This window comes from Barnesiella sp. An55, assembly GCF_002161555.1.
Lineage (GTDB): Bacteria > Bacteroidota > Bacteroidia > Bacteroidales > Barnesiellaceae > Barnesiella > Barnesiella merdipullorum.
The window spans coordinates 57,672-115,342 of record NZ_NFHZ01000011.1 but is presented as its reverse complement, the minus strand read 5'-3'; the positions used below and the strand labels follow the sequence as shown (position 1 = coordinate 115,342).

At 53.1% G+C, this 57,671-nt stretch carries 34 protein-coding genes, 1 pseudogene and 2 riboswitches (2 of these 37 cut by a window edge); of the genes and pseudogenes, 10 read left to right on the top strand and 25 right to left on the bottom strand.

Features of this window, described 5'->3' with window-relative positions:
• The 10 genes and pseudogenes from B5G10_RS08210 to B5G10_RS08160 all read right to left on the bottom strand — a co-directional run.
• Positions 1 to 1,569, bottom strand: the 5' portion of a protein-coding gene (locus B5G10_RS08210; RefSeq protein ID WP_087424252.1) for a carboxypeptidase-like regulatory domain-containing protein. 471 nt of this gene lie to the left of the window's left edge; 1,569 of the gene's 2,040 nt are visible here — the first part of the coding sequence; it begins with the start codon at positions 1,567 to 1,569; its stop codon lies off the left edge, out of view.
• 16 nt (positions 1,570 to 1,585) lie between these two features.
• On the bottom strand, positions 1,586 to 2,134 hold the full coding sequence (locus tag B5G10_RS08205; RefSeq protein ID WP_087424251.1) for a DUF3575 domain-containing protein: 549 nt from the start codon (positions 2,132 to 2,134) through the stop codon (positions 1,586 to 1,588).
• Between the two features lie 232 nt (positions 2,135 to 2,366).
• On the bottom strand, positions 2,367 to 3,047 hold the full coding sequence (locus tag B5G10_RS08200) for a zinc metallopeptidase (RefSeq protein ID WP_087424250.1): 681 nt from the start codon (positions 3,045 to 3,047) through the stop codon (positions 2,367 to 2,369).
• 362 nt (positions 3,048 to 3,409) lie between these two features.
• Positions 3,410 to 4,360: pseudogene (locus B5G10_RS12845) on the bottom strand (DUF4465 domain-containing protein).
• A 295-nt stretch (positions 4,361 to 4,655) separates the two neighbouring features.
• Complete coding sequence (locus tag B5G10_RS08185) at positions 4,656 to 5,621, bottom strand: DUF4465 domain-containing protein (RefSeq protein ID WP_087424247.1); 966 nt, start codon at positions 5,619 to 5,621, stop codon at positions 4,656 to 4,658.
• A gap of 27 nt (positions 5,622 to 5,648) precedes the next feature.
• Positions 5,649 to 7,829, bottom strand: a complete 2,181-nt coding sequence (locus tag B5G10_RS08180; protein ID WP_087424246.1) for a DUF5074 domain-containing protein — start codon at positions 7,827 to 7,829, stop codon at positions 5,649 to 5,651.
• A gap of 82 nt (positions 7,830 to 7,911) precedes the next feature.
• A complete protein-coding gene (locus B5G10_RS08175) occupies positions 7,912 to 11,580 on the bottom strand; it encodes a leucine-rich repeat protein (protein ID WP_087424245.1) in 3,669 nt (1,222 codons plus the stop codon).
• Positions 11,581 to 11,718: 138 nt separating this feature from the next.
• Positions 11,719 to 11,908: riboswitch (cobalamin riboswitch) on the bottom strand.
• 101 nt (positions 11,909 to 12,009) lie between these two features.
• Positions 12,010 to 13,212 carry a cell surface protein gene (locus tag B5G10_RS08170; protein ID WP_087424262.1) on the bottom strand — a complete coding sequence of 401 codons (1,203 nt, stop codon included), beginning with the start codon at positions 13,210 to 13,212 and terminating at the stop codon, positions 12,010 to 12,012.
• 5 nt (positions 13,213 to 13,217) lie between these two features.
• Positions 13,218 to 14,390: a DUF5074 domain-containing protein gene (locus B5G10_RS08165; RefSeq protein WP_164470659.1), complete on the bottom strand. Its 1,173-nt coding sequence runs from the start codon at positions 14,388 to 14,390 to the stop codon at positions 13,218 to 13,220.
• On the bottom strand, positions 14,387 to 16,402 hold the full coding sequence (locus B5G10_RS08160) for a TonB-dependent receptor (RefSeq protein ID WP_087424244.1): 2,016 nt from the start codon (positions 16,400 to 16,402) through the stop codon (positions 14,387 to 14,389). The genes B5G10_RS08165 and B5G10_RS08160 overlap by 4 nt, the downstream gene beginning before the upstream one ends.
• A 114-nt stretch (positions 16,403 to 16,516) precedes the next feature.
• A riboswitch (cobalamin riboswitch) is annotated at positions 16,517 to 16,717 on the bottom strand.
• 178 nt (positions 16,718 to 16,895) lie between these two features.
• On the opposite strand from B5G10_RS08160, the gene B5G10_RS08155 reads away from it, so the two are divergent.
• From B5G10_RS08155 to B5G10_RS08135, 5 genes are read left to right on the top strand one after another with little or no spacing between them, the layout of a single operon-like run.
• Complete coding sequence (locus tag B5G10_RS08155; RefSeq protein WP_087424243.1) at positions 16,896 to 17,165, top strand: DUF4492 domain-containing protein; 270 nt, start codon at positions 16,896 to 16,898, stop codon at positions 17,163 to 17,165.
• Positions 17,162 to 18,715 (top strand): cytochrome ubiquinol oxidase subunit I, encoded by a 1,554-nt coding sequence (locus B5G10_RS08150; protein ID WP_087424242.1) that lies wholly within the window; start codon positions 17,162 to 17,164, stop codon positions 18,713 to 18,715. Before B5G10_RS08155 ends, B5G10_RS08150 begins: the two co-directional genes overlap by 4 nt.
• Positions 18,716 to 18,724: 9 nt before the next feature.
• Positions 18,725 to 19,876, top strand: coding sequence for a cytochrome d ubiquinol oxidase subunit II (gene cydB / locus B5G10_RS08145; protein WP_087424241.1), 1,152 nt, complete (start codon positions 18,725 to 18,727; stop codon positions 19,874 to 19,876).
• Between the two features lie 60 nt (positions 19,877 to 19,936).
• Entirely contained in the window at positions 19,937 to 20,539 is a 603-nt protein-coding gene (locus B5G10_RS08140) for a YigZ family protein (RefSeq protein WP_087424240.1), read from the top strand.
• Between the two features lie 4 nt (positions 20,540 to 20,543).
• Positions 20,544 to 21,182 carry a sugar O-acetyltransferase gene (locus B5G10_RS08135; protein WP_162612484.1) on the top strand — a complete coding sequence of 213 codons (639 nt, stop codon included), beginning with the start codon at positions 20,544 to 20,546 and terminating at the stop codon, positions 21,180 to 21,182.
• A gap of 76 nt (positions 21,183 to 21,258) precedes the next feature.
• On the opposite strand, the gene B5G10_RS08130 is transcribed toward B5G10_RS08135, so the two are convergent.
• From B5G10_RS08130 to B5G10_RS08080, 11 genes are all read right to left on the bottom strand, one after another.
• Entirely contained in the window at positions 21,259 to 21,972 is a 714-nt protein-coding gene (locus B5G10_RS08130) for a YjjG family noncanonical pyrimidine nucleotidase (protein WP_087424239.1), read from the bottom strand.
• Between the two features lie 358 nt (positions 21,973 to 22,330).
• The gene (locus tag B5G10_RS08125; protein ID WP_143241098.1) at positions 22,331 to 35,386 is read right to left on the bottom strand and encodes a choice-of-anchor Q domain-containing protein; all 13,056 of its coding nucleotides are present in this window, start codon (positions 35,384 to 35,386) and stop codon (positions 22,331 to 22,333) included.
• 14 nt (positions 35,387 to 35,400) lie between these two features.
• Entirely contained in the window at positions 35,401 to 36,378 is a 978-nt protein-coding gene (locus B5G10_RS08120; protein WP_143241097.1) for a hypothetical protein, read from the bottom strand.
• A gap of 55 nt (positions 36,379 to 36,433) precedes the next feature.
• Positions 36,434 to 37,399: a FimB/Mfa2 family fimbrial subunit gene (locus B5G10_RS08115; protein WP_087424236.1), complete on the bottom strand. Its 966-nt coding sequence runs from the start codon at positions 37,397 to 37,399 to the stop codon at positions 36,434 to 36,436.
• A 103-nt stretch (positions 37,400 to 37,502) separates the two neighbouring features.
• Positions 37,503 to 39,230 (bottom strand): hypothetical protein, encoded by a 1,728-nt coding sequence (locus tag B5G10_RS08110; protein ID WP_087424235.1) that lies wholly within the window; start codon positions 39,228 to 39,230, stop codon positions 37,503 to 37,505.
• Between the two features lie 25 nt (positions 39,231 to 39,255).
• Entirely contained in the window at positions 39,256 to 40,587 is a 1,332-nt protein-coding gene (locus B5G10_RS08105; protein WP_087424234.1) for an OmpA family protein, read from the bottom strand.
• A 2-nt stretch (positions 40,588 to 40,589) separates the two neighbouring features.
• Positions 40,590 to 41,126 (bottom strand): DUF3575 domain-containing protein, encoded by a 537-nt coding sequence (locus tag B5G10_RS08100; protein ID WP_241147740.1) that lies wholly within the window; start codon positions 41,124 to 41,126, stop codon positions 40,590 to 40,592.
• Positions 41,127 to 41,643: 517 nt separating this feature from the next.
• Positions 41,644 to 42,444, bottom strand: a complete 801-nt coding sequence (gene rhaD / locus B5G10_RS08095; protein WP_087424232.1) for a rhamnulose-1-phosphate aldolase — start codon at positions 42,442 to 42,444, stop codon at positions 41,644 to 41,646.
• Between the two features lie 31 nt (positions 42,445 to 42,475).
• A complete protein-coding gene (rhaT, locus tag B5G10_RS08090; protein ID WP_087424231.1) occupies positions 42,476 to 43,510 on the bottom strand; it encodes an L-rhamnose/proton symporter RhaT in 1,035 nt (344 codons plus the stop codon).
• 6 nt (positions 43,511 to 43,516) lie between these two features.
• Entirely contained in the window at positions 43,517 to 44,776 is a 1,260-nt protein-coding gene (locus B5G10_RS08085) for an L-rhamnose isomerase (protein ID WP_087424230.1), read from the bottom strand.
• Between the two features lie 15 nt (positions 44,777 to 44,791).
• Complete coding sequence (locus B5G10_RS08080; protein WP_087424229.1) at positions 44,792 to 46,273, bottom strand: rhamnulokinase family protein; 1,482 nt, start codon at positions 46,271 to 46,273, stop codon at positions 44,792 to 44,794.
• A gap of 142 nt (positions 46,274 to 46,415) precedes the next feature.
• On the opposite strand from B5G10_RS08080, the gene B5G10_RS08075 reads away from it, so the two are divergent.
• Together B5G10_RS08075 and B5G10_RS08070 are read left to right on the top strand one after the other, a co-directional pair.
• Positions 46,416 to 47,303, top strand: coding sequence for an AraC family transcriptional regulator (locus B5G10_RS08075; protein ID WP_087424228.1), 888 nt, complete (start codon positions 46,416 to 46,418; stop codon positions 47,301 to 47,303).
• Between the two features lie 174 nt (positions 47,304 to 47,477).
• A complete protein-coding gene (locus tag B5G10_RS08070; protein ID WP_087424227.1) occupies positions 47,478 to 49,217 on the top strand; it encodes a DNA/RNA non-specific endonuclease in 1,740 nt (579 codons plus the stop codon).
• A 185-nt stretch (positions 49,218 to 49,402) separates the two neighbouring features.
• On the opposite strand, the gene pgeF is transcribed toward B5G10_RS08070, so the two are convergent.
• Both pgeF and obgE read right to left on the bottom strand, forming a co-directional pair.
• Complete coding sequence (gene pgeF / locus B5G10_RS08065; protein ID WP_087424226.1) at positions 49,403 to 50,215, bottom strand: peptidoglycan editing factor PgeF; 813 nt, start codon at positions 50,213 to 50,215, stop codon at positions 49,403 to 49,405.
• The gene (obgE, locus tag B5G10_RS08060) at positions 50,215 to 51,351 is read right to left on the bottom strand and encodes a GTPase ObgE (protein ID WP_087424225.1); all 1,137 of its coding nucleotides are present in this window, start codon (positions 51,349 to 51,351) and stop codon (positions 50,215 to 50,217) included. The genes pgeF and obgE overlap by 1 nt, the downstream gene beginning before the upstream one ends.
• Positions 51,352 to 51,664: 313 nt before the next feature.
• On the opposite strand from obgE, the gene B5G10_RS08055 reads away from it, so the two are divergent.
• A complete protein-coding gene (locus B5G10_RS08055) occupies positions 51,665 to 53,701 on the top strand; it encodes a leucine-rich repeat protein (protein WP_087424224.1) in 2,037 nt (678 codons plus the stop codon).
• A gap of 150 nt (positions 53,702 to 53,851) precedes the next feature.
• On the opposite strand, the gene B5G10_RS08050 is transcribed toward B5G10_RS08055, so the two are convergent.
• Both B5G10_RS08050 and hpt read right to left on the bottom strand, forming a co-directional pair.
• A complete protein-coding gene (locus tag B5G10_RS08050; RefSeq protein ID WP_087424223.1) occupies positions 53,852 to 54,424 on the bottom strand; it encodes an adenylate kinase in 573 nt (190 codons plus the stop codon).
• A gap of 36 nt (positions 54,425 to 54,460) precedes the next feature.
• Entirely contained in the window at positions 54,461 to 55,003 is a 543-nt protein-coding gene (hpt, locus tag B5G10_RS08045) for a hypoxanthine phosphoribosyltransferase (protein ID WP_087424222.1), read from the bottom strand.
• A 194-nt stretch (positions 55,004 to 55,197) separates the two neighbouring features.
• Here hpt and B5G10_RS08040 point away from each other — a divergent pair, with 194 nt between their 5' ends.
• Both B5G10_RS08040 and B5G10_RS08035 read left to right on the top strand, forming a co-directional pair.
• A complete protein-coding gene (locus B5G10_RS08040; protein WP_087424221.1) occupies positions 55,198 to 56,724 on the top strand; it encodes an NAD(P)H-hydrate dehydratase in 1,527 nt (508 codons plus the stop codon).
• Between the two features lie 117 nt (positions 56,725 to 56,841).
• Positions 56,842 to 57,671 carry the 5' portion of a DUF4831 family protein gene (locus tag B5G10_RS08035; RefSeq protein WP_087424220.1) on the top strand. Its footprint extends 238 nt past the window's final position, so 830 of the gene's 1,068 nt are visible here — the first part of the coding sequence; its start codon is at positions 56,842 to 56,844; the stop codon falls past the right edge of the window.

Genomic DNA, 57,671 nt, shown 5'->3' with positions numbered 1-57,671 from the left:
GGGCTTTCCCTCGTCAATGAGGATGGCGGCCAAGTCGGTTGCAGCCACCAGAAATTTAGGATAGACCTCGAGAGCCCGCTGGCATATGGCCTTGCGCTCGGCCGGCGTCGCAGCCAGATTGTACAGACGCCAGAACTCGTTGCGGTTGAGTTCCGAGCTGCGAGTCTGGTAAAGACTCTTTATTTCATCGTCGGTGAGGTAGCGATACTGCGAGAAAAGCAATTCGTAGCTTACCCTACGCAACCGTGGCAGATACTCGCCGGTAATCATGGGCCGATAGAAAGGCAACGATACCACATTGCGCCACTGGCGGTTGGGGTTGTCGGGATATTTGTCGATGATGGCCTGTATGGCGTCGGCCTCCTGGTTCTTGCCGTCGGCCCGCAGCAGGGCGACCACCTGGCTCCAGGGTTCGACCGAAGCCTCGGTACCTATCTCGATCTGTCGGCGAGTCGATTCGCTCACCTCCTTGAGTACAAGTTCCATTGCCGATTCCATACGACGCTCGGCCAACTGAAGGTTCTTTTCATAGTTACCATCGGGCGACGCCGTTCCCGCAATGGAGAAGCTCTTGAGCCGGGAGTTGGGATCGTTCTCCACCTCGTGCAGGCGGGAGACCAGTCGCTGCAGCTCCTCGCGGTTGTCACCATCGTCGAGGTTGAGCCGGCTCTGGTTTACCCGAAAGGTCAAGTTTACATCGCCCCGCGTATCGCGCAACTGCATCTCGGGCTGCGGGAAAAAACGCTCGTTCTTTACCGCACTGCCGGGAATCTCATACTCGAGAAAACGCAACGGGTTGACCACCCCCCTGGCAATCACGAAGGTATCGCGGTAAAGCACCCGGTTGTAATTCTCCATCGCCACCATCATGTCGCAGCGGAAATCGTCTTTGGGATTCTCGACATAGGTCGAGTCGTTATACCCCACCAGATCGTCGCGGCGAGACGAGGTGCTCTTGATCTGCACATAACGCGACAAGGGGTCTTGCCGGGTATCGTAGTCGTACATGCGCTCCTGGGTGATGGCATACTCCTTACCGTCGAAAACCAGAGGCTCGAGAAAAATCATCTGCCCGCGGGTGACATTGTAAATGCCCGGCTGAATGATCATGCGGGCATCGGTCGAGAAAAGCTCCTTGGGAATCTTCACCCGGGTCTTGATGTGGAAATAGTTCCCCTTCACCTCGATATCGGTAGGCTCGGGCACGACGTTGTCGGTAATACGTTTGGCCGAGACCACCACCTCTTCGAGCGCCACGGCCGAGGGAGCAAGTTCGACATCGACCGTCAGTTCGCCACGCACGGCTACACGCTTCTCTTCATATCCCAGCGAAGAGAAGAGCAGTTCGCCCTCTGCATCGATTTTTACCAGATACTTGCCATCTTCGTTGGTGGTACCTATCAGTTTATTGGTCGTGGCATTATAAATACTCACCCGGTAAAGCGGCTCGTCTTCGACATTGGTGACCGTACCCCGCACATTGATATCGCGTGCCGAGAGCGGCAGGGTTACGAACCAAAGCAGTGCACCTGCCACACAGCAGGAGCGAAATTTATTGAAACTCAACATACGTCACAGATTATAATCACTTGAATATATAGGAAAACGAGAGGCCCAGCCGAATGGGAACCGGCGACCACTTGCGCAAGTTGGGCGTATCGGGTTTCTCCTCGCCCTCGCGATAGTCAAAAGCTCGCAACCGGGCCATACCCACCCCGAGCGTAGCCTCCATATTCCAGTGCTTGCTCAACACAAACGCATAGCCATACGAGAGGCCTGCGCCCCACATATCGCCTTCATACCAGTGTTCCTTAAACCTCACGTTGTACAGGGCACCCAAGAAACTGAGCCCCACGAAATGACGCGCCATAGGCCGGTTGAACCAGTAGCGCAACTCGGGCTGCAATCGGGCATGAGTGGCCTTTATATCGGCAATGGTAAACGAAAACGGATGCGTAGTCGCACTGATATCGAGCGTCAACCTCCCGTTGAGCCTCATTTCTAAAGCCAAGTTGGGCGATAATGTGGCCCAATCGATCAAATTACTTTTTAAAGCGACCCGCTGTGCATTGACAAATTGCGTACTCAAGATGGCCGTAACCACACACAAGAGCCTAAACAGAAACTTCTTCATACATTCATCCAGATCGATAACCGATCCACTTTATCGAGAGGCTTCACCTGAAACGCCAATCGACAAATCTTATTCAAAAAATTAAACCTTGCTCAAAAAACGGAACAAAAATAAGCAAATTGCTTATACTTACCAAGCAAGAAAATATTTTTGTTTTCTTTTCATAAAAAAACCGTTGCCAAACCTAAAGCAACGGTTTTCGACCTATTTTGTTAAACTGCGGTAACGGCTCTTATTCGTCGCGACGGCCACCCACAAAGATGAGGATGTAATATACCAGTGTAGCCAGCGAACCCAAAGCGGCTACCACATAGGTGTAGGCGGCCCACTTGAGGGCATCCTGTGCCTTGTCGTGCGTGGTAGAGTCGGTTACTCCAGCCTGGTTCAGCCAGGCCAAAGCCCTCTGGCTGGCATTGATTTCAACCGGCAGTGTAACGAAACTGAACAGCGTCGTGGCGGCAAACAGGATGATGCCTACAAACATGATCTGAGGCACAGTTTGGATGGTAAAGATTCCTATCAGCAAAATCCACTGTACCCAATTCGAAGCGAAACTCACAAAAGGCACCAACGCCGACCGCAACGTCAGGAACGAGTAGGCCCGGGCATGCTGCACGGCATGTCCACACTCGTGAGCGGCAACGGCGGCAGCAGCCACGCTGTTGCCGTAATACACGTCACGGCTGAGGTTGACGGTATGGGTCGCAGGGTTGTAGTGGTCGGTGAGGCGACCGTCGATCTGGGTCACCTTCACGTCGTTGATGCCATTCTCCTGCAACATGCGCATGGCGATATCGCGCCCCGTAAGCCCATAGGGGATGGGAATCTGCGAATAACGTTCAAACTTGCTCTGCAGGGTACGCTGTACAGCAAAGCTTACCAACGCAATGAGTATAAACAATACATAAATCATAGTCTTTCCCTTTTTTATAAATTGGTTATCAAGCTCGATGTCATAAAAATGGCATCCTGCTTGGCGGCAAAGATAACAGAATTTCAGGTATCATATATGTTAATGGACAGTGCTCGATAACCAAATTGTGTTAAATCGGAGTTAATGAGCAGCGATTCCGACTTAGAGAACAGGACTGGAGATAAGAGGGAATAGCCAACCGATAGCAATATTCAACCACACGGAGCCAAGAGTCAAGAGACAATCATCCCCTCCGCCTCCCCCCAAAAAAGAAACGCCCCCGTCGAATCACTTCGCCGGAGACGCCAAACACTGTGGAAATAGGGACTTAGCTAATAATCATCACACACTTTCTATAGTAGTCATTTTACAATCTTCACTTGATATTCTCCACAGCGTATTACATAAATACCCGACGGACAAGCCGTCATATCGAAAGTGGATATCCCATCCACCTGTTGTTTCATCATCAGCATGCCGTGCATATTATATAGGGCTGCTTCTACCGGCTCGACCGACTCTACCCGCACTACACCTTGGGCCCGGTCGTAGTAGGCCTTAACCGTAGGAAGCGCAGTATTTTCGACCGACGAAGGGACGGTCAATACCGTGAGGCGGTCGAGGCAAAAGTAGGATGGTGTCTTCATGCCATACTCGCCCTTATCGCTCGAATCGAGGGTAAAATAGATCGACGAGACTTTACCCAGGGAACTCAGGTCAACCCACTCCCACGACTTGTTCAAAGTCCACTATTCCGGTTTCTCGGCCCGATAATCGGCCAGAAAGTACTCTACCGTTCCTGTTTCGGTACCAGAGGCATCGACCCCGTGAGCAATCAGTTTGAGCCAGTCTCCTTGTTCAAACTTCTTGGCCAGTATGTTCCCTTTTTGTATCGCATAGTAGGTATAGGGGCTGTTGCACACATAAAACCCGGCAGCATAATAGGGAGACGACATGGTTACCTGGCAACTATTCTCCACCGATAAAAGTTCGGAATCCCAGTAGGCAACCAGATAAGGGGAACCCTCACCGGCATAGCCTCCACGAGCCATACAGCCCCACTGGTCGTTGGATCTGGCACTCTCGAATATCGTGCTTGACTGGCTGGCAAAAAAGCCGTTGTAGTAAGTTGGCGATGACGAAACATGCGAGAAGGTAAACTCTTGCGAGCGTATGATACTCCCATCCTTATAGACGTCGGTCCATACTCCTTTCTCGTTATATTCAATTGCTTCTATCGGCTTCGACAAATCCAACACAATGACTTCGGCCGAAACTGTACCATAAAGACAAACTGCCAAAGCAAGTAACATTATTCTCATTCGCATCTTAAGTTTTAATACGTTCATACTATTCTTTTCGCATCACACCTGCCATCGGAAAATGTGCGGTGTCGATAGGATAACGCACACCCCGGGTTTTACCCCTATCGGAGAAAGAAAAAATTTCATTCTTTTTCAACCTAAGGGGAAAAACAGATCGGATGCAACCAAACAGCAAAACGGGAAAGGAGAAAAAAGAGATGCCCCCGTCGAATCACTTCGCCGGAGGCACCATACCCTATGGCAGTAGGGACTTAACTAATAAATTATCATACACTTATATCAGTTACTTGACAATCTTCACGCTATACCCACCGCAGCGCACTACATATACGCCCGAGGGATAAGCGCTCATATCGATCGAAGCCGTGCCATCTACATACTGGTTCATTACCAAAGCTCCATTCATGTTGTAAACAGCAGCCTCTACCGGGTTGGCCGACTCTACACGAATCAAACCGTTGGCACGATCGTAATAGGCTTTTACCGTAGCAACTGCAGCCTCCTCGATTGACGAAGGTTTATCGGTCGAAACCGTAAGCCGGTCGAGACAGAAATAGGCCGGAGTATTCATACCCCACTCGCCCGTGTCGCTCGACTCAAGGGTGAAATAGATGGTCAGCACCCGACCCAGCGAGCTCAGGTCAATCCATTCCCACGAGTTGTTGAGTTTCCACTCCTCAGGGTTCTGCGAGCGGTAGTCGGCTAAATAATATTCTACCGTACCCACCTCTGAATCAAACTCATCGACCCCGTGAACTACCAGCTTGAACCAGTCGCCCTGCTCGAATTTCTTGGAGTAGGTATTACCTTGCTGAATCGTATAATAGACATAGGGGCTGTTGCACACATAGCAACCCACGGCATAATAGGAGTTGGGTGTAAATGCCTCACAGCTGTACATGTCTTGCGTTGACTCGGTATAGGAATCCCAATACGATACAAAGAAAGGAGTGCCTTCACCGGCATAACCACCCTTGGCCATGCAGCCAAACTGGTCGTCCATACCGGCCGAAGCGGTAATCGTAGTCGATTTGCTGGGGACAAAACCATAGAAAGAAGTGGGCGATGTTACGCCATGAGAGAATACGAACTGTTGCGAAGAAATCATATCGTCTTTATACACATTGGTCCACACCCCACTTTCGTCATAATTGACGGGGTTATTGGGATTGGCAAGATCCAACACAATCTCCTCGGCCGAAACGGCGCCACACACGCACAAGGCCATTGCAAGTAAAAATTTTTTCATTGTCTGACAATTTTAAAAGGTTAATAATTATTGCTTTATAAGTCGTATATTCTCTATTTCATCGCCCCGTTGTACCGCAAGCAGATAGACGCCAGGCGAAACACCCGAGAGGTCTATGCCAGCCGGCACATCGGTTACCCGACCTTGGCACACAACCACTCCCCGCAAGTCGGTCACCCTGAAGGTCGAACCCGCAGGAGCGCGCAACGTGAGCCAATCATGTACCGGATTGGGCCAAGCCTCTATGCATCTGGTCTCTATCCGCGCCGCCGCACTCACACCGGTCACATGCAACGCGACACGCTTTGTGGCAAGTCGGCCATTCGAATTGGCCGTGAGGGTCAACCAGGTATCGCCTGGTTTCACGGCCGTCAACGTGAGGTCATACCCCGACACCCGGGCAGCAGCTACCGTACTATCCTCGACAGCGACGGTCGATACAATGGCAGCCGACAGATTATCGGCATCGGTCACAGCCTCGAGCAACGAGAGTTTCATCGGTTCGTCGGCTACCGTCAGCTCGTCGGCTATTGCGATAACCGGAGCCTCGTTGTCGGGAAAGACCGGCATGGCCGGGAACCAGTAATAGGGTTCGAGTTCTACCGTATTCAACCGTTCGCCCGAGAGGCCATCGACCACATACACCCAATTGTGCATGTAATGCGACAGGTAACCGCTCTGGGTCGTGGTCACGAACAGGCGGTCGTTCTGCGGCTCTACCCGCAAGCCGGCTCCTTGAAACTGCTGTACATATTCCTTGTCCTGGTCGGGCAAGGTAAAAAATGCCGCATCCAATTCGTCGGTATCGATATGGTAACGGGCTATTTGTTTTCCTTTTTCATTTGCAAAATAAAGAAAATTTTTTCGATATGCCGCACATAAACTGCCAGCATTCCACGCACCCCAGCTACTGGATACCCGACAATCTTCGGGCAACGGGCGATTCCACATCTCGAGGGTAGCCACATCGATGCGAATGAGCGAAGTGGCATCGGCCGCCCATACACAACCATCGCGTCCCAGAGTAAGGGTCGATATGGTGGGTAACTCGAGCGTCGTATATAACGTGTGGGAGGCGGCATCGATGACCAGCACTCCTACCGACTGCTTGGCGGCAAACACATAGCGGCCGGCTCGCACCATAGCTCCTACCTGCCCGCTATAAAGGCCTCCGTCTCCGGCAGTACCGGCAATCGTCTCGCCCACACGTATCGACTCCAAATCGAGGCGCGTGATACCGGCCGAGGTACTTATGTAGGCGGTCTTCTCATCGACCCCTACAAAGGCACGTCCATCGCCTCCCAGCTCGTCGAAGGCGGCAATCTTTTTCAAAGTGTGTGCATCGGCCACCACCAACCGGCCTCCTGTCGAGGAGTCGGTCGAGCCGTTGGCCTGTTTCGACACGAAGAAAAAACGGTCGCCATAGATGGCACCATACTGAGTGGTCACGCCCAGCGTTTCTCCGGGGTTCTCCCGCCGGAAAGCCCGATAGACCCAATGGCCGTCGCTCGTGAGGAAATTGACCGTACCATTGTCCCAGCCATACCAATCCTCGTTGACCAGGAAGATGCCTTGCGTGTAATCGACCGGTGCCAGTTCATAGGGTTCCACAGCCACGGCCCCGGTGTGGTCGGGGCGGCTGCCGTCGGGCATCTCGTAACAGAACAGATAGGTAGCACCCGGTTGCAGGCGGGTGGTATTCACATCGGCCTCGACAGTTGCGCCGTCGGGACTCAGCTCGAGACAACGCCACACACCGGGTTCGGCCTCGGTAGGCGAATTCCAGTGGTCCTCTGCGTCGGTACAACTCCAGCGGTTGTAGTTGTTGGGAGTCGAAGTGAACAGCCCCGATGGCTGATACTTGGGATAGGTGGTATCGCCCCCCACCACCAAAGCTATGGTATTCTCGCCATTCAGGTCGAAACCAAGTCCATCGACCGTATAACCCCCTTGACGACGGGTGAGCGAAAAGAGCCGGGGATCGGCCTTCACCACCTCGTTGAGCATGGTCACCACGGTAGTCTCGCCAGTGCCCCGGTAGCCCCAGGCCAACGCTTCGGGCAAACGACCGTCGTTCCAGGCTATCACCAAGGCTACCTCGACCTCTCCCTCGCCCGTCCAATAGGTGATATCGGAGAGCGGATAGGCCCCGACGAGCGCAAGCATACTGCTCATCCAGGCGGTCAAAAGGAGTATATATCGTTTCATCTTGCTCTGTTTCTCTTTTTTAAGGGAGCCTCCCGGAGCTCAGCCCCGGGAGAACACCCGTGATTTGTTGTATCCCGGTCGATCAGCGACGCAGGTCGGGGTTGACAAAGACCTTCAACACCTCGACCGAATGGTCGTCATACACGACTTTCACCAGGTTTATACCCGGTGCGAGAGCCGGCAAACGCTTGCCATCGACCGAATAGTATTCGCACATCAACACCTCCTTGTCGGCTCCGATACCCTCGATGCCGGTGGGCGTAGCCACCCGGAAAGAGATTTGGAAGGTAGCGGTTGCGGTGGTCACCACCAGCGTATAGTCGCCGGCGGCAAGAACTTCACCCTCGCGCATGAGTGTGAGCACGGCTCCTTCGCTCGAGAGTTTGAAGGTCTGCCCTTCAAGTTCGGCATCACCCTGTTTCAACACGGCCGTAACGGCGTCGGCCTCTACCAGATTACGGTTAAAGGTAACGGTGAAGGTCGTTGTCTGTCCGTCAATTTCGAGGGCAGTACCACCGTCGAAGGTCATCTCGGGAGTGGTAGATACGATGGAGAGTTCGGTGAGCCAGGGCAGAATCTCAAACTTGTTCCAGTAGTTGGCTCCGACATAGTCGTCGCAGGCCTCGGCCGGAACATAGATCTTGCAGCTCTCGGGCACCTTGTCGAAGGTATTGGAACTTGCTCCCGAGGGGAGTGCGCTGTTGATATAGATACGCTCGAGAGCGGTGCAGCCGCCAAAGGTATAGTTCGATACCGAAGCTATGGCACCGTTGGCCACCACCCGGGTGAGCGAAGTATTGTTCTTGAAGAGGTTCGAATCGAGTTTCTTCACCCCGGCACCCAACACGGCCGACTCCAGGGAAGAGCAGCCATAGAAGGCCGAAGCGCCCAGCGAAGTCACCCCATCGGGTACTACAATCGAGGTTAGCGAGGTACATCCCGAGAAGATGGCCGAACCCAGGGTCGTCACCTTATCGGAAAATTGAGCCGATTCCAGCCCCGTGCAGCCATAGAAGGCCGACTTGCCGAAAGTAGTCACCCCGGGAGCCTCGGGCAGTTTTTTCAAACCCTTGCAGTTGTAGAAGGCATAGTCGCCTATCTCGACAATCTTGTCGGAGAGCACAACCGATTCGAGTACCGTACAGCCGTAGAAGGCGTAGGTGGGCACAGCGGTTATCCCACCGCCCATGCGGACCGTGCGCAAGCCGGTACACTCTCTGAAGACATAGCCGCCCAGGGCAGTCACCCGGTCGGGCACATCGACCTCGGTCAATTTCGTACACCCTTTGAAGGCATAGTCCTTGATTTCGGTTATCTGTTCGGTCAAAGGCAAAGTCGTCAATCCAGTGCTTTGGAAAGCATACTTGCCTATCGCAGTGATATTGGCAGGCAGAGTCACCGCCGTGAGGGCCGTACAACCGTTGAAGGTATAATCGGGGACCGATGCGAGACCCGTGCCAAGCGTTGCCGCAGTCAAGGCCGTACACTTCTCAAAGACCGAAGAACCCATTGAAGTAACGCTGTTGGGAACCGTCACTTCGGTAATACCCGTACAGCCCGAGAAGGCCGAACCGCCCAATGTCACAATACGGTCGTTCAGGGGCAACGACTTCAAGGCCGTACATCCTTTGAAGGCACTGGCTCCTATCTCGGTCACAGCGGGAGAAGAGACTTGCGAGAGAGCCGAACAGCCATTGAAGGCATAGTCGCTTATCTGGGTAATACCGGTACCCACGGTGAGACTCTCGAGTTTCTTGCAGCTGCTGAAGGCATAGGTACCCAGCTCTGTCACGCTGTTGGGAATATCGAGCGACTGTATTGCAGCACCATAGAAAGCCCGACTGCCTATCGACTGCAACCTGTTGTTAAGTGTGAGTGTCGTGAGAGGACAGTAATAGAAGGCCCATTCGCCTATCGTCTGCATCGTCTCGGGCAACACCAGCGAGGTGAGAGCGGCATTGTTGAAGGCACGGCTGCCAATCGTAGTGAGCGCCTTGCCCAGTTCGACCGAGGTGAGCGCCTTACAATCGGCAAAAGTATAGTCGCCGATGGCGGTGAGTCCATTGCCCAGCGATACGGTCGTGAGCGAAGTACACTTGTTGAAGGCATAGTTGCCCAGCGAGGTGAGGCCGTCGGGCAAAGCTACCGACTCGACAGCCGTTTCGGCAAAGGCATACGCCCCTATTTCGCGCAAGGCCGATTGCTCGGCAAGTGTCATCGTACGCAAAGAGTTGCAACCATAGAACGCATGGTTGCCTACCCGATTGACCGTAGCGGGCAGAGCCACGGCAGCCAGTGCGGCACAGCCATAGAAGGCCGAATCGCCCACCTGTGTGAGCGAGTTGCCCAACGTTGTCGAGGTCAGTTTGACACAATCTTTGAAAGCCAGGGCTCCCAGCGAAGTTACCCCCTCGGGTAAAGTCACAGAAGTCAAAGCCGCACAACCGGCAAAAGCCGAACGGCCTATGGTTTTAAGATTTTCGTTGGTCGTGAGCGTAGCCAGTGACACACAATCGCCGAAGGCTTCGGCTCCAATCGCGGTGATGGCGGCAGGCAAAGTGATTGACGCCAAACGAGAACACCCATAGAAAGCTCCCTCGCCTATCGTCTGCACCGTCTCGGGGAGAACCACAGCCGTGAGTTTGACACAACCCATGAAGGCCATGTCGCCAATCCCCGTCACCGTACAGGGTTTCCCGTCGAGTTCGACGGTCGAAGGAATGGTCAGGGTTCCCGAGAACGTAGCATAGGAATCGTCATACATGACGACGGCCGTACCAGGAACCTCGCCCGGCATGGCCACTACCGGTTTCTCACCCACGGTAAGGGTAACCGTTTCGGTTGAAACCGTGCCCAGGCGGTTGCTGGCCAAGCAATAGTAACTGCCGGCATCGCCTGTCGTAGCCGACGCAATCGAATAGGTAGCCGAGACAGCATCTCGAATCACCGTCTTGTCTTTATACCACTGGAAAGTGAGGCTGTCGCCTCCAAATACAGGAGCAAAGGTCACGGGTTCGCCCGGCGATACGACCAGGCTCTCGGGTTGAGTTTTTACCGAGGGGGCCGTCAATCCGTTTTTGGAAGCAGCGGCCAACGGTTTCCAGGCATACGACTGCATGCCGGCGGCAAAACTCCAACCGTCCCAACAGCCGTTGGTGAGCTTGCGGCCCGAGATACCCATATTGCTGTATCCCCAGGGCTCGCTATCGCTCGATTTGGTCCAGTATGACCAATAGCCCTGATACCACCCCGACTGCCAGTAATCCTCGGGATCGGTACAACTCCATCCGTCGTAGGTATAGCCCGACATGGGAATAAGTCCTATCTCATTGGCATGCAACACCTCGCCATCTTTGGAGATGGCAAAATCGCCGCTCTTGTTGACATCGTAACCCAAGCCCGATACCGTGCTGCCAAAAGCCGTGCCCGACTCCGAAGCAATGACAAACCGGGGATCGGCCGCAGCAATGGCCATAATCATGGTAGCTCCGGTAGCTTCGCCATCCCAGCGAAAGCCCCACACGAGGGCGCTCTCCTCGCCATCGACATTCCACTGCACCGCCAAGGCTGCTCGATTGGAGCCCTCGCCGGTCCAGTTTTCAATCATATCCATAGTAAAGGTTCCATCGGCAATTGCCTGGGGCAATACCAATTGCATGGCTGTGGGGTGCGGACATCCCTGCACAAGAACTTGTGCTGGCAACTGCACTACCGCAAGCAGCAAAAACATGAAAAGATAAAATTTTTTCATTTCGGTTAAATCTTTAAGTATTAAAATTAAACAATCGCGTTTCCATTTCAATACTTGCAAGATATGGTTTACTCATGCCCCATAGAACCCGCCCGATACACCGGGAGTCATTTTTGTCGCAGCTCATACCTCGCAAGCTTTTGAGACAATACGCACGGCAGGTCTTCTGACTTACTCCGGCTACCGAGGCCTTCCCGATTATCAAAATCAGTGACGTCCTTCCCGGCACCTTTTGTTTGGAGTTCACAGCAGCGGGACTGTTCGGGACTTGCACCCGATTCCCTTTTAATCGGCTTTACCAGCCGAACCTGTGCGCACTACACTATTTCTTTTTCTTTTTCTTTTTCTTTTTCTTTTTCTTTATCTTTCTATTCTCGTCTGGTTCTCTATTCTGTTTCTATTTTGTTTTCAGTCTCTATCGTGTGTTTTTCAATGAGCATCGACATGGAGATCGGTTACTCCGGCCACCTCGGTCGAGCACTCGCCCAACCAACCGTTGAACTGGTTGACCCCGGTATATATCTTGACGAAATCGATACCCGGCAACGTCACGGGATTACCCTGGGCATCGACGGCCCAATCGATCTTGAAATTCGACTTTTCGCTGTCGTTGGGATGATTGTCGGCATAGCCCCAGTCATAGGCATAGAGCACATAGTAGGAACCGTTGCCACTCTCATCGACAGCATTATCGGCCAGGCGGGTACCCTCGAACGAAAGGGTTTCGCTCGCAAGCCATTGGGGATAGTATGCTTGCTTGTGATAGGTCAGCTTCGAGATATATCCCGTGCTCCCCTGATTATCGGTCCAGCGCACATAAGTTGCATCGGTTACACTGGGATCGGTACCGGGCTCCGGAGTCTTGCCTTCGTCGGGGCGATAGTAGGTAATCTGGTAGTTCTTCACCGTCGATTCCTTGCCATATTCGCTGCCAGCCAGCTCGTACCACGCATCGTCGGCAATACCGTTGCCGTTGACATCGACCGATACCATCACGATACCGGGCTCGCTGCTTCCCCCCGAGGCCCCCTGGGCTGACGAAGAGTAAAAGGCATTGCCCAAAATCTTGAAGTCGTATTCGCCCGGGTGATTGACTATCGTGTGGTCGAACCCTACGACAATGTAACCGCCATAACCGCCCAGTGTCACCAGGGTACCGGCATTATAGGCCAGACAATCCTCGGCCTTTTGCCGCATGGTCTCCTCGGTATCTCCCTCGTTATATTGCGGCAACTCGTTGACAAACTGTCCCGGTGCCGGACGATATTCGAGGACCCGGGTAATGTAGGGACTATAGGCAACCTCCTCATCGTGTACGACAATCTGCATGAGATGTTCCACAGGATTAACCGCATCGTAGATGTTCAGCTTCAACCAATAAGTCCCGGTCTTGGGAGCGACAAAGGTATAGTCGCGGGTAGTCGCCACCAGCGAATCGACGGCTGTCGATTCGTAAGAGAGGTGCCACTCATACCGCTCGCCCGAGAACTGGGGGTGAAGGGAGAGGCTCTTCATGCGTTCCACCACATAGGCATCGTCGAGTCCCAGCGAAATCATGGCCGGGGTATCGCTTTGGCAAGCGGTCAAAAAGAGAAGCCAAAGCATCGGAAAAAGGTACAAGATTCGTTTCATATCCATCAGTTAGTTTTTTTCAAAAAAGCCATGTGCGCAGGGATATCGCCAGTGCGTACTTTCCACTTCAATTTCCCGTCGCGGCCGTAACAGAGCAGATTCCCGCTCGAGACATAGTTCTTGGCATCGGTCACATAGATGTCGCCGTTGTAGGGGTTCACCTTCAACCCATAGGGGATATCGATGTCGGCATCGGTACCGTCCTTGATAAAGTTGTCGGAGACCAGTTTGCCGGTGCGCACATCGACAATGCCATAGGTCACGCTATTCTCCTGCGACACATCGCTCCACGACACACTGTACAGGTAGAGCGAGTCGCCACAGATTTCCATCTCGCTGCACGGGATATCGAGCGTGTCGCTCACCTCCATGCGGCCGGTGCGCCCATCCTTCTCCAGGACAAAGAGGCGCGAGGGCACCGTGTTGTAATCGCCACGCGACGACACCCACAGCTTGCCGTAGCGGTCGGCCCGGATGCGATGCAGGTTTATCCCCACGGGAATCTTGCGTATCTGGGTCATCGTGGCGATATCGACCACCGATACCGTATAGTCGTAGTTGGGTTTGCGATACCCGCCCGAGTTGGCTACATAGATGAGCCCGTCCTGCACAACCAGTTCGTCGGGCTGATAGCCCACCGTCACCTCGGCAGTCACCTCGAGAGTAGCCGTATCGACCTGGAACACAGCTCCCAGCTGGGCGTTGGGGTCAATCCCCACCGGCCCCACATAGGCCGACACATAGGCATACCCCCCGTCGAAGGTTACATAGCGACAGTTGGGGATATCGACCTGCCCGATGCGCTTGCAGGTGCGGGCATCGAGCACCTCGACCTTGTGCGAGCAGTTGATGACGGCATAGAGTTTGGAGCCGTAAATCTGTATATCGTTGCCCACATCACCCAACTCCTTGACCACGTTTGGATTACGCTCGGCATAGAGGTTGCGGGCATACTCGCCCTGTTCGAAATCGACAAAGTCGAGCGTACATTTGTTCGACCCCATATTCCCCTCGTTGAGCAGGTAAAGCCCGGCGTAGGGCGACGAGGTATCGAGCATGCCGGGATAGGGCTCATACTCGGTGAGGATGATTACATCGTCCTCGCGACACGAGGTCATCGTCGCCAGCATCGCCAACACCACTCCGGTGATTATATGTAAAAAACTGCCTCTCATCATAATTCGATAGCTATGCCAAACCGATAGTTACGCATGGGCATGGGGTAGTTGAGCACCACATCGTAGGCCTGGTCGAAAAGATTGTTGACCTCGGCCGTCACCTTCAGCGACACGGCTTTGATTTTGAACGACTTCACCAGCGATATGTCGCTCGTGTACCACGGCTGCACATAGTTGTACTCGATATTCTCCTGCTGGTTGTAACGCTCGCCCACATAGACAAAACTGTAGTTGAGCCCCCAATCCTTGTAGGTGAGTCCCAGAATGGCCGAACCACTGTGCCAGGGGATGTAGGGTATCTGGTCGCGGTAGTAGTTGTCGCTGGGACTGGTAATATCGATAGCCTCCTGGTAGGTATATTGTACCTTGGTCATCAGCCCCATCTCGAGAGGCAGACGGAAGGTTGCCGTTGCCTGCACGTCGATGCCCCGTATATCGACCTTTCCCAGGTTGAGCATGGTCCAGCGAAACTGCTGCCCCTTGGGATAGGCTACAATCTTGTCTTTCACCAGATTATAGTAGGCATCGACCCCGGTGTGGAATCCCGAGAGGAATCCCGTTTTGGGAGCCACGGCATAGGTGAACCCCACGTTGTACTGGGTGGCACTCTCGGGTTTCAAGGCCGCATTACCCATATCGGTATAATAGAGGTCGTTGAAGGTGGGCATGCGATATATCTGTTTATAGAAGGCACGCAACACCCAGTTGTATCGCTTGAGCGGCTGGTACGAAAGGAAGAGGGCCGGGGTCACCTTGCTCTTGTTGGGAGCCTTGGCCTGCCCCTCGGTAGTCTCATCGACGAGGGTGGCCAGCACGCTGGCCTGCATCTTGAGACGGTCGGCCAGCGAAAAGGCGGTAGCCGCCGAAATCCAGTGCGTGTAGCGGCTGGCCGAGAGATACTCCGACAAGCCGTTCCACTGCATGTCATAGGCCACCGACATGTCCCAGTTGCGAAGTATCGAGTACTTGTTGGCCACCGACACATAGACCTCACGCTGCTTGTATTGGTTATCGACCCGCATCAGCTTGTCGTCGTTGTTCACATAGTGGGTGTAGTCAAAGGCATATTTGGCATTGACCTTGAGGCTGTATTTGCGTGTGATATCCTGCTGATAAACGCCCTGCACGAAGGAGTTGCGGTCCCACAACCGCTCGCCGTTGCGCCACACGTTGTTGACAATGGCGCCGGGGATTCCTCGCTCGGAACTGTAATGATAGACATAGGCTTTCCAGAAACCGTTGGAGAGATAGCCCTGCAACCCGCCCTCGAAGCGCACGGCATCAATATCGCCGTTTTGCCGGGTAGCCGTGGTGTCGTAGGCCACCTCGCCCGAAGGGGTAACCCGCTTGTAACGGAACTTATACTTGCCGCTCGAGTTGGTCCACTCGCTGTTGAAAGTCATGCTCACACTCTCGCTGAGCTTGTATTCGAAGAGTACCGAGGGGTTGATGAGATCGAACGAACCGGCCTTCAGCGAGGCTTTCAGGTGCGATTTCTCGCCCGGTTTGAACTTGGGCCGGCGGGTCGTAAGATAGATGGAACCGGCCGAACCGAACTCGCGAGCCGACTGGAATATCTCGCTCTTCTGCCCGTTATAGAGCGAAATCTCCTCGATATTCTCGAGCGAGAATTTGCCCAAATCGACCTGTCCGTTCTGGGCATTGCCCAACTGGATGCCGTTGTAATAGACCCCCATGTGGTTGGTACCCATGCTACGGATGTTGACGGTTTTCAAACCGCCCACTCCGCCATAGTCCTTGATTTGTATCCCCGAGAAATAGCGTATGGCATCGGCTACCGAAAAGCTGTTGAGCGCCTGCAACTCCTTCCCCGCGAGTTTCTGGGAGGGAATCACCTCGCTGTACCGGTTGGCGGTAACCATCACCTCGCCCAGGCTCTGGGTCTGTATCGAGTCGGGCGACGAAGGCGCACCGGCCCACGCCCGCCCCGGCACAAGTGCCAGCGCCACGATTATACAACCAAACGATACCCAACGACAAAGTCTTTCCATCGGACTATTCTTTTACAGCCTCGGGCGGGTTCTTTCCCAAAAAGTTCAATGTAAACAGGCAGATGCGGGTATTGTCATCCCCCTCTGCAGATTCACAAGCTCTACCCCCCGAAAGCTAATGACACAAAGCATGGCAGGTCTTCTGACTTACTCCGGTAACCGAGGCCTTCCCAATCGTCATAATCAGTGGCTTTCAAGTATTCTCGGCACCTCTATGGGAGCTTACAGCAGCGGGACTGTTCGGGACTTGCACCCGATTCCCTTTTCATTCTACACCCCGAACGGGGTTTCGAAACCAATGCGCCACAAAGGTAACACAATTTATTGATACTGTTCCATTTTTTTCTGGAAATTATTCCAAACCAAATCTCCACCCCAGTCGTTACTGATAAAAAACGACTCATGTCTCATAAAAATAATGGTTATAAATTTGTATCAATCACAAATTTTACCGAATATTGCGAAAACTTTCTTCACCTATTACCTCCTGTCTATGGAAGAATACAAGACCTTGAAAAACGACAACGTCCTGCTGCGGGTATGGCGATTCTACCTCGAAGGGTTCCGGTCAATGACCTTGGGAAAAACACTTTGGGCGATTATTCTCATCAAACTGTTCATCATGTTTTTCATCCTCAAGCTCTTCTTTTTCCCCAACATCTTGCAAAAGGATTTCGACACCGACGAAGAACGGGCCAATGCCGTAATCGAAAATCTAACCAATCCCTATAATTCTCAACCACAACAATCACAAGAGTTATGAACGATCTATTTACGCTCGTTGACTGGTCGAGGGCACAGTTTGCCCTCACCGCCTTTTATCACTGGCTGTTCGTCCCCCTCACTCTGGGGCTGGGCGTAATCGTCGGTATCATGGAAACCATCTATTACCGCACCGGCGACGAACGCTGGAAAACCATTACCAAATACTGGATGACTCTCTTCGGCATCAACTTTGCCATCGGGGTGGCTACCGGTATCATTCTCGAGTTTCAGTTCGGCACCAACTGGTCGAATTACAGTTGGTTCGTGGGCGATATCTTCGGGGCACCGCTTGCCATCGAGGGTATCATGGCCTTCTTCATGGAGGCGACCTTCATTGCCGTGATGTTCTTCGGGTGGAACAAAGTGAGCAAACGGTTCCACCTGGCCTCGACCTGGCTCACCGCCATAGGTGCCTCGATTTCGGCCCTGTGGATTCTGGTGGCCAACTCGTGGATGCAGTATCCCGTGGGCATGAAATTCGACCCCGAAACTGCCCGCAACGTCATGGACGACTTCTGGGCTCTGGTGCTCTCGCCGGTAGCCATCAACAAGTTTTTCCACTCCATCTCGGCCGGCTGGGTGCTGGGCGGTATCTTTGTCGTGGGCGTAAGCTCGTGGTATCTGCTCAAGAACCGGGAGAACTTCCTGGCCAAGCAGAGTATCCGCGTGGGTGCCTGGGTAGGTTTGGTGGGGGCTCTCGTCGTAGCCTATACCGGTGACGGATCGGCCTACCAGGTGGCCGACAAGCAGCCCATGAAGCTGGCTGCCATGGAGGGTGTCTATCACGGCAAAGAGGGGCAGGAGCTCATCGCCTTCGGTATCCTCAATCCGGCCAAGGAGTTCAACAACAACGAGAAGGAATTCATCTTCGACATCCCCATTCCCAAGCTGCTCTCTATCCTGGCTACCCGCGAGGTGAACGGGTTCGTGCCGGGTATCAACGACATCATCGACGGCGGTTACCCCGACAAGAATCTCAAGGGCGAAGAGATTATCGCCCTCTCGGCTCAGGAGAAGATGGAGCGCGGACGCCTGGCCATCGCGGCCCTGGCCGACTTTAATACGGCCCGGCAAAACAACGACACCACGGCCATGAACGAGGCCCGGGCCCGACTCGACGCCAACTACGAGTACTTCGGCTACGGCTATATCGACTCGGTCGAGCAACTCATACCCCATGTACCGTTTGTCTTCTACTCGTTCCACATCATGATCATACTGGGTGGCTACTTCATCCTCTTCTTTGCCCTCGTGCTCTTCCTCTCCTACAAAGAGAAACTGCCTCGCCTCAAATGGATGTTGTGGGTGGCCATACTCACCATTCCGCTGGGCTACGTCTGCCTCGAAGCCGGTTGGGTGGTAGCCGAGATGGGACGCCAGCCGTGGGTAATCCAGGATATCATGCCTACCTTTGCCGCCATCTCGAAAATCGAGGTAGCCTCGGTGCAAACCACCTTCTGGCTGTTTGCCTCCCTCTTTACCATCCTGCTCATCGCCGAGGTGGGTATCATGCTGAAACAAATTAAAAAAGGAACCGAAAAAAAATAAAGACATACTATGGAACTGAACGAACTATTCTACCAGCACTACTGGTGGTTTCTCATCTCGCTGCTGGGCTCAATACTGGTATTCCTGCTCTTTGTGCAGGGCGGACAGTCGCTGCTGGCGACCATGGGTAAAACCGAAATCGAAAAGAGCATGATGGTCAACTCGCTGGGCCGCAAGTGGGAATTCACCTTCACCACCCTCGTGGTATTCGGTGGCGCCTTCTTTGCCTCCTTCCCGCTCTTCTACTCCACCAGTTTCGGTGGGGCCTACTGGCTGTGGATGGCCATCCTGTTCAGCTTTATCATACAGGCCGTGTCGTATGAATACCGCTCAAAGAGCGGCAACTTCCTGGGCAAGAAGACCTACGACGCCTTCCTCTTTGTCAACGGTGTGGTGGGCCCCGTGCTGCTGGGTGTAGCCGTGGGAACCTTCTTCACCGGGGCCGACTTCGTGGTCGAGAAAGGCAACCTCACAACTCCCGGCTCGCCGGTCATCAGCAGCTGGACCAACAACTGTAACGGTCTGGAGGCTCTGTTCGACGTGCGCAACCTGCTGCTGGGCTTCACCGTACTCTTCCTGGCTCGCACACAAGGGGCTCTCTATTTCATGAACAATATCAAGGACGACACCCTCTTTGAACGCTCGCGTCGGCAGGTACTGTTCAACGGCATCCTGTTCGTGCTGCTTTTCCTCTCGTTCGTCGCAGCCACCCTGCTGGCCACCGGCTACGAGACCAACCCACTCACCGGCGAAGTGTTTACCCGTCCCTACAAGTATTTCCACAACCTCATCGAGATGCCGTGGGTAGCCTTCATGTTCCTCGTGGGAGTGGTGCTGGTACTCTATGCCCTCATCCGCTCGGTATTCGGGCAGCACTTCACCCGAGGCATCTGGTTCTCGGGCGTCGGCACCGTGCTGGTAGTGCTGAGCCTCTTCTTCATCGCCGGCTACAACAATACCCCCTACTACCCCTCGGCCGCCGACATGCAGAGCTCGCTCACCATCTACAACAGCTCGTCGAGCCTCTTCACCCTCAAAACCATGAGCATAGTCTCGCTGCTCATCCCCTTTGTACTGGCCTACATCTTCTATGTGTGGCGGGCCATGGACAAGAAACCCATCACCGCCGGCGAGATGGAGAACAACGATCACAAATATTGATACTTGTGTATTCCCCAAAAAGAGCTTACTTTTGCAGAGGTAAGCTCTTTTTTTTGCTACATGGACGACACCTACCTGACCATATCGCGCACTTCGGAGGGAATTTACAAGGAGAAGATGAGTAAGTTCCTTGCCTTTGCCATCCCCGTCACCACGCTCGACGAAGTGAAGCAACAGCTCGAGAAGTACCAAAAGGAGTATTACGATGCCCGCCATGTGTGCTGGGCCTTCATGCTGGGGCCCGAGCGTACCCAGTTCCGATCGAACGATAATGGCGAGCCTTCGGGCACGGCCGGGAAACCCATACTGGGGCAAATCAACTCGGCCAACCTCACCGATATCCTCATCGTCGTCGTGCGCTACTTCGGCGGTATCAAACTGGGCACGAGCGGACTGATTGTCGCCTACCGCGAAGCGGCTGCCGAGGCCATCGCCGCCAACGAAATCGTGGAGCGACAGGTCGAAGACGAGGTGCGGTTTGGCTTCGAATACCCTCTCATGAACGAGGTGATGCGTGTCGTCAAGGAGGAGGGGCCGGCCATCATTTCGCAACTCTTCGACATGGACTGCGAGATGACTCTGCGCATACGCCGCTCGCGCATGGAGAACCTCAAAAACCGGCTGTCGAAAATCGACGGTCTGCACTTTTTCAATAAACCTTGACCCGATGATGACCGAACAAGAAAAGATGGAAAAGGGGCTGCTCTACGACGCCTCGGCCCCCGAACTACTGGTGAAGCTGCAAGCCACCCGCAACAAGATTTTCGAACTCAACTATCGCCTGCTTCCCTCACAGACCGAAGAACGCGAGCAACTGCTCCGCTCCATTCTGGGCACGGCACCCAAGCGATTTACCTTCGTGTCGCCCTTCTTGTGCGACTATGGGCACAACATTCACCTGGGCGAAAACTTCTTTGCCAACTACAACTGCGTGATGCTCGACGAGGCACCCATTACCATCGGCGACAATGTGCTCATTGCTCCCAACGTGGGGCTCTATACCGCCGGGCACCCCACCGATGTGGAGCGTCGCAACGAGTGGCTCGAATATGCCTGGCCCATCACCATCGGCAACAATGTGTGGATTTGTGGCGGGGTGACCATAGCCCCGGGTGTGACCATCGGCGACAACAGCATCATCGCAGCCGGCAGCGTGGTGACTACCGACATCCCGGCCAACGTCATTGCCGGCGGCAACCCGTGTCACGTCATTCGCCCCGTTACCGAGGCCGACCGCCAACGCACATACAGTTGGGAAGAGGAGCAGGCCCGACGCGCCCAAAAGAAGCTGCGCACCAAGGAATAAATCACACCCGAACGGAGTCTGTTCTCACAGGCAAGCGTCCGAACTCCAGGCCGACTTGCAATGGCAGCACCCGCCCCTACAGAATCGTTTTCAGCTGAACCAGCTCGGTAACCATATAGTGGGGTTGGGGCCCTGGCACGGGCAGGTTGTCGCGGTTGAAATAGATGGCCCGCCACCCGGCGTTCATCGCCCCCAAGATATCGGCATCATAGTTGTCGCCCACGATTACAGTATCGGCGGCATCGGCCCCCACCACCTGCAAGGCATAGTCGAAGAGCCGGCGATCGGGCTTGGTGATGCCTATCTCGTCGGAGAGAATCAACCGTTTGAAGTAACGGTCTATGCCACCCGACTGTAATTTACGCGCCTGTACCTCGGCAAAACCGTTGCTCAAGATGTACAACGGATACCCCTTGGCCGTGAGGTAGTCGAGCAGGTCGATAGCCCCCGGCACCAGTGTCTTCTGCTGGGCCAGCACGTCGAGATAGCGGTGGTTGATCGACATGATAAACTCTAGGTCGTCGCTCAAGGCACTGCCCACCTGCCTGAATGGCCGGGCAAAACGTTCCACAATCAGGAAATCTTTCGTCACCCGGTTGTGATGATAGGCCTCCCACAGCTCGTGGTTGGCCGTCATATACAACGACTGGAACTGCTCATACCCGGTGAATACCCGCTCGAGCGAGAACTCGTCGTAAATCTGTCGCAACGACAATTTGGAGTTGGCCCTGAAATCCCATATCGTATCGTCCAAGTCGATAAACAGTGCCTTGCATATCAAATCGTTCATACCTCTCCTGTTTTTACCAAGCAAAGATAGTGCAAGTCAAAGGCAAAAGCCAAACTCGCCCGAGATTTTTGCCCCTCCTCACCGCCATCTCTCAAGAATAGCAAGCGAATACCCTGCCCCATCATGCGGGAGAAAACGGATTTACCAGCTTCTGTCGGCCCATAATAAAAAGAGCCCCGACTCACAAGGAGAGACAGGACTCTTTCCGTTTTTGGCAAGGAAAATTCGCTATTGCTTACATTCGGTAAAGCCGGCCCATAACGGGCACCTTACACCGACACAATGCGAATCTTTTTCTTTTTCAAAAGAGTGAGGCTGGATGTGGCTCGTCAAAGCCCCCTTGCCTCACTCTTCAAAATTATTTCACTACCACTTTCCCTTGAACCGGGCTCTTCTTGCCGATCCGTACCACATAGATGCCCGATTCGAGTGTAATCTCTTCGACGGCTCCCGATGCTTTACGAACCGCACTCTGCCGGCCCAATGAATCGTAGATATAAATAGTCTCGTTGCCTTGCAGATTGACTACCCGCAAGAGGCGCTTGGCGGGAGAATAGAACGTGGGCGCCAGCATCTCGTCGGAGAGTCGGCCAAACGACAGGACAAAACGACCGTTGTCGGCAGCCCGGTCATCGACCGAGAAGCTATACGAAGCCTGTTTCAAATCGACCTTGTTGCCGGTTGCCCGGTCGGTCAGGATCACGGCCTCGTAGCGGTCGTAGTCCGAGTCGTCGGTCAAGGCTATTTCGTAGATACCCGATTCACCGGTATAAACTCCCAGCGGAGTCTCGCCCTCGATATCGGCACTCTGCGTGTGGGCAAACCGCACGCCATCCTCATTATACACATACATCTGAGGCACTCTGGGATCGAAGCTCATCATCTTCAATGCATCGCTGCTCATGTCGAAGGTCATGGGCTTGTCCTCTACCACATCGGCTACCAGCGACACGCAATCGCTACCACCCGAAAGGTTGCTGCCGGCAATTCTCAACCGTATGCCTTGAGGCGCAGGCGAGGTATCGAGCGGAATAGCGGGCTTGCCGAATTTCAGTTCTTCCGACTCGGCAATCGTAGCCGTCTGGGTGAACACAGCCGAGAAGGGCGTTATCGTGTTGCCTTCCCACGAATTCATCGTCACAAAGCTACGGGCAGTCGCATCGTAGCCATAGAGTATGTGGTCGATGCTCATCTGCTCACTGGTATAGGAGCAGAGGTAGGGAATACCGAAGAGATTCCAACCCATGTTCTCCTTGTAGGTAAACTGAGGCCGTCCGTTGACCACATTCTTCAGGTTGTGCTGCACAAGGAACAAGCTCTTCGTGCCCGTGGCGGCCTCTTCATAGACAGGCTGTGCCGTCGAAGATTTCGAGAAGCGCACGGTCACTCCGCTCGAAGCCGAGGGGGTAGCCACGAGGTAACCCACGTTGGCTCCTATCTGATTGTTCTCAAAGGTCCAGTATTTGCTGTTTTGGGGAGCGGCCTTGCTATACAGATCCTCGGCACGCTTGGCTCCGTCGTATCCATACAGGTAGAGGCTCGATGCATTGCCGGTCGTCTCGTCGGCAGCCTGGATAGCCTCTATGGCATGCCCGTCGATGGTAATACCGTTCTGCAACGTACCCTCACCCACCTGGAGAGAGAAGGGCAGGCTCACCATATTCCAGTCGGCCGTAGAGGCATCGATGAGCGGATTGAGGTCTCGCTCGATGGCCAGGTTGTAGAGCGACAAGGCATGGTTGCCGGCTCGCACTCCGGCAGCATGGCGCAGCAACAGATACGAGGGAGCGAACTCCTTGGTCAAAGCGGTAGAGAGCCGCAACTCACCCCGCTTGCCCACATAGACCACGCTACCGGCACGCGGATAATCGCTATCGCTGATATTCACTACCTGATCGTTATCGGTATTCCAGGTCTCGAAGCAACCATAGTCGGGACGTATCATATGGTCGTCGCCCACCGGTTTATGCGATTGAATACGCTTGTTGCCCAAGACGTCGCAATCGGTCGAGAGGTTGATGATATCGTCGTAGCTGCTGCCATTTCTGATTTTGGGAACGGTATAGTTGCCAATCTGGGTTGTGCCATCCTGGCCCGGTTCCTGCAACTCCCCAACGCAGAAGAGCAGCGTATCGGCCCGGTCGGAAAGCTGGTAGCGCAGATGGGCCTCATCGGGGAGATAGTCGCCCACATACTGGGGAGCATAAGAGACACCGCCCAGTTGGGTTGCGGTACCGTTGATCGAGTTGATTACCTTACCGGTTCCCACGATTTGAGCCTGGTCGCCCACAGCCGTTACATGCACGGCTGCCGCATGATCGCCCTGACTGATTTGGGCACCGGCGGTTTCGTTGTCGTGCAGCAGCACATTATAGAGCAAACCGTCGCTATCGACCGTAGCCCCGTCGGGGTTCACATTGTCATATATCACACTGTTCGTAATGGCAAACGAGTCGGCCAAGATGACTGCCGGGCTGTTCTTGCCACCCTTGATATGGAATCCGTTCAGTTCGGCCCAGTTCTCCACAATGGTTCCGGCCAGGTGGTCGTTGTCCGAGCGGACAACCGGCACGCCCTCGGCCTCGACCGAGAGGATACTGTTGGGAGCGTTCTCCTCCAACAGACCCTGACGCTGGGTAATCTCGGTCTCGTTGGTACCTCTGAAACCGCCATACACCTTCACATTGGCCATCCACTGCAAGGTAGTGGGCAACACATAGTCACCACCGGCTACCCACACGGTACCGTAGGTTCCACTCTCGTCGGGATCGCCCGAATAGTAGGCCGAGTAAACAGCCTCCTGAAGGTCGCCCATGGCATCGTCCCAACTCGAGCCCAGACCAAATCCGTCGGGTTTCACATAGAGGTTGGGATAGAACAACCGCTGGTACTCATAGGCACCAATATCGATGCTGTTACCGGCAATACGACGGCTGCCACCGGCATCGACAAACATCACGCGGGCCAGCGAATCGCCTGCGGCTACGGGCTCTTCGACCGAACCGAAGGGATAGTAGGCAAACAAATCGGCATACCACTTGTCGTTCTCTTCCTTATTGTAAACGCCACCGGTCATGTAGCGATAGCCTGTGTTGATGAGCTTGCGCCCGGGACGTATGCCAAACTTCTTGTTCAGCGGCTCGGTCTCGTCGGGAGCTTCGAAGCGGGGGCCATACGACATGTTCTCGTTGTCGGAACTCAAGGTCTTGTTCACGTTGGCAGCCAAGTCACCCAGCGTTACCTGAGCCGACGAGTTCCAATAGGTATAAACCGCATTGGGCTGCTCGGCCACCTGGTCGTCGATTTGGATGGCGTTGCTGTACAAGGTGGCGTTGTTTACGTCGATTTGATGATTCAAATCGTCGGCCGACGGAGTCTGCCCGGCATAGTTGCGCCAGATGATGTTGTTATAGACCTGCAACGGATCACCGGCCGTAGCACCACGGCCATAGAGTCCGCCCCGGGTATTGTCGGCAATCGTGTTGCTGATGATATTGCCCGAGCCACCCATGGCAATACCCCAAGCCTCGTTGGTATGGAATACCGAGTTGTAGATATTACCCTTGTTCAGATAGACAGCGGCACCGTTTGCACCGGCAGCGCGGTTCGACACGAACACGCTGTTGCGCACCGTAGTGCTCGCGTTAGCCCCATAGATGGCCGCACCGGTCGAGCCCTCGCCCGTAGCGTCGGAGGCGTTACCGTCGAGGAAGGTGAGACCCTCGATATAAACCGGCGACAACGTACCGTTTTCACCAGCCGTATCCATGGACTTATCGATATAGAAAAGGTGTTTCGAATCGTCGCTGTTGCCCCGGATGTAGGTCGGGTACAGAACAGGGTCGCGCAGGTTATCCATAGCGACATCGGTACCCGTAATGTTGTCGGGATACCCACCGCGGAAGGTGAGGCTCTTGGTCATGTTGCCGAGGTTCTCGACATAGGGTTTCGACACCACAAACGAATAACCGCCTTCGTCGTCCTTCAGATAAGGCATATACTCACCCGCAGCAATCTTAATATATTTGTCTTTCGTGTTGGGGCTGAGCAACAATACCTGTATGGCTTGATAGATATTCGAGGTAGCCTGCTCCCAGGTCTCGCCATTATTCTCTTGGTCCGAGACAGCTTCGGTGCTCTTCACATACAGAATGTTACCACCGAAAGGTGTGAGCGATACCGATTCGTACTCATAGGCTCCGATATCGATAATACCCTCTTTCCACTCCTTCACGTCAATCATATCGACACCATTCTGTTTAATAATGTGGTAGGTATCGGGCTCCTTGGTAATACGCCATTTACTGTTGAGGGTATCGGGCACATTCTCCCGGCCCCACTGATTTTGTGCGGCATAGTAGCCCTTGCCCGAGCCGTCGAGTACCACAGGATCGGCAGTGATGGTCGTGCTTTGTACCGACCCGTCGGGGTTCATCTGGATGGTCGTATTCAGTTTACGCGTACCGCCGTTGGTTCCCCGGTTGACGAGGGTTGACAGCGAAGGCAACGAGAAGTCGGCCATGGCAAAGTAGTTCTCGGCTCCGGCATAGTCGCTGGGGAATCCGAAGCGCGGGCCCATCACCGCAGCATTGGCTCGGTCGAGGAATACCTCGAAGTTACCCACCGACTCATCGACATCGGCAGCCGAGGTCACTACCTCCCAGTTGCCGGTATTGATGCAGTCGGCATCGTCGTTACCCCACAGCACGGTATTGGTGAGCGTGTTGCCCGAGGCCGAGGCGGCATAGACGGTACAACCCGTGGAGGCACTGCCCGACCCGCTTTCGTCGCTCGAGTTGCGCGCTATCGTATTGTTGACCAGTTGCGACTCAGTGCCCGACTCGGCATAATAGGCCGAGCCTGTCGCTGCCGTATTGTTGTAAATCACACTGTTGACGATATGCGACCGGCCGCCCTCGCGCAGGTAAACGGCGCCGCCCGACTTGCCGGTAGCCGCATTACCGCCCAAGATAGAGCCATAAATCTCAATGTCGCTGGCATACACGGCACCACCGCCAAAGCTCGACTCGTTGAGCAGCAACTGGCAGTTGCGCAGGGTCACAGGACCCAAGGCACACAAGGCACCTCCGCCGTGGTCGGCACACAAGGTATTACCTTTGATCAGTTTCAAGCCGTCGAGTACAATCCGACGCGTAGCATCGGCATCGCCATAATAGGCCACATGGGCCGTACCCGAGCCACCGCCGACATCGCCCGAGAGAATCGACTCGTTGGCATACTCAAAGTCTTCGAGCAAACCGTTTCCGTTCCAGTCCTGACGGGGACGCTCGCTCAAGAACGACTCTCCGGCATAGTATTGATCGGACATGGTAAAGCTCTCGGTCTTGTCTTCGAGCACGATATCGATATACTGGCCCGAGCCAAAATCATACACGGGACTGGTCGAAACAATTGCGGTAGCCGTTGTCGTAGCCGACTTGCGGTTGTCGATGGTAGCGCTGTATAGCGTAGTCCCGGCAGGCAGATTCGCAATCTGCACGGTCTCGATAACAGGAGCCGTCTCCCAATCGGTATTACCAATAGCCAGATAACGCAGGTCATATATATACTCGGTGGTCGAATCGGTCGAGACTACCGGTAAAACCAATTTGTCGGGAAGAGTCATGCCATTGACCGTAACGGTCGGCTTCGTTGCCGAAGTCTGGTTGGTCGTGAAGTGGAGGAACCACGAAGAGGGCTCGTTGGCCAACGCTTTTACGTTGGGCTTGAAGGTAATTGCACCATCACCGCCCAGCGTGTAACTGTAATCGGCTTCATTCCAGGTACCGGTAGCGGTCACCCGATTGGACGGATTGGTCTTGAACGTCTCGATCCAACCCTCGTAATAGGGCAGGTTGCTACCTCTGAAACCTCCGTATATCGAAGTATAGCGGTTGAGCACATACGAAGCTCCCTTATTGGCCTCCTGCACAGCTTTCTTGGGATTGTAGGTACCCTTCGATACCCAAATCTCACACTGACGATTGGCGGCCTGGGGATCATTGACAAAGTTGGCATCGTTGGCAAAATAGTCGAGTGCCTCCTGGATATCGCCCAAAGCGTTGCGCCAGCTGTGACCGGAAGCCAAGCCTTGTGCCGTTTGCGACACATACAGACGATACACTCCACCCTCACCCTGTACGGCATCGATATCCGGGTCGATAAACAAGGTACCATCATAAGTGAGTGCTCCTATGTCGAAGTAGTCGCGCAGAGTAGAACCATCACTCTCATAGTAGCGACTGGTTCCCAACATGTCGAGTTGCGACAGGTGCAGAGCTTCCATCAAGTCGGCATCGGGTTGCTCGACCTGTATGCCCGAGCGAATGAGCGACGAGATGCGTTTGAGTGTAAAGTCATTATTGTCGGGGTCGGTAAACCCGGGAGTATTCTGACCTACAACCGTGGTATTATTTTCGTTGAAACTGGTCAAAGCCATGTTGCCATAGCCCACCACCTTGAGCCCCTCGACGGCACAGTGGCTGAAGATATAGCTCTCGTAGTGTGTGCCGGCAAAGGTGGTATCGACCTGTTGCGACATATTGCCATAGATGTTTTTACCGTTGCCCGAGTCGTTCATCCAGAATACCGAGTTGAGGATAATGGGTTTGTTGCCCAACGAGATACCACCGCCTACACCATTGGTCGTAGTCTTGTTATCGACAACCGTACAGTTCACCACCATCGAGTTGTCGCCGGCATAAATGCCACCACCGTTGGCACTCTCGTTGGCATAGATGACCGAACCGGTAACCCGTCCACCCGGTGCCAAATAGACACCACCACCCTTATCGGAAGCAGCGCAGTTGTAAACAAAACAGTTTTGCAACAGCCCATTGACCGTGACCTTGGCACCTCCACCCGACTGCCAGTCGGCATCGGAGGGGTGATTGGCATTACCGTCGGTGAGATAGATACCGTCGAGCAAAGCAATCTCGGGGTTGGTATCTTCGTAATAGGTAGCCCCTTCGGCCGGTACCGAAGCATTGTCCTGGTTCTGTTTCATACCAAAGGTTACCACATGATACGAATTCTCTTCGGCCGAGCTGCCTATCATACCACTGAAAATCGTTTGGTTCACCTGGATATTGCGATCTTCGATAGTCTCGTCGTCGTTGGTTCCGGCAAAACCGCCATATACCTCGACGCCGGCCGGGATGATAAAGGTAGTCGTTCGCGGCTGGTCGGGCAACACGGCATCGGTGGGATAATAGGTCCCAGCGGCAATACGCACCTGTATGCGGGTGATATCGCGATATTTGCCCGAGGCATAGGTCTCTTTGTTATGGATAATGTATCCGGCCCAGTTGAGTGCCTTTTGCAACTTGGCTTCACAGGCGGCGTTGGCCCACGACGAACCATCGACCGTACCGTTGGCCGCTTTGGTCACATAGATGATACCCACCACTTCGCCATTGATCGTCTTGGTAGCCGGCATGATAGGCTCGCTCTGGTCTATCTCATAGGCACCGATATCGATCGAACAGTCTTTGAAGCGATCGGTATAGTCCATATCGGTCTCGGGCAACGTAATCCCCTCGGGGTTGTTGTTACCCGCATTGATACAGGGCGACGTACCCTGCAGACGATAGTTGGCATTCTCCTTGTTGGTCGGCGTGCGATCGACAAACTGTGGATCGGCATTGATAAGCCCCTCGACCGTGAGATTACCGTTATTGAGATACCCGTTATAAGAAGGTACACAGCAACGGCTCAAAGTCATGACACAGCCAGCAGCTTTATAAATTTGATATGTCGAATTGTTGTGATAGACAATCGTGTTATAGATATTCATCTCACTGGCACCACCCCCATTTTCCAGGAACCAGTTACCTCCATAGATAGCACCTTCCGATCCCGAGTTATCGGATACCGTATTGTTATAGAAGCTACCTACTTCGAGATAAACGGCCGAGCCTCGAGCTGTACCCGTGTTGGCCACATTACCCACAAACACACAGTTATAGGCCGTACCGGCACGCATATATATGGCACCACCATAGTTTTCGCAATAACGAGGGCCCAATTTGTTATTGAAGAACGAGCAGTTGGAGAAGACACCATCATTACAAAAAGCGGCACCACCACGTCCTTGAACAGCATTACGATTGTCATTGGGACCTGCTCCTGTCGAATTAGGAACATAATTGATATTGTTGCGAATCACACAATTCTCGAGACGACCATTCTTGCGCAGGGCCACACCGGCACCACCATCCTTACCGTGGTTGATGCGGGTACGTCCATTCTGTATGGTAAAGCCATCCCAAATAGTCTCCATAACAAAGGGATTGAGCGGACGATTGGCCAACTCGGTACTCGACAAATCGCTGAAATTCCCTTGTTTCGTACGTTCATAATAAGGGAAGGGTTGTGTAAGTACCCGACGGGTTTTATTGGAACTTGCATAACCCGAGTTCAAATCATAAGAGTTCTGTGTACTGAATCCGCAAATAGGGCCATAAAGCGAATGATTCTCACCGGCAGCATCGACTTGAGCAGCTTCGGCAGTGGTCATGGTTTGAATAATCGTATTATATACCCGGGGATTACGCTCCTCCTTACCGGGTGTACCGGTAGCGGGGAATCCTCCATATACCTGCACGGCATCGCGCATGAAGAATCCGCGACGGCTGGTATATTCGCCCTCGGCTACCCACACCTCGACCAGAGCCGTGGTATCGACCGCAGGGATATTGATGGAAGTCTGTTGTTGATCAGTCCACCAAGCCAATTCGTAATAATTCAACGGCGTGTAGGCAATGGATCCATCGGCTTCCTTTTTCAACGAAGCTTTATAAGCCATATTCACGGCATACTGCAAACCGGTGATATAGTCGGTAGCATCGCTGCTGTCATACTCGATTTGGTCGTAGGGCAGACCGTCGTCGAAACCATACCAGGCATTACCGTTGATGGCATTCGACCACGACGAACCGTCGCCCGTACCGAAGTAGGTCGTTTGGGGCGAGGCGGCCGTACCGGCCGGGCCACTGCGCACATAGAGAACCGACCCGATGGGGTTCAAACAGGTTGCCTCGTAGGCACCTATATCGGGGGCACCACCCACTACATAGTTATGACCCGTGATATCGGCCTCGAGAAAGAGGTCTGGGTCGCCCACCACACTCTCGTCACCGGCAATGACCAGCGGCGATTCGCAATTGGGTTCAAACCGGGCAGGACCTCCCAGCGGAGTGTCGTAACCAGACGAAACGGCTCCTATGCTGCGAGTAGGATTGACAAAGGTGGGATACATGGGGTCGCCCGACACAACACTCAACTGCATGTTGTCGCTCCAGAGAGCCCAGTCGTCGGGAGCATACTGTATGGCATTGTTACGGATATCCAGACTGGTAGCCATTCCCGTGATTTGCAAATCGTTGGCAGCAATAGTCCCGGTTGTAGTGTTTCCCCACAGCACCGAGTTGTAGAGCATCAACTGCCCGCTGATGGCACAAATGGCCGGAGCGTTGTTGTGAATAAAAGTGCAGTGGTTTATGCGGGCATCGTTTTGGAGAGCTACCGCAGCATGAAGAGGATCGCTCACCAAACCGGTATTGGTATTGTTGTTGACCACCGTATTGGTCATAACCATTTTATCGGCGGTAGCCAGCATGGCAATACCAGAGCCGTTGGAAGCCATATTGTTCTCGATCATACAGTTACGCACATACAGCGTACCGTTCTCATGCAGAATACCACCACCCGACTTGAATACCGAGAAACCATCGGAGGCATTGCCATTGACAATGTGGAAACCGTCGATAACGGCCGTACCTTCGTCGGACATAGTGACCACGTGATACAGATTTCCACCGGCCAGCGAGCCATCGAATACCGTGCGGTAATTGACCGGGTTGCGCACAGGCTCGGCCTCGCTGCCTCCAGCCGGGACAAAGGTTTTGCCCTCGGTTGTGGAACCTTCGGTACCCGTCAGTTTGGTATTGAAGCCACCATAGAGCGAGACACCGCCCCGCAACACTACCGAAGAGGTGCGACGGTCGCTACCCACGGCCCTCCATACGGGGTTAATCGTACCGGCTTTCACCCACACTTCGCGGGAGGCTCCGGGATGTTCGGTGGCGGGGAGAGAGGCCAGATACTCAAGAGCCTGGTTACCCGATATCATGGGCGAATCCCACGAGGCTCCCGAGAGGTCGCGGTCGGTAGCGGGATCGACGAAAACAACCAGTTTCTCCACGCCATCATCTTCGATTACACTATATTGTATGGCCGGACGGTCGGAAGCAAAGGCTCCCAACACACGAGGCTCGACATAGGCTTTGCTCAAAATACCGGTAGCCGGTACATAAAACTGCATGTGTACCGGTGTATATTGCACATACGGTGCATCGGACGAGGTGCCACCTTTTCGTTGCAGGGCCGAATATTCCGACGGAATCCACAGCTGGGCATCATAAATCGTGTGCAGAGCACCGTCGAGCGTCTGAGACCCGGCCACATCGTCGGCCGACGTTTGATAAACACCTGCCGGAGCATTGGTCACATCGAGCTCATCGACCACCGGATTGGTAAAGTCGGGATAATTGGAGGTGTATGACGACGACGAACCATCGGAGCTATTCTGGTCGGCCAGCGCATAAGTCTTTTGTGTAACGGTATTTACGCCCCAAATGGTATTGGACAAGTTTTGCAACGCCGTGTTGTAAACCTGTATCGAAGCGGGTGCCGAGGCACTGGCCAAACGACCGTTCTCGCCGAAGAACTGGCGGGTATGTTCGATCGTGGCATTACCCCACAGTACCGAGTTATAGACGATACCGAATCCATCGACCACCATACCGCCCGAGTTTCCGTCCTGGTCTGAGGCTACCGCCGAACAGTAGTTCTTCACCACCGTCGAAGAGGTGAGCCCTCCCACCCGATCGAAATAGATGGCTCCGGCGTCGGACGAAGCCGTGTTGTTCGACACGAGTACATTACTCAAGACGCCCCGGTACATATCGCTCTGATACTCTTCATAGTTGGGGTTGTTAAACTCAGCCTCGCCCACATAGATACCGGCACCCACGCGGGCCGTATTATTGGTAACGGTTGTACGCGACACAATACCGTCGCCCCAAATATAGATACCGCCACCTACACCGTTGCGCACCTGCACACCCGGCGAAGCATTGCGGAATACCAGGCTGTTCAGCACCGTACCGCCGTTGTTCATCATCACACCGCCACCTCGAGTGAGTGCATAGTTTTGGTAAATGATACAGTTGGAGACTACACCTCTCTCCACCAGATAGACGCCGGCTCCCATGCGGGTCGATTCGCCCCGCTCGCCATAGTTGGCACATCCGCCAGTGATGATCACGCCATCGAGGGTGGTCTCTACGGCCAGTGGTTTGGCAGCAACCGGTTCGTATTGTGTGGTACGCTCATAAAAGCCCTCCGAAGCAAACCACACTACATGGTAGGAGTTGCGGCCGTAGTATTGTTCCCAACTCTGGCTATTGGCATTCCACCTCCATCCCTTCTGAGCCTCGTCGTTGCGATCGATATCGCCACTGAAGATGGTGCGGTTGACAAATGCCCAGTTGGCATCGGGATGATTGGGGTCGCGCGGACGGGTCGTGCTGTTGTTGATTCCCTCGTCGCCCGTCTGCCCTCGGAAACCACCATAGACCGAGATACCGCTTCGCATCACAAACGAGCGATGGCGCTCGGTATTTCCTTTTGCTCCGGTTTCATCGGTAAAGGTCGTAGTAGGATAGTAGGTACCCCCGGCAACCCATACCTCACCTATTACCTGGCGGGCATAGAGTTGGTCGATAGCCATCTGCACATCCTGCAGGGCCAGACGCCACGAACTGCCGTCGCGCACCTCGCCGGGAGCAAGCTCTGGCTCATCGGCCGAAAGTTGTCTCACATACAGAATATTACGGCCGGTTACCGGTTGATATTGATAGGCTCCTATATCGAGCGACTGGCTCACCACCCGGGGTTTACCGGCGATATCGTATGAGATATCGGTACCGTAGTAGATATTCAGGTTTGTCATCCACGAGCTCTCGGCTTTGGAGAGGAGCGCCGAGTTTTGCTGCAGGAGGAACGACGGAGCCAAATCGGCATAGGCCGGCTCCAAAATGATTCCCACCTGAGTTGTAGGATTCACAAAGTTGGGGGTCGATTGCACCTGGTCGTTATAGGGTTGCAACGAGATATTATCGGTACCATCCGATTCGTTCCAGTTGACAATGGCACAATTGGCCACCTTGTCGGTGAGAGCCTCAAAGTCTCTCAACCCGGCATGATTGAGCAGGTCGATATTCCACACGACCGTATTGGATACGGTAATCGACGAACCCGGTACATTGGCATCGGAAGGACGGCCTATCCCATACAACTGGTTGTTGACAATCGTATTGTTGACAACCGAGGTAGCATCGTAGGCACAGATACCGCCACCATTATTATTGTAAATGAGGTTATTGAAAATAACGCCGGCCTCGGAGTAGATACCGCCACCATAGCCATAGCCATAACGGTCCAGGGCCGAGTTGGAAACCATCACCGAGTTATTGACAAAACAGCGTTGAGCATCGGCTCCGCCGTTTTTCTTGATATAGACAGCACCTCCTCGCACGGCAAAGTTATAGAGGAGCAGACAGCGTTGCAAACCGCACCTCATACCACTCAACTGCACACCGCCACCATAGGCGGCATCGTAAGTCCCATTGGCCGATCCACCGGTAATGGTAACTCCATCGAGGACCACATCGGAGCTCGTAGGATCGAAAGTGACTACCGTATTGAGGTTGTCGGCACGGCTTGTATTATGCGAAGGGTCGAGCGAAGCGATAGTCGTTTCGCTTTCGCCCATATTATCGTTGCCGAGTCGGTCGCCCGAGAAAACAGTCTGGTAGGCCAAAGCCCACGGTTCCTGTCGGTTACCCGAGAGCACATTGCCATATACACGCTCTTCAAGGCTGTTTTCTCCGGCATAGACCAAGGCTCCCAAGTCGTCGAACACCTGACCCCGGAAACCGCCATAAACCACTACCTGGTTGCCTTTCAAGACAAACGAAGCACTGCGTTCGTCGCCAGGCGACAACGGTTCGGTGGGGATATAGGTACCGGCGGCCACCCAAATCTGCAACGTAGAGTTGATGTTGTTCCACGTATCGGTCGAGCGGAGTATTGCCTGCAAATCGGACCCCTTGGCGGCATTGGCCCACGACGAACCGTCGAAGGTACCGGCACCACTGGGCGAGACATATATGCGCCTTATGTTATAGGCCGGCCGGGCCGGGTTGATAGAAAGTTGGCCATACATCGAGATACTCTCCAGCAATACAACCAGCAGCAACAGTACCCGAGGCCATCGTCCGGCATGCCTCATCGCGACGGCAATCCGAGCGAACCAGTTCATGGATTCGATATTCTTTTCGTTCAACATATCCATAATGCCTTTTATATCGATGTCGTCCACCGATAATTATACTCTGTTTGTGAAAAACCCACCACATCGAAGCGCAGCAAGTAATAGGGAGCTACGGTCAAGTCTTGTGGCGTATCTATATGTACATTGTAGGTGGTGTTCTTTTCGTACCCGTCGGCATAGGTACTCTGCACCACCAGTGAAAGATCGAGCGAACCGCTGTCGTAGAGGTAGCAGTCGTAGCGCCCGTTTATCCACGCAGCCTGTCCCGGAGCTGAATTGCCGGAGAGATTGATAGTGTGGCTGGGATCGGGCGTGTTGGACCGCACATCGAAGAAATAGCCCTCCCTGGGCACATTCTTCAGTTGCAGCGACACGACCTTGGCCGACACGCAGTCGCCATTGGGTTTCTGAGCCCCTGGCTTGGCATTGTAATTGGTAATTGCCGTGCCTATGTTGTACAAGACATCGACCTTGGCCGCTACCAGCCCGGCCTCGATGAGGCCCGAGTGTTGCTCCTTGGTAACCGCGAGATTGAGCAGCTGCCCGGCAAACAGGTCGCGCGAGGGGGTGGCTATAGTGGTCAAGGCCAGCACCTCACCCACGGTTGTGAGTGCATCCCATTCGTTGTGGACTCCGGCATTGACAATGGCATAGAACGACGCTGTGCTCTCGGGCATGACAATTCCCTGGAACACATAGTACACCGTACTGTCGGGCACCTCGATATAGAGGTGATCCATGTAGGCGGGGTCACCGTTCAAGGGCTCGATCCACATGAACAGATGGATATTCCTGATTGTCCCCGGCATCTCGGGCGAAGTGCCCGGGTCTCCCGGCAAATCGACGGTCCTCGAGACATTTGAGCCGGTGTATATACTCAATGTCATGCTCGCTGTCTTTTGAGGCCCGGGCAAAGCGGCTTCAGACTGCAACGAGTTGTCGCCATCGCAGCCAACCAACAGCCCCACGAGCGACAAAAGAATTACTATCGTATATCTCCGTTTCAAAACATTACTCTTTTTGCGTTCAACAAAACAGATTCACTCTCCTTTTGTGATCATATCACATCTCCACATCGATGCTGCCACCCGGTTTCCAGTCGATGGTCACCGCCACGGTTGCCTGCAAGTTGTGGCCAATATCAATACTGCCATCGTCACGCACCACGCCGTATATATCGACACACTCGCCGGCGGGGAGCGGCTCGGACAGATTGATTGTATTTCGTGTTATCTTATTTCCTATGGTTATATAGACATCGGTATTCCAGATGGAATTTTCATCCGATTCACTTTGTTCCCAAATAGAGGCCTGACTATCGGGCTTGTCTTTCGACGGGAACGACATGGCTTCGAAAAGCGCCAGACCATTTTCATCTTTCCCCGTTTCATTCATCTGCACGACCACGGGACGATCGTACTCATACACGCTGTCGCGGCACAAAAAGCCGGTTGCGGTTTTATTGACATACCCTTCGACGTGATCCACGGCCACGACAGGGTTGGTCCCATAACTAAGGTGTAATCTGGTTTTTGAGATACAGGGGGTTAAAACCACCTCGACATACTGGTTGCGGTCGGCTATCGTAAACTGTTTGCGACCCACATAAAGCTCCGACCCATGCGACGATACCGTATCGGCAGCCGACTCATAGGCCAACTTGTAACTGCCCGACTCAACCACGAGATCCGAGTTCTTCACACTGCTGGCTCCCGAAATATTGGCTATGGCAAAGTGGTGATAATCGTTCATCGGCAGGCTTATCGCATAGACATTATCTGCCGGCATCTCTTCCCGCTCTACATGCTTGTGATAGGTGAGCGACTTGCTGTCACTATCGTAAAAATGCATGTTCAGGTTGTCCATCCTACCCGAAAATCCTTGCGACTGGGTAGAAAGTTCTATTCTATATCGCACGGTGAAATTGTTACAATCGGACATGTTGTCGTCGATACAACTGCTCGACAACGGCAGTAGAGCAAACAGAATTCCTCTTACAATCCAACGCTGCAAATCACCTGTTTTCATCTTTCCAATTTTTTGAGAGAATATCCCCGGCAAATGGGCTTTCACCCATTTGCCGGAGAGTGATAAAAAATTTTTTTAGTCTTTGTCTTTTATTCTCAAGCGATTAATCGCCCAGAGGCACATCGAGTACGAGACCGGCCTGCCAGTCGATATCGACAGCCAGAGAGAGTTCCAGACGCGGGTTGATCAGGTCGGGAACCGTGTTGTAGGCGTTAGCCAAAGAGCTGATGGTCAAGTTGGCCGTCGTGTTGTAGTCTTGTTGGAATACACGCACAACCTCAGTCTTGTTGTTATCTTTCACATAGGTGAGTTTACCTACCAGGTAGAACGTGCCTCCCTCGGGTATCACGTTGCCATCCAGACCGTAGAATTGAGGACCGTCGTTGTAGATCTCCAAAGCGATGTTGGGAGTCTGTCCGGGATTGGTGGTACCAGTCGAGCAGTCGGCCGTCTCGGGCAACAGGCTGTACATGAAGGGAGTCATGCCGGCAAAGTCGGGAGTAGCAGCCGAAGTAAGCGAGTATTCGCTCTCCATGCGGGTATCATAAACCACCTTCGAATAGGTGTCGCCCGTCGAGGGATGCATTTGCCAGTCGAGTTGGTCGGGCAGACCGCCTACCAATACACCTTTTACTACGAAGTTGTGGTTGGCCAAAGTAACATGAGTAGGAGCTCCGCTCACCTCACCAGCCGGTACAGTACCGTCGGCCGATTTGAAAGCGGCTTTCACATCGAGACGAGCTACACCATAGTTAATGGTCTTGTTGAGGGCAATCTTGGTCGTGCTGGGGGTAATCACCTCACGTGCACCGCTATAAATGCCGCCGGTCCATTGACCAAATGTCGGAGTTGCCGTATAGGCTACAGGATAAGCGTTGGCCCAGTAGTAGAGCGAAGCAGGATAGTTATAGGCTTGCGAAGCAGCAGCCACGATACCCGAACCCGAAGGGCCGTTCTCGTCGAACACAATCTCGCCGTTCGACAGTTTGTAAGTACCTTTCGGCAAGTTGGTGGGGAAGTTGGCATAGGCCGGCAAAGCCAGCTCGGTAGCCATAGCGTCAACCGAAGCCTTCACAGCATCGGCACCTGCAATCGTGCTCAGCTTGGTACCCAGTTGATTCGTGAGGTATTGCAGAGCCATTTGCAGATTCTTGAGCGATGCACTGTTGAACAGGTAGTAGTTGTCGCGCACTTCGGTGGCGGCATCCTTGTCAGCCCCACTCAACCCCTCAATCCAGGTGTTCAGGGCATCGGTTACGTTGGCCTTCCAGGCATCAGCCAATTCGTCAGTATTCGCATATTGACCACCGGTGTATTCTTCCTCCTCAATATTCTTGAGCGAGAAAGCAATGTCGGTAGGCTTCATTGCCGTAACCGAAGCATCGGGAGTCATCACCAGCGCACCGTTGAAGTCGGCATTGTGATTGGCCTCGCCATAGAACAGGAATGCGATATTGCCTGCAGGAATGGCTACATCGTTAAAGGTCTCGACGATATCGGTCTGCCCGCCAGCAATCGAGCGATCGGTCAATTGCGTGAGGCCGGCCAATACCGAATTGGCTCCTACATAATCGCCCTCCAGGTCAGTGAAAGGCATCAACCGCAGGTTTTTCATACCCTGGAAAGCACCGTCGGCCTGAACATCAGAGCCCGTGGCACGAGATACCGGCGAAGGGATTGCAAAGGAGAAACTGGTTTTTACAGCGTCTCGGTCGCCAATAGGAGTTGCCCCGCTGGGGGTTACCTCTTCATTGGAGCAAGACGACAGAATCAGGGCAGTCGCGAACATCACAGTCCCGGCTTTTACCCATTTGGTCTTCATCGTTTTCATCTCTGTAACTGTTTTTGTTAAGTGATTAATAATCGTTTTCTATATTTTTTATATTCTGTTTTGCAGTTTCGTCGCCAGCCTCGGCTGCCTTCTTAAACAAGGTGAGCGCATGCTCTTTGTCGCCTTTGCGATAATAGGCCGTAGCCAAAGTATTGAGGCTGCGGGTATCGTCCTGGATAGGCTCGAGCCGAGCTATGGCTCCATCATAATCCCCGGCCGCAATAAGCCGCTGGGCCTCGTTGATTGTTATCGCGTTGGAATCGGGCTCCGAGGTATAATATACCCGCATATATCCCGAGTTACGTTGGTCGGAGAATACCGAACGCAACAACTCGCCAAAGGGCTTGCCTCCCTCGAGCTGGCGCAGCAACCATTCACGGCGACCCAAGTCGGCCGTATTATCTATAATGTGCAGCATCTTGTCTTTGCAGTCAAACGAGCTGGCCTCGACCATATCGCGCAACTCTCCCCAAGCCTCGCCACCGTTGGCTACCTCGTAGAGGCTGTCGGGCAAATTGAGATACTGGTTCACATACTCCTTCAGCACCTGGGCACGGGCACCGGCCAACCGCTCGTTGCGGCGGGTGGGACCCTCGGGCGAGGCAAAACCCACAATCAGAATCTTGCCCACATCCGACCGGTCGTCGGCATAAATCTGTTTCAAGATATCGACTATCTTGTCGAGTGTCTTGCCATTATCCCGATAATCGCGACTCAAATCAGACTTGTCGAGCGGGAAATATACCTTCAAAGCTCCCTTGTCGCGCCAAACCTGCATCGACTCGGAATAGGGTTCATACTGAGTCATGGGAAACAGCACCTGCTCGACCTCGGCCAACCGCTCGGCCACACTGGGCTCGACGGCTACCGGAGCAACCACCGGCTCGTAGGGCGGGCGCAACCTCACATCGCGGCACACGGCAATACCGGGCATCGGCGACACCCGACAGCATCCCTCGCGTTCACAGGCCAGAGTGAGTGCAACGGGCGAATCGCCCATCCACGACTCATACGGCACAACCACCTCATATTGCAATTCGCTCCCGTTGACAGCCTGGTAGGGAGTCACCTCATACTTTTTCCCGGTGAGCACCTCTTCCCGGCGGCGCAACTTCTGCATGCGTTTTCCCACAATCTCGATTTCGTCGAGTGCCACCGAGTCGCTCCCGTTCTTGATTACGGGGGTAAACCGTTGCACATAGTCCGACCCTACGGTGCGGGAAGGAATCGTCATCTTGAAATCTACACGCACACTGTCGCCCGAGCGATGCACCGACGCATCGTCGATCTTCACCTCGGCTCCAGCCATAGAGGTTGCCCACAGGAATATCGGCAGGAATATGATATATCTCTTCATGGTCACTTCAGTATATAGATTATGGAAATAGCGGCTTCGGTGGGAGCCAAATAGCCTTTATGGCCATCGCCCACCTTGTTGCCACAGGTGCGACACTCGTAATAATCATAGGTATTGTATTTATAACCTACACCCACAGAGGCCTCGATACTCCACCGGGGACTCAAAATCCACTGATAGCCATACGACAAACCGGCACCGTAGGTGTTACCCTGGTAACGATACTTATCAACATCGGGAAACGCACCAAACAAAAAAGGTACCTGCCCCGCATTGAAGTGGGTATATAACAGGTGCAACCCGAAAAAGTGCCCGTTGAACTTCTGGCAAAGCCAGTAACGCACCTCGGGTTGTACACGAATGTGCTTCCACTTGCGGTTGTCCTTGAACGTAAACGGATTATAATATACATGTGTATTCAGTGTCCAGCGGTCGGCCAACCCCACTTCCACACCCAGGGTAGGAGTAGCCGTCGCCCAGCTCAACAAGTTGCTCTTGAGGGCCACCTTTTGCGCCGGAGCCAACAGGCAAACCGCCATAAACAACACGGTTATAATAATATTTAGATTTATACCTCTATTCATACAATTTATTATGTGTTATTATGAAGTATATAGTTCTATGAATAAAAAGATTATTTTCCCCTTTTATTTTTTATATTACTAAATTCATTATTTTTAATTACAATCCATACATACCTATCAAAGTCCCCTTTAATTTAGATTATTAAATTAGGACCAGTACCCTTATTCTGGTTTAAACCTCGCCTTAAAATTACAACAAATTAGTATTTGTTACAACAATAATACCTCAAAAAAGTTCATATTTAACGAAAATACTTAATATTATACTTTCATATTTTTGCTAAAAAGCTCACCAAAACCCTTTATTCATAGTTGCTGTGAAAGATTGCCGACAAATAGATTTCTATCGATGTTTCTATTTAAAATATATGCCCCCAATTATTCCATAAGTCTTTTGTCCCCTACCAAGAAATAGGCCGCCCTTATGAGGGGCGGCCATAAATCGCAAATATTAGATATACAGTTCTCGGACCTAACACAGGTGAAAAGCCTTGCGCAATTCCTCGGACTGAGCCTCGGTCATTCCTTCGGGTTCGAAGCCCATAGCCCGGGCCTGCAAATAGATCTGAGCCGATTTGGAGAGGGTATCGATCATATCGAAGCACTCGATCACATCGCTCCCCACGGCCAATGCACCATGCTTTTCCCACATGACCACATCGTAACGATCGAGCAACTGGATAGTTGCATCGGCCAAAGCCATCGACCCCGGCAGTTCATAGGGTACGATACCCAGGCCTTTGGGCACTATCACCCGAGTCTCGGGAATCATCGACCACAGCAGCTTACCCAATACATCGGGTTGCAAAAACGGACGATAATGGGTCATGGCAACCAAATCGGTAGGGTGTGTATGCAACACCACCTTGTTGTCGATACCCTGTCCCTTAAGGTAGTCGTGCATCGACAGGTGCGACGGCAGTTCCGACGTGGGTCGCACCGGGTTATCGGCAATAATTTCATAGGTATCACCCGCATTGTCTATACGAATAATGGCCATATTCTCCATAGGCTGCGAAGCCACATACCGCATACGCCGGTTGGTCCCGGTTACCAAAAAACAGTTACCCTTCAACCACTTCATGGTTTTAGGCAGAGCATAAGACTCCGAAATAGCCGGCAGTGCTTTTTCGCTTTCGGTAAGCAGATCGGTCACATTGACCGAGATGTTGCCACCGTTTCGCTCGGCCCACCCCCTTTGCCACAGATAGCCGGCGACCTCGGCTACCTGAGCGATCTGACTTTCGAGTCTATCGTTTTTCATTCGTTTCATCTCTTTTCGAAGTTTATTATTTAATAATGTGTTATCCTATATGAATCAAGTTGGGGAAGAGAGTCGAGAAAACCAAAATCAGCAAACCGACTATCAGTACCACAATCGTGCGGCGATCTACACCTTTCCACTCGTTCAGCACAATACCCCACACATTGCTGAATAGGACATTGAGCGACATCAAAATACTCCACGAGAACGAAAGCATCACCGGCGAATCATTAAAGAAACTCTTCCCCATACCCAACCCGAAGAACTGAGAATACCAGAGCAAACCGGCCAAAGCACAGTAAAACAGATTGTTGAAACCTATCGATATTGGTACCGAAAAATACTCTTTCCCGGTGTGGTTCTTGACATTTTGCCATAGGCAATAGGCGGCATTGGTAATAAATCCACCCAGAGTCACCAGTAAGATAACCGGATTCAAGGCAAACAAATCGAGCGCACCCAAAGAGCGGGCCGTTTGCTGCACCTCTCCGCCGGCTTCGAGCCCAAGACTGAAACAGGCACTCATGACACCGGCAAGCAGAGCTACCAGAATTCCCTTGGTAAAAGCAAAGTCTCGAACGGCTTTCTGTTTGGCTTCATCGCTCATGTGACGGGCCTTAAGGCTGCCGGCATAGCCGATAACCGCGATTCCCGCCAACGTGATGCACACCCCAATCAGCAAGACAAGGCCTTCGCCTCTGAACAAATTGGTCCCGCCAAACAGAGCCGGCAATAGTGTCCCGAAGGCGGCACAAGTTCCCAAAGAAACCGACTGCCCCAACGCTACACCCAGGTATCGCATGCTCAACCCAAAGGTGAGACCTCCAATCCCCCACAGCACACCATACAGAACCGAGAGCCAGGGCACCCCTCCGGCATACAACTCGGCAAGTGTACTACCCCGAGGCACTGCCAGAAAAGCCCCCAAAAGCGGGAACAGCAGCCAGGCAAATATTCCCTGGACCAGCCAAAAGCTCTCCCAGCTCCACGACTTCACTTTGTTGATGGGAACATAGGAACTCGATTGGCCAAAACTTCCCACAGCAATAATGAGCAAACCTACAAGAATATCCATGGCGCGTTATCTCCGTTTGGAAGTTATCTTCTTTTCATAGGCCTCGATTTCGGCCACATAATCCTCACCCACAGGCACCTGGTTTATCAGGCAGAAATAGTCCCACACGGCATTCCACGGCAGGCTCTTACACTCCTCGAGCAATGCAAGACGCTCGAAGAATCGGCCCTCGGCCTCATACCTGCGCAACTGTTCGAGCGGCTCGAGCAATGCCTGCAAGAAACACTTCTGAGTAGCCCGAGCACCTATTACATAGGCTCCTATGCGATTGATCGAAGCGTCGAAATAGTCGAGCCCGATATGGACCCGCGACAGCGCATCGCACCGCACCACCTCATGAGCCAGGTCGAGGGTATCGTCGTTCATGATGGTTACATGATCCGAATCCCAGCGGATGGGTCGGCTCACATGCAACATGATCTCGGGCGTAAACAGCAACAGCGACGAAATCTTATCGGCAATACTTTCGGTCAGATGGAAATGACCGGTGTCAAGAGTCACAATCTTGTGATGCTTCACTCCATATCCCAGATAAAAATCATACGAACCTACCGTATAACTTTCGGCTCCGATACCAAAGAGTTTGGCCTCAATACAATCTTTCATGTGAGCATACTCGGTAGCAAAAATGCGATCGAGCGATTGTTCCAACAACTGGCGATAGTAGAGCCTATTGACCGTCAAGTCTTTGGACCCATCGTGAATCCACAAGTTCATGATGCAGGGATCACCTTGATATCGGCCCATTTCGTCGGCTATCCACCGGCATCGGCGAGTGTGCTCGACCCAAAAGTCACGCACCGCCTCATCGGGGTTGGCGAGGGTGAGCATACCGCTTTTGGGATGCGAAAACGAAGTGGAGTTAAAGTCGAGCTTAAGCCCATTTTCCCGAGCCCACTGCATCCAACTGGCAAAATGGTCGGGAGTCACTTCGTCACGATCGACTCTCTTTCCCCCGAAATCGCCATATATCTCGTGCAAGTTAATGCGATGCGACCCGGGAAGCAGCGATTTCACCTCGAGCAGATCGGCCCGAACCTCATCAATATTACGGGCTTTGCCCGGATAGTTACCTGTGGCTTGAATTCCACCGGTCAACTGCCCGTCGGGATTTTCAAACCCCGAGACATCGTCGGTTTGCCAACAGTGCAACGACAAGGATATACCTTGCATCTTTTTCAATACCTCATTCACATCCACCCCCAAGGCGGCATAACGTTCGGCAGCATATTCAAAGGCTGCCCTTACAGCTTGTTCGTTCTTCATGATACTTCTCCTATTTTATAACAGATTACAATTCCTTTTGAACACCTCGTACTTCTTGTTCCACAAAGCGCTATTATCGGGCTCGTAACGTTTCAACGACACCGATGCGGCCGACAACCGACGCATCGAATCGCGATCAGATACCACCCCCAGTGCTCTCAACTGTACCAGCACATTGCCCAACGCCGTAGCCTCGGCCGGACCGGCTACAACAGGCACTCCCGTGGCGGCTGCCGTAAAACGGTTCAACAATTCGTTTTGCGACCCGCCACCAATCACATGCACACATTCGATGCGAAACGGCGCTATCTGCTGCAGGCGCGACAGTACATAACGATACTTGAGAGCCAAACTCTCCAAGATACATCTCACATACTCGGCATGGGTTTGTGGTATATTCATGCCGTGTGCACGACAATAGTCGGCTACGGCTTCGGGCATCGACCGGGGATTGGCAAAGGCCACATCGTCGGGATCGACATAACTGTCGTTCTCCTCCACAGTCTGTGCCATGGCCACAAGCTGCGGATACGTATAGACCGTACCCGACTCATCTTTCCATCGCTTGAGGCACTGCTCCAACAGCCACAACCCGGTAATGTTTTTCAAGAATCGGGTAGTTCCATCGATGCCGCCTTCGTTGGTAAAGTTCATGCGATAGGCCTCGTCGGTCACCACCGGCGAATCGGTCTCAATCCCCATAAGCGACCAGGTACCCGAACTGAGGTAGGCAAAGTTTCGACCTACTGCCGGCACGGCTGCCACGGCCGATGCCGTGTCATGACCGGCCACCGCGATCACAGAGAGAGGAGGCAAACCGGTTTCGGTTCTCACCCGATCGGAGAGAGGGCCTATCACCTGCCCTGGCCAGACGACCGGAGCAAATTTCTCGACCGACAATCCCAGCGGCTCCAATAACCGGCTCTCGATCTGCCTCTTACGGGGATTCATCAATTGAGAGGTCGATAATATGGTATATTCACATACCTCTCGCCCCGTGAGCAGATAGGAGATGGCATCGGGCATAAACAGGATACGCCGTATCGACTCGGGTTCAAGACTACCTTCGAGCCGGACGGCATAGAGTTGAAACAGCGAATTGAAATTCATGAACTGTATTCCCGTGAGGCGATAGACCTCCTCCCGATCAATATGCTCAAAGTATTTTTCGGGGACCCCGTCGGTATAGGGATCGCGATAGGAACGGGGCAACGAGGCGAACGACCCGTCAGGCCGAACACCTACAAAATCGACTCCCCACGTATCGACACCTATCGAAGCGACGGGCAACCCACGGGAAGCAGCTATCCGTAAACCGGTTTTAATCGAATCGAAAAGAGAATAGATGTCCCAATAATAACGACCCTCGATTACTTTTATCTCGTTGGGAAACCGGCAAAGGATTTCCATATCGAGTTTTCCCTGCGACATATTTGCAAAAATGACACGACCACTGGTCGCTCCCAAGTCTATGGCAATACAGGCTGTGTTTTCCATGTAAATACAAGATAATTTATAGTTTATGCGGCAAAAGTAGAATCATACATATATAATCGGCTGATGTTTTTGATATAAAAACTTTCTATTTTGATATAACCCAAAGAATATCTATATTTGACCCGTTAGAGTGAGAATAGATATGGTACGACAGCAAAGCGACGAACTGAAATATCTGCGAGTCAATGCTCGCGACGAAGAGTGGGGTATCGTTATTACGACGGTAGGCTACCAGTATGTCGCCCCTCACGAGAGCTATCCCCTGTCGAAACACCCCGACAGCTACAACTTCAAGAGCGAAGGGAAACGCACCCTCAACGAATACCAACTGGTCTATATCACCCGAGGCGAAGGATTCTTTACCAGCCGTTCTTGCCCAATGACGCACATCGAAGCCGGCACCATGCTGCTACTCTTTCCTGGAGAGTGGCACAAATACTATCCCAACCCACAGACCGGATGGGACGAACATTGGGTAGGATTCCGCGGATGCCACATCGACAACCGGGTCAAGAGTCACTTCTTCACCCCCGACCATTGCCTGTTCAAAATAGGAACCGACGACAAAATCATCGACCTGTATCACGAAATCATGGAAAAGGCCGAACGGGAAAAAGCCGGATTCCAACAAATCATATCGAGCATCGTACTACATCTGTTGGGAAGCGTCTATTATAAAGAACTGAACCGCTCGTTCAACGACAGCGTCATGGTCGATGTAATCAACCGGGCCCGAATCATGATGAAGGAAGATCGCAGTGGAAATTTGTCGCCACAACGTATTGCCGAAAGACTGAATGTAGGATATTCTCTATTCCGCCGCGAGTTCAAACGATACAGCGGCATTTCTCCCGGCCAGTACCAACAACAGGTGAAACTGGCTCGAGCAAAAGAATTACTCACCTCTTCGTCTCTTTCGATTGCCGAAATTGCTTTCGAACTCAATTTTGAGTGCGTGGGACAGTTCTCAACCTTTTTCCGCAGGAAAGAGGGGATAACACCTTCTGAGTTTCGTAACCAAAGACACTGAGCAAAAGTCATTTACAGACCAATTCCTCATATATACCAGGTTACATAAAAGATATCCGAGGAGTTCTTCCCGTCTATATTTTTGACAATTTGACTTGAATTTTTGACGCATTGCTCTTTGTTTTTTCCTCATCCCGACTACTTTTGCCCTTAAATTTATGCTTTAATTTCATCCATGAAAAAGTCTTTCATTTACATCGTGGGGTTACTGCTCACACTTGGATCTTGTAGCGAAGAGAAGCAACAGGAGCCCGAAGTACCTGGAACAACCCCCGAAGAGATTATCCTTACCGTATCGCCCGAATCACTGACGTTCGATGAAAACGACGCTTCGAAAAACGTCGTGACCGTCAGTTCAAATACTTCGTGGGAGGCTACGACAAGCACCCCCGCCCTGGTCATAGACCGCAGTAAAGGCTCGAGCGGCGAAAGCTCGATCGCCATCAGCGATGCACCCGTGGGAGAAAGCTGCAAGCTCACCATCTCGACCGTGCCGCAAAGCGACGGAGAAAAAGTAATCACCCGCGAAGTGACGGTGTCGCGCGAGGCGGCCGTAGTCGTCCCCGACCGCACGGTTATCTACAACAACGATTTCGACCGCGAGATTGCCGTGAAAAACACCTACTGGCCCTACCTCGACCAGTTCGACGGCTGGAAAAACGGCTCGGGCACGGGACAGGGCAACGAAACCTACGACCAGATGAGTGTGTCGGTACGAAGCGATTGGAACTCAGACTATAACCCGTCGGCCGATTACAAGCCTTATGCCTCGGGAAAAAACAACCTCTATTTCAACAAAAGCGGTAGCTTCATCGCCATCAACGGTATTGAGGTGGGCCAAGAGCGTAACTTCGTGCTGCAATTCGGCAGCTCGGAAAACAAGATGTTCGACTATACCGACCTGACAGTCGAGGTAGGCAATGGCTCGTCGTGGGTCTCGCTCGACTACACCCGCCCGTTGAACAACAACTGGGAGCTGACGACCAGCGAATTTTCTCTGCAAGAGAGCTCGAGCAACGGTACCCTCAGCATACGGTTCAGGACCACAAGCGGGGCCAATATGATGCGCATCGACGATGTGCGGTTGACCAATGGCGACCCGTCGAGTCAGGTCATTGACTTCGGCTCCACCATCGCCTATCCGCCCGCCGAGTTGCCCGTTTACGGCACCAACGACCTGGTTGTGACTCATTATGGCTCGATAAACGGGCAGCGGGTGAGAAACTATACGCTGCTCTTCGACCGGGATAAACATGCGGCCTTGTGGGTAGCCTATCCGCTGCACGCCTGTTACCGGGGCTACAGTGGCCGCACCGAAGCTTGGGCGGCCGACCCCCTCATCGATGCCAGCTTCCAGGCACTGCTGTATGGCAACCCCTATTGCTATTACCAGGACTACTCGCGCGGGCACCAGATTCCTTCGGGCGACCGCACCGTAAACGACGAACTGAACAGCCACACCTTCTATGCCTCGAACATGACTCCCCAAAACAGCAGCTTCAACAGCGGCATATGGGAATCGCTCGAGAGCAAGATTCGCAACAATATGTGCACCGATACGCTCTACGTAGTAACCGGCTGCTATTTTGGTGATGGATACATCTCGACCTACGACGGTAACTATAACGACAGCTACGACCCTGCGGCCAAACTGTGTGCCGTGCCCACGCACTACTTCAAGGTGATTTTACGCACTCGCACGGGCAATACCGGCAAAGCCATTGGCCAGTGCGAAGCCAGCGAATTGAAAGCTATCGGGTTCTGGCTCGAGCATCGCAACGATTACCCCGAGACCTTCAGCACCGACTATTGCAAATCGGTTGAATATATCGAACAACAGACCGGCTTTACCTTCTTCCCGACTGTTGACAACGAGGTAAAGCAACAATGTACTCCCTCAGAGTGGGCTCTCTAAAATACCCCCGCTGAGACTGACAGCTTAAAAAGGGGACCGACCGCAAAGACACTTATTCACGCGGCCGATTAAAGGCTGTGTCCAGGACGATAAGTTTTGGCACAGTCTTTTTCTTTTTCTACACAACTGCGTATAGAAAAGTTTACCTACTAATACATTAGAATAAAGGGATGAGAGTGCATGGCTTAGTCAAGAGGACGACAATACACTCCCGTGAGAAAACGGCCCGAACGAACGCCCAAGGCCCGTGCCGAGAAAAACTCGTCGCTGTGCTCCCGGGTGCAGAGTCCGGCCACCTCGATATGTTCCAGCTCCACGCCACAGGCGGTGAGCTCTTCGACAGCTGCAGCCCACAGGTCGATATGGGGCCGTTGCGACGGATAGCGCCGAACAACGGCCGACTCGTCGAATCCGGCCGCAAGGAATGTCTCAACAACCTCATCGCCCACCTCGAAACGGTCGGGACCTATCGACGGTCCCACGGCGGCATACAACCGAGCGGGTTGTGTGCCATAACGAGCCTGCATGGCCTCGACCGAGGCTCGAATGATGTGAGCAGCCATACCCCGCCATCCGGCATGGACAGCAGCGCAGGCGCGGCTCTCGGGATCGAACAGCAAAACGGGGACACAATCGGCCGTAGAGACAGCTACGGCCACCCCGGGACAGTGGGTCGCAACAGCATCAACGCCCTCGAGACGCTCGTGCCATACGGCTGCGGGAGCATCCAACCAGTCGTCGGTAACGACAGCCACCCCGGTGCCATGCACCTGATGGGGTGCCGCCAGTCGATCAAAGCCCAAGGCCAGGTGCAAACGCTGTCGGTTGGCCGCTACCCGGCCGGGGTCATCGTCGGTATATTCGCCCAGGTTATCGGCCGAGAAAGGATTACCCGCCACCGCAGCACCGCGCGTAGTCACAAAGGAAACCACCCCCGGCAGCGCATCGAACAAGGCGAAGGAGTACCACCTGAATGTATCGGTCTCGTGCAGAATCATTACCAATCCTCTTCGTCGAAGTTATCGCCATCAGCCAAGTCGTCGGCCTCATCGTCGAGCCCGACACTCGTATCGAAATTGTCCTCCTCGGCTACCCGGTGACGGGCATCGAGGTTGCGGTGAGTCATGGTCATCACCCGGTTGGCCTCGTCGTTGAGTTGGCTCCACAAGAGGTCTTTCAACTCGGTGATACCCTGCCCCGTCACCGACGAGATAAAGACGGTGGGAATATCGGGCAGGTCACTCTTCAACGCCTCGATCAATTCATCGTCGAGCATATCGCATTTGGTCACGGCCAACACCCGTTGCTTGTCCTGCAAGTCGGGATTAAAAGCAGTCAGCTCGCGCAACAAAATTTCATATTCACCCCGAATACTGTCGGCATCGGCCGGTACCATGAACAGCAACACGGCATTACGCTCGACATGGCGGAGGAAGCGCAGGCCCAAACCTTTCCCCTCGCTGGCCCCCTCGATAATACCGGGAATATCGGCCATCACAAACGAACGGTTGTCGCGATAAGAGACAATTCCCAAGTTGGGCTCGAGCGTCGTAAAGGGATAGTCGGCAATCTTGGGACGGGCTGCCGATATGGTAGAGAGCAGAGTCGATTTACCGGCGTTGGGAAAACCCACCAGACCCACATCGGCCAAGAGTTTCAATTCGAGAATCACCGTGCGCTCGATAGCCGGTTCGCCAGGCTGGGCATACCGGGGAGTCTGGTTGGTCGCCGACTTGAAATGCCAGTTGCCCAATCCGCCCCGACCGCCTTTCAAGAGCACAAGCTCCTCGCCGTCTTGAGTCACCTCGCACAAATACTCGCCCGTGTCGGCATCGAACACCGCCGTACCGCAAGGCACCTCGATGGTTTTATCCTCGCCATCCTTGCCAAAACTGCGGTTGGCCCCGCCGGGCGCACCGTTGCCGGCAAAGACGTGACGCGAGTATTTCAAGTGCAGCAGAGTCCACAAATTGCGGTTGGCCCGCAAATAGATGTTTCCGCCACGACCTCCGTCACCCCCATCGGGTCCGCCCTTGGGTACATACTTGGCCCGATACAAGTGCATGGCTCCGGCGCCTCCTTTGCCCGAACGACAAAGTATCTTCACATAATCTACAAAATTCGACTCTGCCATATTTTATCTCTGTTTTTTATTTTCATCCATATATCACGTTGCAAAGATAGTGAAAGGTGAGTGCAGAGGCAAACGAGAAAACTTGTTTTTCAAGTTTGGCTATACCGAACCGAATCCTGTCTTCTGAAAAGATAGTGAAAGGTGAGTGCAGAGGCAAACGAGATGAAGCTTTCCCATGCGACAAGCAGCTACAACAATAAAAAAAATAAATAAAAATTCACAGTAACGCTTTTTAATAAAGATTTTATGCATACATTTTCATATCTCATAAAAACATATACCTTTGCATAAATAACACCAAAACAAAATAACTATGAAGAAATTTGTTACCTTTTTTGCTGCCATTACGGCACTTTGCACGTTTCAGGCCCAAGCCGCAGAATCTACAACATTCGAGGCAAACAGAATCCAATACACTGTTACCAGTGAGAATACGGTAGGAGTATCGGGATTCAATGAAAATTACGAACAGAACGAATCCCCGGTAACCGAAGTCGTCATTCCTGCAACCGTTGCTTATGAAGGGAAAGACTACACAGTAACCTCACTCGAGCAGTATGCTTTCCAATGGCTGTCGGACATTCGCAAAATCGAGATGCCCAATACCGTAACCTCCTTAAAAGACAATGCCATCTACTACAACTACGATTTGGAAGAGGTAGTCCTGTCTGAAAACCTTACCTCACTGGGAGCTTATGCCCTGGCTTCGAACAGCAAACTGACCTCACTCTCTATTCCTGCCGGAGTGACCGAAATTCCCCAAAGCTGTTTCTTTAACGACCAGGCGCTCACCTCAATCACCTTCGCCAGCGACTACACTTCGATAGGCAGCGGAGCTTTCTACAAGACCGCCCTTACCGAAATCAATATTCCCGGCAGCTGCAAAACGATTGGCGACAATGCCTTCCAGCTCTGTCCCAACCTCACTCGGGTAACCTTGGGCGAAGGTGTAGAGACGTTGAACGAAGGGGCTTTCCGTGAATGTAGCAAACTCTCCGAAATCAACCTTCCGGCCAGTCTCAAGTCGATAGGCGAATATGCTTTTCTCGATAACTCGTCGCTCGCCTCGGTAAACATTCCGGCCGGTGTATCGGAAATTGGAGATGCCGCCTTCTCATACAATGGCGTCACCGCCTTTGAAGTAGAGTCCGGCAACACCGTGTGCCAAGCCATAAACGGGGTGCTCTACTCGGCCGACGGTAAAGTGCTCATGGCCTATCCTACAAAAGCCGAAGCTACCAAATATACCATTGCCAACGGCTGTCTGGGTGTAGGCGAAGGGGCATTTGCCCACTCCAACCTGCAAAAGGTGGTCGTACCCGAGGGGATGCGCGCCTTCGACGACAACGCCTTCTCCCAGTCGGCACTGGCCGAAATCAACTTCCCGACATCGCTTGTGCTGATAGGCAACCAGGCTTTTGCCAAGACCCAACTGACTACACTCATACTCCCCGAAAACATGACCAACGTGTATGAAGGGACCTTTGCCCAATGCACTACATTGAAATCAATCACGATTCCCTCGGGCATCCGATCTATCGAAGCATATGCGTTTAACGGTTGTACGGCTCTCACCGAGGTTTTCTGTCTGGGTGCCACTCCTGCCGTCTTGAATTATTACGAGGGCTTCGACCACCCCTTCGGCAACCTTGAAGCCTCACAAGTGACCGTGTATGTGCCCAAAGGCTGCAAGAGCGACTATGAAAACAGTGAGTGGGGTTACCAGTTCGACAACATCGTAGAATCGGCAACCGGAGTCCTCACTTACGAAAGCGTACTCCCCGCCAACGACTCGGAGCTCGAAACGCTCGGCACGCTCGAGATTACCTTTGCCGACAACATCTCGCTTCTGCAACAATTCCCCGAAGTGACAGTCGTGAAAGGTCAGGAACTCTATGGCGAACCCGTCGTGAACGAGGGCGGATGGATGGCCTTTGCCAGTGGTAAGACAGTAAATGTATTCCCCTCTGACGAGTATCAAGAGGGAGTTCAACCTATTACCCTGGAGAGTGGCGAAGATTACTATGTGACCATCCCGGCCGGTATCGTTGAGAATACCGACGGCTACCAGAACCAGAAAATCGTTCTTCACTTCACCGGCAAGGTTCAGTCGGGCATCGAGCAACTCGAAGGCAACGCCTGCTTCGTGGCTCAAAATGGAGGTGCACTGCAAGTGGTATTGGGCTCGCTGAACAACTGTACTGTCGAACTCTTCAACGCTACGGGCAACCTCATCGACCGTATAGACGGCGCTCAGGACTCGGTGTCGTTCCAACCTGCCGCCAGAGGGCTCTACCTCATCTGTGTAACCTCGGGACAGACTGTCAAAACATTCAAAGTGATCAAATAATCTCCAAAACACACCGCGCAAAAGAGGGCGACCTATATCAGGTCGCCCTCTTGTTTATCCCAAACTGATAAAGAGTGAGACATCTGGAGAAAGAACAAAAAAAGGAGTATCCCCGTGGGGTACTCCTTTTCTCTATCTGGATATTCTGGTTTACAAATTGGAGACAACCTGTTTGATGTTCTCAAAAATATCGTCGATGCTGCCCATGCCGGGGATAGCCCGATATTTGTTCTCCTTCTGATAGAAGTCTTTGAGAGGGCGAGTCTGGTTATGATACACATCGAGACGTTTCTGGATAGTCTCCAAATTATCGTCGCTACGGCCCGAAACCTGTCCACGTTTCAACAGACGATCAATCAGCTCCTGCTCCTCGACCTCAAGTCCCAACACGACATCGACCTGAGCGTTACGCTCGGCCAGCATGCGGTTCAAAGCCTCGGCCTGGGCTATGGTACGGGGGAATCCGTCGAAGATCACACCCTTCTTGCTCTCCTCGTGCGAATCGAGCACATGAGCCAAGATATCGACCATCAGTTCGTCGGGGATGAGCTGGCCCTTCGAGATATACGAATCGGCCGTCTTACCCAGTTCGGTACCCTTGGCAATTTGCTCGCGCAATACATCACCCGTCGAAATATGGTACAAGCCATACTCTGCGATGAGCTTCTCGCTCTGAGTTCCTTTTCCCGAACCCGGAGCTCCAAAAATAACTACATTCAACATTTTACCTTATATTATCCTATTCAACCTTGTGTTTGTTCAATCTTCGGCAACAACATAAATATCTTTCAGATTGCGTCCCTGCTCATCATAATCGAGTCCATATCCCACAATAAAGGCAGGGGGTATCTCGAGAGCCACATAATCGGGCTTCACATCGCACTTGAGCGACTCGGGCTTGAAGAGCAACGTAGCCACTTTTATCTCCTTGGGATTGTGAGCGTTGAGTTGCTTGAGCAGCTGTTGTATCGTGAAACCCGTATCGACAATGTCTTCGACCACGACCACCGTGCGCCCCGAGATATCTTGCTGCAAGCCATAGACTTGCTTCACTTCGCCCGTCGAGTGCATACCCTCGTACGATTTCATACGGATAAACGAAATCTCGGAATCGACCTTAATTTCGCGAAAGAGATCGGCCGCAAAAACAAATGCGCCGTTCAATACACATAAAAAAAGAGGGTTCTTCCCGGCCAGGTCTTCGTTCATCTTCGAAGCTATACGACCCACAGCCGCCGCAATCTCATCTCTCGAAATATAAGGAGTGAAAAAACGGTCTTTAATCTGAATCTTTGTGTCCATTGGCATTATTCTGAATGTTGCACAAAGTTATAACAAATCGTAAAAACTCCGACAACGAAGGCCTATATTTTTACAGAATTCGATTCTTGGCCGCATCCCCACCCTACAAAATATTTCACGTTCTGCGTTTTTCTTTTTACTTTTGTATGACTCCTCCCCGGGAGCATAGCCGGGAGAAAAAAGCATATATCGACATGAAACTGTTCACTACCCCATCGATCAAGCTGCTCGACCAGCTTACCACAGAATATGAACCCATTACCTCCATCGGCCTGATGGAACGGGCCGCCGAGGCGATTACCCAAGAGATAAGTAAAATCGTATCGCCCGAACGCCACATCTATATCTTTGCCGGGCCAGGCAACAACGGTGGCGACGCCCTGGCTACCGCCCGGCTGCTCATCGATTTGGGTTATCGCCCCATCGTATATCTGTTCAACACCTCGCCCAGCCACCACTTGTCGGCCGACTGTGCCAAGAATCGCGACCGGCTGAAGAATACCGGCACGACCGATTTTTTTGAAATTACCAATCAGTTTACTCCCCCGGTCATAGAGCCCGACGATGTAATCATCGATGGCCTCTTCGGTGCCGGACTGCGCGAACCTCTCACAGGTGGCTTTGCCTCGCTGGTCCGCTATATCAACGAAACCGAGGCCTTCGTCATCTCCATCGATATCCCCTCGGGATTGTTTGGAGAATGGAATCCCGACGCCTCTCCCGACCGGGTGGTCAAAGCACACCTGACGCTCACCCTCCAGACTCCCAAACTGGCCTTCTTCTTTGCCGAGAATACAAAATATACCGGCCAGGTCAAGGTGCTCGACATTGCACTGCACCCCCGGGCTATCGCCGAGACCGAAACCGGCTACTACCTGACGACCGTCACCGACGTGGCTACCCGGCTCCACTCCCGTGCCAAATTCTCCGACAAGCGCGACTATGGCCACCTGCTGCTGGCTGCCGGTCAGTACAGCATGATGGGGGCAGCCATACTCGCATCCAAGGCGGCCCTGCACAGTGGTGCCGGACTGGTATCGGTGCACGCTCCACGCTGCGCCAACCTCATCCTGCAAACCGCCGTACCCGAAGCGATATTCTCGCCCGACAAGGGAGAGGAACACATCGAGGAGATTCCGGCCAATCCCCGTTACACGGCTTTGGCCGTAGGGCCCGGCATGGGTTGCAACGAGACTTCCATAGCCGCCCTCTTGCACCTGCTCAAAGAGATAAAACAACCTCTCGTGCTCGATGCCGATGCCCTGAACTGCATAGCCCAGGAGCAGAGCATCCTGCGATACCTGCCCTCGCGCACCATACTCACCCCCCACATTCACGAGCTGGAACGCATGTTCGGCCCCATGAACAGCGATGCCGACCGATTGAAATGCATCACCCACGTAGCCACCAAATACGACATTATCGTTGTCTTGAAGGGGGCTCACACCGCCATCGCCCTGCCCGACGGTTCGGTACATTTCAACTCGACGGGCAATCCCGGCATGGCTACCGCCGGCAGCGGCGATGTGCTCACCGGCATCATCGGCTCCCTGCTGGCCCAAGGCTATCCCCCCGAAGAGGCAGCCATCATAGGCGTGTTCCTGCACGGTACCGCCGGCGACCTGGCCTCCCAGGAAGAGGGCGAAGAGTATGTCACCGCCGGTGATATCGTAGCCCATTTGGGAAAGGCGTTCAAGCAGATAAAAGCCACACGAATGTAACAGAATGTCAAAACATTTTATATCTTTGCATAAATCAAGCAAATGGAACCGGGAACTACAAGCCAAGATCCGGGAATCGATTTGCCGTTTTAACCCCGTAAAACCAACACAAGACTTATGAAATACGCCCTCTTATCCCTCTGCCTGCTCCTCACCACGAGCCTGGGATTCGCCCAAGAGACCAAAAGACTCACCGCCGAAAAGCACAACGAGTATGGCCTCATATTCTCTTTGCCCAAAACACACCTCGACCTCGAGGTCGTAGCCACAAAGACCATCCGTAAAGCGGGCCCCTACTGCCAGTATGCCGAGAAATACCTGGGCATACCGGGAGCCATCACACAAGACTCCGAAGAGTGGAGCATCGCTTCGGTAAAGGCCATCCCCTACGGCCTGCCCGATCCCGAGGAGCAATACCTCATGCAGTTTAAGTCGGGCAGCGAGGGCTATATCGTGCTCGACGAAAACGGGCTTTTGCTTTCGATCAACACCGAACCCGTGCTCGATACCATCGAACCCGCGGCTCCCAAGGCCAAAAAGAAATCGCCCCTCGACGATAAGGCCTATGCCAAAGTTCTCTCCGAAGAGTTGCTCATGTCGGCCTCGACCGCCAAGATGGCCGAGGTAGCCGCCAAACAGCTTTACCGCATACGCGAAAGCCGTCTGGACCTGGTCACCGGCGAAGTGGACGAACTGCCGGCCGACGGGGAATCGTTCAAGCTCGTCATTCAACAACTCGACGAGCAGGAGGCTGCCCTCACGGCTCTGTTCATGGGTACGACCCAGACCGAGACGGTAGTGAAACACATCGACTATGTGCCCGTCGAAGAGACCACCAACGAGGTGGTGTTCCGCATCTCCGACCTCTATGGCGTGGTTGATGCCGACAACCTGAGCGGAGCCCCCATATACCTCACCCTGAAGATTACCGAGGAGGGGCAACTCCC

Coding starts and splice junctions, on each gene's coding strand:
- B5G10_RS08205 (WP_087424251.1), bottom strand. CDS start 2,134: ATGAAGAAGTTTCTGTTTAGGCTCTTGTGTGTGGTTACGGCCATCTTG.
- B5G10_RS08200 (WP_087424250.1), bottom strand. CDS start 3,047: ATGATTTATGTATTGTTTATACTCATTGCGTTGGTAAGCTTTGCTGTA.
- B5G10_RS08185 (WP_087424247.1), bottom strand. CDS start 5,621: ATGAAAAAATTTTTACTTGCAATGGCCTTGTGCGTGTGTGGCGCCGTT.
- B5G10_RS08180 (WP_087424246.1), bottom strand. CDS start 7,829: ATGAAACGATATATACTCCTTTTGACCGCCTGGATGAGCAGTATGCTT.
- B5G10_RS08175 (WP_087424245.1), bottom strand. CDS start 11,580: ATGAAAAAATTTTATCTTTTCATGTTTTTGCTGCTTGCGGTAGTGCAG.
- B5G10_RS08170 (WP_087424262.1), bottom strand. CDS start 13,212: ATGAAACGAATCTTGTACCTTTTTCCGATGCTTTGGCTTCTCTTTTTG.
- B5G10_RS08165 (WP_164470659.1), bottom strand. CDS start 14,390: ATGATGAGAGGCAGTTTTTTACATATAATCACCGGAGTGGTGTTGGCG.
- B5G10_RS08160 (WP_087424244.1), bottom strand. CDS start 16,402: ATGGAAAGACTTTGTCGTTGGGTATCGTTTGGTTGTATAATCGTGGCG.
- B5G10_RS08155 (WP_087424243.1), top strand. CDS start 16,896: ATGGAAGAATACAAGACCTTGAAAAACGACAACGTCCTGCTGCGGGTA.
- B5G10_RS08150 (WP_087424242.1), top strand. CDS start 17,162: ATGAACGATCTATTTACGCTCGTTGACTGGTCGAGGGCACAGTTTGCC.
- cydB (WP_087424241.1), top strand. CDS start 18,725: ATGGAACTGAACGAACTATTCTACCAGCACTACTGGTGGTTTCTCATC.
- B5G10_RS08140 (WP_087424240.1), top strand. CDS start 19,937: ATGGACGACACCTACCTGACCATATCGCGCACTTCGGAGGGAATTTAC.
- B5G10_RS08135 (WP_162612484.1), top strand. CDS start 20,544: ATGATGACCGAACAAGAAAAGATGGAAAAGGGGCTGCTCTACGACGCC.
- B5G10_RS08130 (WP_087424239.1), bottom strand. CDS start 21,972: ATGAACGATTTGATATGCAAGGCACTGTTTATCGACTTGGACGATACG.
- B5G10_RS08125 (WP_143241098.1), bottom strand. CDS start 35,386: ATGTTGAACGAAAAGAATATCGAATCCATGAACTGGTTCGCTCGGATT.
- B5G10_RS08115 (WP_087424236.1), bottom strand. CDS start 37,399: ATGAAAACAGGTGATTTGCAGCGTTGGATTGTAAGAGGAATTCTGTTT.
- B5G10_RS08110 (WP_087424235.1), bottom strand. CDS start 39,230: ATGAAAACGATGAAGACCAAATGGGTAAAAGCCGGGACTGTGATGTTC.
- B5G10_RS08105 (WP_087424234.1), bottom strand. CDS start 40,587: ATGAAGAGATATATCATATTCCTGCCGATATTCCTGTGGGCAACCTCT.
- B5G10_RS08100 (WP_241147740.1), bottom strand. CDS start 41,126: ATGGCGGTTTGCCTGTTGGCTCCGGCGCAAAAGGTGGCCCTCAAGAGC.
- rhaD (WP_087424232.1), bottom strand. CDS start 42,444: ATGAAACGAATGAAAAACGATAGACTCGAAAGTCAGATCGCTCAGGTA.
- rhaT (WP_087424231.1), bottom strand. CDS start 43,510: ATGGATATTCTTGTAGGTTTGCTCATTATTGCTGTGGGAAGTTTTGGC.
- B5G10_RS08085 (WP_087424230.1), bottom strand. CDS start 44,776: ATGAAGAACGAACAAGCTGTAAGGGCAGCCTTTGAATATGCTGCCGAA.
- B5G10_RS08080 (WP_087424229.1), bottom strand. CDS start 46,273: ATGGAAAACACAGCCTGTATTGCCATAGACTTGGGAGCGACCAGTGGT.
- B5G10_RS08075 (WP_087424228.1), top strand. CDS start 46,416: ATGGTACGACAGCAAAGCGACGAACTGAAATATCTGCGAGTCAATGCT.
- B5G10_RS08070 (WP_087424227.1), top strand. CDS start 47,478: ATGAAAAAGTCTTTCATTTACATCGTGGGGTTACTGCTCACACTTGGA.
- pgeF (WP_087424226.1), bottom strand. CDS start 50,215: ATGATTCTGCACGAGACCGATACATTCAGGTGGTACTCCTTCGCCTTG.
- obgE (WP_087424225.1), bottom strand. CDS start 51,351: ATGGCAGAGTCGAATTTTGTAGATTATGTGAAGATACTTTGTCGTTCG.
- B5G10_RS08055 (WP_087424224.1), top strand. CDS start 51,665: ATGAAGAAATTTGTTACCTTTTTTGCTGCCATTACGGCACTTTGCACG.
- B5G10_RS08050 (WP_087424223.1), bottom strand. CDS start 54,424: ATGTTGAATGTAGTTATTTTTGGAGCTCCGGGTTCGGGAAAAGGAACT.
- hpt (WP_087424222.1), bottom strand. CDS start 55,003: ATGGACACAAAGATTCAGATTAAAGACCGTTTTTTCACTCCTTATATT.
- B5G10_RS08040 (WP_087424221.1), top strand. CDS start 55,198: ATGAAACTGTTCACTACCCCATCGATCAAGCTGCTCGACCAGCTTACC.